This is a genomic window from Kitasatospora sp. NBC_00070 (assembly GCF_045041205.1).
Taxonomy (GTDB): Bacteria; Actinomycetota; Actinomycetes; order Streptomycetales; family Streptomycetaceae; genus Kitasatospora.
Genome location: NZ_CP108247.1, coordinates 3,753,892 through 3,809,786 on the forward strand (window position 1 = coordinate 3,753,892; position 55,895 = coordinate 3,809,786).

A 55,895-nucleotide genomic window follows, 5' to 3' on the forward strand; every position below is an offset into this window, starting at 1 on the left:
GTCGAGGATCTCGACCTCGGGGGTCTCGACCAGGGTGTCGAGGGCGTCCGAACCGTTCGCGGGCATGGCGAAGCGGTCGTTGTCAACGAGGGACATGCAAAACCTTCCGGAAGTGGCACGCGCCAAAGTCCGGGGTTCTGTTTACAAACCGCCTCTATGCGGTCAGCCACCGAATCGCCGGAACGCGCCAAGGGCGCCAGGGATTTCAGGGCGCCAATCAAATGAATCAAAGTAACGATCTACCACCATACGGCAGCCTGTGGATCTAAGGCAAACCTGCTGGCCAGACCGCTATTGCCCGGCGGAACTGGGGCTCGGGGCCGCAGATCCGGGGTCACTTCCCGAGGGTACCGGAGAGCTGGGGCCAACCGGGGTGGGTGTGGCGCTCGCCGCACTGCTGGGCGAGGGCTGCGGGTGGCCACTGGGGCCCGGCTCGGAGCCGCCCGAACCCGGCCTGGGGCCGGTGGCCGCCCCGCTGGGGGCACCGCTCGGCGACTCGCTCCGGCCGGGTTGGGCGGGTGCGCCGGGCGCCGGGGTCACTCCCGGCACCGCGGGCGTGGCCTCGCTCACTCCGGCGGGCGTAGACGGGCTCGCGCCCCCCAAGTGCTCCACCCGCTGCCCGCTGCTGCCGCGCCCCGGCAGGTGCGCCCCGCTCCCGCCCTTGCCGGGCGAACCGCTCCGGCCCGCCGGGGCGTTGCTCGGCAGGGTGTCGGTGGAGTCACCACCGACCGACATGCAGCCCGTCAGCCCGGCTCCCGCCAGGGCCAGCACCAGCACTCCCGCGACCCGCCGCCCCGTCCGCATCCGCACCGCCGCCACCTGGGCACCTCCCCCTGCTCACCAGCCGCGCCCGGCCGCCTGTGGTGACCAACGCGCACCGGCCCGCCAGGACACGGCCCGTCCCCCGGTCTCCGCAAGCCGCCCCGCCGGGCACCGGGTTGACGCCGGGTCAGCGCCCACCGGCCCACCCCGGTCCCTCAGAGCGCCCCGGCCAGCTCGGCCCCACCCCAGGCCGCGCCGATCCCGGCCACCAGCGTGCCGGCCAGGTAGACCGCCGCCCGGCCCCGGGTACCGCCCTCGACCAGCCGCAGCACGTCGTACGAGAAGGTCGAGTAGGTGGTCAGCGCCCCGCACAGCCCGGTGCCGAGCAGCAGCAGCCCGCGCGCCGAGCAGATCCCGGCGAACACCCCGAGCAGCAGCGACCCCAGCACGTTGACCGTCAGGGTGCCCCAGGGGAAGCCGCCGCCGTACCGGGCCCGCAGCAGCCGGTCCGCCAGGTGGCGCGCGGGAGCGCCGACCGCGGCCCCGGCGGCCACCAGCAGCCAGTTCACCGGGGCACCGCCAGCCGCCGGGTGACCACCGTCCCGGCCCAGACCGCCGCCAGCGCGGAGACCAGCGTGCCGCCGAGGTAGGCGATCCCCCGGGCCGGCTCGCCGCCCGCCAGCAGGCGGTGCACGTCGACCGCGTACGTCGAGAAGGTGGTGAACCCGCCCAGCACCCCCGTGCCGAGGAACGGCCGGACCAGCGGATGGGGCGTCAGCACCTCGGTGACCAGCACCATCAGCACCCCCATCGCCGCGCAGCCGACCACGTTCACCAGCAGCGTGCCCCAGGGGAAGGCCGACGCTCCGGCCGGCCGGAGCAGCCCGACCCCGTACCGCGCGCAGGCGCCGAGCACCCCGCCCACCGCGACCACGGCCAGCACCGGCCCCTCGTCCCGCCAGTTCACCCGGTCGCTCAGCACCGGTCCAGTGAATCACCGGCGTCGATGATCTGGCACGGCGTCACCCCACACCCGACAATGAGTCGGTGGACATGACCCGGGACGAGTTCGAAACGCTGGTCGCCGATGCCCTGGACCAGATCCCGCCGCAACTGGCGGCCATGATGGACAACGTCGCCATCTTCGTGGAGGACGAACCGGACCCGGCCGACCCCGAGCTGCTCGGCCTGTACGAGGGCACCCCGCTCACCGAGCGCGGCGAGTGGTACGCCGGCGTGCTGCCCGACCGGATCATCGTCTACATGGGCCCGACCACCCGCCTGTGCGAGACCTACGACGAGATGGTCCAGGAGGTCCGCACCACGGTCATCCACGAGGTGGCCCATCACTTCGGCTTCGACGACCACGAGTTGCACGAACTCGGCTGGTCCTGAGCCCGCCGCCGATCCGCGCGGCCGAAACCGTTTTGGCGTTCCCGCCCGGCATCCCATATGCTTCTCACGTCCCCGACCGCTGCTGGTCAGCCGGGCGGGCCGCAAGCCCTCATCGTCTAGTGGCCCAGGACGTCGCCCTTTCAAGGCGGTAGCACGGGTTCGAATCCCGTTGGGGGCACGGCAGTACCGTAGTAAAGTCGGCGTCGCAAGACGCCGAAGCGGATGTGCTCCGCACGAGGTCCTGTGGAGCAGTTGGTTAGCTCGCCACCCTGTCAAGGTGGAGGTCGCGGGTTCAAGTCCCGTCAGGATCGCTCGTCTCGCAAGAGGCGGTGCAGTACGGCCAGGTAGCTCAGTTGGTACGAGCGTCCGCCTGAAAAGCGGAAGGTCGCCGGTTCGACCCCGGCCCTGGCCACCTGCTGAGAATCCCCCGGTGAGTTCACTCACCGGGGGATTTCTCGTTCTCCGTCACCCACCCCACCCGAGGGCACAGCGAGCCCCCGGCGGAGAGGGAGCGGAAAACAGTGCAGCCCCCGAGTGAAGCACTCGGGGGCTGCGACATGCTGCCCCAAGGTCGCCTAGGCGGCCGTACGGGCATAGGTCTTACTAGAGCGGGCGAATGTTCTCCGCCTGCGGGCCCTTCTGGCCCTGGGTGACGTCGAACTCGACCTTCTGGCCCTCGAGCAGCTCACGGAAGCCGTTGGCGTTGATGTTCGAGTAGTGGGCGAACACGTCAGGACCGCCACCCTCCTGCTCGATGAAGCCGAAGCCCTTTTCCGAGTTGAACCACTTCACGGTGCCATTAGCCATTTAAAACTCCTTCAGGGGACTGTCCAGAGCTCACGTTTCGCAAGCTCCGCGTCGCCGTGATGGGCCCGCCCGGGGAAAGAGCCGGGAAACAAAAAACGCGCCTGCGGTCACAACCAGCAGGCGCACACAAGTTCATGGGAACCACAACTGCAACTACCACGACTGTAGCAGGGATCCTGCCACCGCGGGGGGATCCGACGCGCCGAGTCTGCGGGCCCGCCCCGGGGCGACCGCCGCCCGGCCTGCTGCGGCACCGAAAAGTCCATGATCCACAAAATCCGAAAATCCGTTACCTGGCGGCAGGTCCCAGCGCCCGGATTTGGGCGCATACTGAAACGGATGACGAATTCAGCGCCACGGCGCCATCTCCCCACCAGCCCCTTCCGCCCCGCGCCCACGCCGCAGATCAAGCGGTTCGCCGTCGGCGATCGGGTCTCCCACGACGAGTACGGCCTGGGCCGGGCCATCGCCGTCGAGGGCGAGCTCGCGGTGCTCGTCGACTTCGGCTCACGGCAGGTGCGGATCACAGCACCCTTTGCCAAGCTCTTCCTGCTCTGACCTCGGTCGGTCACCGCCACGCGGCGGTGACCGACCGACGGCTCAGAGGTCCTTGCGGCGGTAGAAGCCGTACGAGTCGCCCATCGTGACCACCCTGGAGGCCGTGCCGGCCTGACTGGCGTTCTCGATGGCGATGTACTTGGTGTGCTCGGGGTTCGCCCACCCTCCGAAGAGGATGGTGTGATCGCTGTTGATCAGCGCGTCACCGGGCTGCAGATCGTTCTTGCTGATCTTGTACGAGTACTGGCTGGTCATCAGCGCGTCCGTGTTCAGGCCGCCGTAGGAGCCCGGCGGGATGCCCCAGGCCGCGCTGACGAAGCCCGAGCAGTCCACCCGGTAGCCGTCGGTGATCGCTCCCTGGCTGTAGCCGAGCTTCATGTCCACGCGCTTCATCGCCCGCTCGAGGATCGCCTTGCGGTCGGCGTCCAGGCCGTCCATGTTCGGCCGGACCTTGGCGCCGACGCCGTGCCCGTTCTTCGGGTGGGTCTTGCTGTTCCCGTTCCAGTCTTCCCAGCTGTCGCCGTTGATGTACTTCACGCCGGTGTCGCCGGTGCTGTGGTCCGCGTAGTCCCCGTGGTTGCCGTTACCACCCGAGGGCTTGGACTGACCGCCGCCGCCTCCGGGCTTGTCCTTGCTGTTGATCTGGGTCGGCGGCGAGTCGCCACCCTTCGGGCGGGCGTTGTCCTGGCCCTTGATGTCGTCCTTCACCTTGTGGTCCACGTCGGTGTAGGACTGGATCACCGATTTGATCTTCTCGGTGTCCTCGGCGATCGCCTGGGTGAGCTTCTCCTTGGTCGCCATCAGGTGCCGGGCCCTGGACTCCACGTCCTTGGCGTCCCGGAGCACGTCGAAGGCGATCCCGAAGCCGACGATGCCGGCCAGCGGGCTGGCGGCCAGGTCGACCGCGACCGCCTTCGCCAGCGTCTCCTGGATCTTGCCGAGCTTCTGCTGCATCTCGGCCATCCGCTGACTGGCCTGCTGCCAGTCCTGCTGGATCCTGCCGAGCTCCTGCAGTTCTACGCCGAACTGTTCACCAGCCATGGTTCCCCGTATCCCTTGTCCTCGTGACGGTCTTGCGGCGACGGACCCACCGTCCGGCTCAGAAGCTGGCCAGGCGTTCGACCGCCTTGCTCAGTCCGCTCAGTTCGTCCGCGACCCCGGCCATCTCCCGGACCCGGCCCTGGGCGTGGGTGGTGAACGCGTCGGCGGCCTGGCCGTGCCAGGTGAGCTTGCCGAGCGCGGAGTTGACCTCGGTGCTGAGCTTGTCGAACTCCTTGCCGAGGTCGGCGAGCTCCTTGGCGATCTGGCGCAGTTCGTCCTCGCCGCCGCCGAACATCTCACCCAGGGCCCAGCGGGCGATCTCGGCGGGTGCCATGACGATGTCCTTGACCACCCTGGCGCCCGCACCGACCAGGTCCTTGGCGTCGTCCCATGCTTCGCTGATGAAGTTCAAAATGGCTCCCCCGGAACCTCGTACCTGCAGGATGACAATCCGTCAAAAGGCTATCCGAACACCGCAGTCCCGGGGAGCCCGCCCGCACCTCGGACTCCGGCGGTTCCGCAGCCGTCGCCCACCGGGCGACCCGTCCGGCTCCGCCGCCGCGAGCGTCGGGCGTTCCGGGTGCGAACCGCCCGGATCATCCTGCCGCAGCCTACGACGGGGGTCCGTCGGCGGTCTGTGACACTGGAGGTGCTCGAAAACCGAGGTGCGCCCGCCCGCCCCTCCTTGCGAACCTAGAGGGATGTCCGCAGTGAGTTCTCCCCAAGTCCAGCCCACCGAGGTACCCACCGTCGGGGAGCTGGCCGCTCGGCTGCCCGAGCTGACACTGCGTGACCAGCAGCGGATCGGCCGTCGGCTGGACGGAGCGCGCCGGGTCCGCCAGCCGGAGGCCCGCGACAGGATCGCGGCCGAGCTGGCGGCGGAGATCGGCCGCGCCGAACTCCGGGTCGAACAGCGCCGGAACGCGGTGCCGGAGATCACGTACCCGGCGGAGCTTCCGGTCAGCCAGAAGAAGGACGACATCCTGGCCGCGATCCGGGACCACCAGGTGGTGATCGTCGCGGGTGAGACCGGCTCCGGCAAGACCACCCAGATCCCGAAGATCTGCCTGGAGCTCGGCCGGGGCGTGAAGGGCCTGATCGCGCACACCCAGCCGCGCCGGATCGCCGCCCGCACGGTGGCCGAGCGGGTGGCCGAGGAGCTGCACACACCGCTCGGCGAGGCGGTCGGCTGGAAGGTCCGCTTCACCGACCAGGTCGGCCCGGACACCCTGGTGAAGCTGATGACGGACGGCATCCTGCTGGCCGAGATCCAGACCGACCGGGAGCTCCGCCAGTACGACACCCTGATCATCGACGAGGCGCACGAGCGCAGCCTCAACATCGACTTCATCCTCGGGTACGTCAAGCAGCTGCTGCCGCGCCGGCCCGACCTCAAGGTCGTGATCACCTCGGCGACCATCGACCCGGAGCGGTTCGCCAACCACTTCGGCGACGCGCCGATCATCGAGGTCTCCGGCCGCACCTATCCGGTCGAGGTCCGCTACCGCCCGATCCTGGAGGAGGGCGAGGACGGCGAGGAGGACACCGCCGTCGACCGCGACCGCGACCAGGTGCAGGCGATCTGCGAGGCCGCCCAGGAGCTCCAGGCCGAGGGGCCGGGCGACATCCTGGTCTTCCTCTCCGGTGAGCGGGAGATCCGCGACACCGCCGACGCGCTCAACAAGCTCAACCTCAAGTTCACCGAGGTGCTGCCGCTGTACGCCCGGCTCTCCTCGGCCGAGCAGCACCGGGTCTTCCAACGCTCCAACAGCCGCCGGATCGTGCTGGCCACCAACGTGGCCGAGACCTCGCTGACCGTCCCCGGCATCAAGTACGTGATCGACCCCGGCACCGCCAGGATCTCCCGCTACAGCCACCGCACCAAGGTCCAGCGGCTGCCGATCGAGGCGGTCAGCCAGGCCAGTGCCAACCAGCGCAAGGGCCGCTGCGGCCGTACCTCGGACGGCATCTGCATCCGGCTGTTCTCGGAGGAGGACTTCCTCTCCCGCCCCGAGTTCACCGACCCGGAGATCCTCCGCACCAACCTCGCCTCGGTGATCCTGCAGATGACCGCGGCCGGGCTCGGCGACATCGCCGCCTTCCCGTTCCTCGACCCGCCGGACTCGCGCAACATCAAGGACGGCGTCAACCTGCTGCACGAGCTGGGCGCCCTCGATCCGGCCGAGAAGGACCACCGCAAGCGGCTCACCCCGCTCGGCCGGAAGCTGGCCCAGCTGCCGGTCGACCCCCGGATGGCCCGGATGGTGATCGAGGCCGACCGGCTCGGCGTGGTCCGGGACGTGATGGTGATCGCCGCCGCGCTCTCCATCCAGGACCCGCGCGAGCGCCCGGCCGAGAAGCGCCAGGCGGCCGACGAGCGGCACCGCCGCTTCAACTCGGAGACCTCCGACTTCCTGGCCTTCCTGGCGATGTGGCGGTACGTCAAGGAGCAGCAGAAGGAGCTCTCCTCCTCGGCGTTCCGCCGGATGTGCAAGTCCGAGTTCCTGAACTACCTGCGGATACGGGAGTGGCAGGACATCTACACCCAGCTGCGCACGGTCGCGAAGCAGCTCGGCGTGACGATCGAGGAGCCGCACGAGGACGCCGAGCCGGACGCCGACCGGATCCACCAGGCGCTGCTCTCCGGCCTGCTCTCCCACCTCGGCCTGTTCGACGTGGAGAAGCGCGAGTACGCCGGTGCCCGGGGCGCCCGGTTCGCGGTCTTCCCCGGCTCGGGGCTGTTCAAGAAGCCGCCGCGCTGGGTGATGTCGGCCGAGCTGGTGGAGACCTCGCGGCTGTGGGCCCGGATCAACGCCAAGATCGAGCCCGAGTGGGTCGAGCCGCTGGCCGAGCACCTGATCAAGAAGAGCTACAGCGAGCCGCACTGGGAGAAGAAGGCCGGCGCGGTGCTGGCGTACGAGAAGGTCACCCTGTACGGGATGCCGATCGTCGCCCAGCGGAAGATCAACTTCGGGAAGATCGACCAGGAGCTCTGCCGCGAGCTGTTCATCCGCAACGCGCTGGTCGAGGGCGACTGGGAGACGCACCACCGCTTCTGGGGAGAGAACCGTCAACTCCTCAGCGAGGTGGCCGAGTTGGAGAACCGGGCGCGGCGCCGGGACATCCTGGTGGACGACCAGACCCTGTTCGACTTCTACGACACCCGGCTGCCCGAGGACATCGTCTCCACCCGGCACTTCGACGCCTGGTGGAAGAAGGCCCGGCACGACCAGCCGGACCTGCTGAACTTCGAGAAGTCGATGCTGATCAACGACTCGGCGGACGGCGTCACCGAGGCGGACTACCCGGACCACTGGCAGCAGGGCAAGCTCCGGTTCAAGCTGACCTACCAGTTCGAACCCGGCAGCGACGCGGACGGCGTCACCGTGCACATCCCGCTCCCGGTGCTCAACCAGGTCACCGCCGAGGGCTTCGACTGGCAGATCCCCGGCCTGCGCACCGAGCTGGTCACCGCGTACATCCGCTCGCTGCCCAAGGCGCTGCGCCGCAACTTCGTGCCCGCCCCGGACTTCGCCGCCGCCGCGCTGCGCCAGGTGAGGGACCGTCAGGAGCCGCTGCTGCCCACCCTGGAGCACATCCTGAAGCGGATGTCGGCGATCACCGTCCCGCCGGAGGCCTGGGACGACGAGCGGGTACCGGACCACCTGCGGATCACCTTCCGGGTGGTGGACGGCAAGAAGAAGCTGGCCGAGTCCAAGGACCTGGAGGACCTGCGGCTCAAGCTCAAGCCCAAGCTCAAGGAGACCCTCTCCTCGGCCGCCTCCGGCCAGGGCATCGAGCAGACCGGCCTGACCGGCTGGCCGGCCGACCTGCCGGTGCTCCAGCGCACCTTCGAGCAGCGCTCGCGCGGCCACTCGCTGCGCGCGTACCCGGCCCTGGTGGACGAGGGCGACTCGGTGGCGATCCGGCTCTTCGACACCCCCGAGGCCCAGCAGCAGGCGATGTGGGCGGGCACCCGGCGGCTGCTGATGCTGAGCATCAACTCCCCCGCCAAGGCCATCCAGCAGCGGCTCGGCAACCAGGCCAAGCTGGCGCTCTCGTACAGCCCGCACGGGTCGATCCCGGCCCTGTTCGAGGACATCGTGGCGGCCGCCACCGACCGGCTGATGGCGCTGAACGGCGGTCCTGCCTGGGACGAGCCGTCCTTCACCAAGCTGTACGACAAGGTCAGGGCCGACCTCTACGAACTGTCCGCCGACACCACGCTGAAGACCGCCACCGCGCTGATCGCCTTCCACAAGGCGTCCAACCGGCTGAAGAGCGTCTCCAGCCCGGTGCTGCTGACCGCGGTGAACGACGTCCGGCTGCACCTCGCCTCGCTGGTGCACCCCGGCTTCGTCACCGCCACCGGCTGGCAGCGGCTGCCCGACCTGAAGCGCTACCTGCTCGCGGTCGACCGCCGGCTGGAGGCGCTGCCCAACCACCCGCAGCGCGACCTGCTGCACCTGCACAAGGTCCAGCAGGTGCAGGACGCGTACGGCGAGCTGCTCGGCAAGGTCCCGGCCGGCCGGGAGCCCTCGGCCGAGCTGCGGGCGATCCGCTGGATGGTCGAGGAGCTCCGGGTGAGCTTCTTCGCGCAGGGCCTCGGCACCCCGACGCCCGTCTCGGAGAAGCGCATCCTGAAGGCGATGGAGGCGGCGGCCGCCGGGCTGTAGGGCCTCTCTTTCGGATCACGCCGGGCGGGCGGCGTGATCCGAAAGAGAGGCCCTGGAGCCGGTTCGACCTGGGGGCCCGGGATGCAGTACGATCTGTCTTGTTCGCGAGCGAGAAGCAGACGGACAAGGCAGATCGCAGTAACACTCTGGTCCTGTGGAGCAGTTGGTTAGCTCGCCACCCTGTCAAGGTGGAGGTCGCGGGTTCAAGTCCCGTCAGGATCGCCGTACCGAAGAGGCTCGGAGCCGTCAGGCTCCGGGCCTCTTCGCGTTGCCGCTGACCGGGCGTCAGCTTCTACGCCACAGTAGGTCTAGACCACAAGATAACGCCGCTGTGATGGTCGTCACTTATCTTTTCTTGAGACCGGACAGGTCCGACCCCTCTCCCGGGGTCGCTGATTTAATATATAAAATTGCACATGCATTCTCCCACTTTTCCCCCACCTCACACCAGTCCCAATAGGAACACTGCATTCCGGGCAAGCCGAAAGGGGCCGCATCCTCGACCCGGCGGAGTCAGGGATGCGGCCCCTTGCAGTGAGCTGGCGAAAAGGCCCCGGAGGGGCCTTCTCAGGCTTCGGTGCGCTGTGCCGGAATACCGGCCAGCAGTGCGCGCACCTCCGCCTCGCGATACCGGCGGTGGCCGCCGAGAGTGCGGATGGACGTGAGCTTGCCCGCCTTGGCCCAGCGAGTGACCGTCTTGGGGTCAACGCGGAACATGGTGGCGACCTCTGCCGGCGTCAGCAGGGGCTCGGCGTCAGGCGTACGAGCGGTCATGAGCGGCCTCCTCGGGAGAACCGAACCAGGGCGGTTCTATCCTTCAAATTCTGCACCTTGGCCCGCGATGCCCGAAATGGCATAGACGGGCCGAGTCGGTAATAGGACGAACGGCTTGTCCTGGTGTCTACAACTACACCATTCGTCCAGCCCCATCGGCCAAACCGCCAAAATTGACCCCTCACGGGTTCAAGAGCGACGGATGGCCATGGACCGTCCCATAGCGGACAGTCACCAATCGGTGACAAGCGGTTAGGAGAGGACCAGACCCTTCGTTTCCCCGCAAAACAGACACTGCTCCCAGATCCACTCAGAAGTGGATACATCTGAGTGAACTTGGGCTGGTTGTCCCATTTTTACACATAGGCGTAAGTAAGCGTCAACGGTGAGTAGTGTCACGTTCGAGGGGTATTGACCCGAACCGGGACCTTCGTCCCGGACCCCAGGCCCAAAGGTCCCAACCATCATCGCCTGCCGCACTGACACCGTCCCCCACCCGGACTGACGTCGCGTCAGCCCGCCCGGCGCCGCTCCCCCGGCGTCGGTCCCCCGCCGTCAGCTCGCGTACCGGAGCGCGTGCACCCGCCGCCAGCGCTCGGTCACCGTCTCGTACATCCGGGCCGCCTCCCGCCCGTCACCGGCCCGCAGCGCGGCCACCCCCGCCTCGATCTCGCCGACCGAGTCCTCGTCCGGGAGGTCGGTGCCCAGCAGGTGCACCAGGCCGCCGTAGTCCAGCTCCACCAGCGAGCGCGGGTGGAACTCCTCCAGCCACCGCCCCAGCTCCTCCACCCCGCTGGCCAGCGCCCCGCTCGGCACCCGCTCGCGCAGCGCCCGGTACCCCCGGGCCACCCGGCGACGGGCCTGCGCCATCGGCGTCAGGTAGAACAGCGCCGCCGGCCGGTCCGGCAGGCCGGCCGGCAGGAAGCAGCGATCCTCGGTGCCGAACGGCAGGAACCAGCGCACCGGCACCTCCCACCGGTTGGTCAGGATCCACGGCCGGTCGTCCGGGTGGGCCGCCCGCCAGCGCTCCCGGTCGGCCTGCGCGGCCGCCCGGACCACCGGCGGCAGCACGGTGTCCAGCAGGGCCACCGGCAGCGACTCTGCCAGCTCCTCCATCGCCTGCCAGCTGCGCAGCCTGGTCGCCCACGGGCAGACGTAGGTCACCCCTTCCACCACCCGGACGAAGGCCCGCTCGCTCTCCCGCTCGGGCAGCGCCCGGGGCGTCCGGGCCAGCAGCTCGGCCAGCGCGCCCCGCTGCTCGGCCAGCACCGCCGGTGCCACCGCCTGGGCCGCCTCCACCGCGTCCGGGCCGTACCGGGCCGCGTAGGCCTGCCAGCGGGCCCGCTCCGGGCCCGGATAGGCGGCCAGCGGCTCGTACACGCGCAGATGGGCCGCGTAGGGCGGGAGCACCGAGGTACGCACAGCGGTCACATCCGGCATCGTCGCACGGGGGAGCCGACGGGGTACCCCGGACGGGGCTGAATCGTTGTGCCGAGGGGCAGAACCGGCCGCGGCCCCAGGGCTAGGCTTACTTTCAGGCGCCCACACCACAGCAGTGGGCCACAGATACTGGAGTCACCACAGTGACCGACGTACAGACCCTGTCCGCTTCGTACCCCGCACCCGGCGTGCTGAGCAGGATCTTCCGTACCGAGCTGGACGGCGCGCCGAACGACGGCCACGAGCAGGTCGTGCTGTGCCACGACCGCAGCTCCGGCCTCAAGGCCATCATCGCCATCCACTCCACCGCCCTCGGCCCGGCCCTCGGCGGCACCCGCTTCTTCCCGTACGTCTCCGAGGAGGCGGCGCTGGAGGACGCGCTCAACCTCTCGCGCGGGATGAGCTACAAGAACGCGCTCGCCGGGCTCGACCTGGGCGGCGGCAAGGCCGTCATCATCGGCGACCCGACCACGGCGAAGAACGAGGCGATGCTGCGCGCCTACGGCCGCTTCGTGCAGTCGCTGCGCGGCCGCTACGTGACCGCCTGCGACGTCGGCACCTACGTGCAGGACATGGACGTGGTGGCCCGCGAGTGCGACTACGTGACCGGCCGCTCGCCCGAGCAGGGCGGCGCCGGCGACTCCTCGGTGCTGACCGCCTTCGGCGTCTTCCAGGGCATGCGCGCCTCCGCGCAGGCCAGCTGGGGCCAGCCCACCCTGCGCGGCCGCCGGGTCGGCGTCGCGGGCGTCGGCAAGGTCGGCCACTACCTGGTCGGCCACCTGGTCGCGGACGGCGCCACCGTGGTGGTCACGGACGTCTCCGAGGCCGCCGTGAACCGGGTCCGGGCCGCCTACCCGGACGTCGAGGTGGTGGCGGACACCGCCGCCCTGCTGCAGGCCCGGCTGGACGTCTACGCCCCCTGCGCGCTCGGCGGCGCGCTGGACGACCACACCGTCGGCGCGCTCGGCGCGGCCGGCACCGCGGTGGTCTGCGGCGCGGCCAACAACCAGCTGGCCCACCCGGGCGTGGAGAAGGACCTGGCCGGCCGCGGCATCCTCTACGCGCCGGACTACCTGGTGAACTCCGGCGGCGTGATCCAGGTCGCCGACGAGTTCGAGTCGCAGCACAAGGGCGGCTACAACTTCGACCGGGCCAAGACCAAGGCCACCAGGATCTTCGACACCACGCTGGAGATCTTCACCCGGGCCGCCGCCGACGGCGTGCCCCCGGCGGTGGCCGCCGACCGGCTGGCCGAGCGCCGGATGCGGGAGATCAGCGCGCTCCGCTCGGTGCTGCTGCCCGGTGCCCGCCGGAGCTGAGCCGTGACCGCGGGGGAGGCTCTCCTCCCCCGCATCACGATGTGGAACCGGATTCTCGATCGGTAGCCCGAACGGGCGATGTCGGGCCCCCTCCCGGGGGATAATCGGTCGTGGAACAACTGGCCTGGGCAGGCTCTGAACAGCCTGCGAAAGCCCGAAAATCCCCTCGTGACCTGGAAGGACCTGGTTTCGGGGGGTGGCAGTGCGCGCCACGTCACACCGGCGACGTACCGTTCGGCGGCGGAAACAGGTACCGTTAATGCTCCAAGGGACGGTTCTCCCACTTCGGGCAGACCGCTCCTGATCATGAACACGTGTCAGACTCGGGGCCGTGAGCCCCATCGTTGAGGGGGTCGACCCATGGGGCGCGGCCGGGCCAAGGCCAAGCAGACGAAGGTCGCCCGCGAGCTGAAGTACAACGGCGGCGGCTTTGACGCCAACCGTCTGTCCAGCGAGCTGGGTGTATCGCCCTCCACCGCTTCGATCAAGCCAGAACCGATCGAAGAAGAGGAAGAGGACGATCCCTACGCGGCGTATGCGGACCTCTACGCCGACGAGGATGACGACGCGGAAGCGGACGCGGGCAGCAGCCAGTCCCGCCGCCGCACGTAAGAGCCTGACCTGACCGGCTCGGTGCCCACGGGCGCCGAGCCGGTTTTCGGCGTTCCCGCACGGCCCACCCGGCGCTCGGGTGCCCCGGAGAAACGCCTGAGGGCCCCCGGAGGGGCCCTCAGGGACAGAACCGGGCTCAGCTGAGCCGGAAGCCGTCGTACGCGTTGTAGAGCGTCGCCGCGTCACCGTGCTCGTCGGTGCGGTCCACGATGTCGCCCAGCAACCAGGCCTCCACGTCGCGGTCCTCCAGGATCGCCAGCACCGTGTCGACCGACTCCGGCGGGACCACGGCGACCATGCCGACGCCCATGTTCAGGGTCTTCTCGATCTCCAGGGCGGCCATGTTGCCGACCTTGGCCACGGTCTGGAAGACCGGCAGCGGGGACCAGGTGCCTCGGTCCAACCGGGCGTGCAGACCGGTCGGGATGACCCGGGCCAGGTTGGCCGCCAGGCCGCCGCCGGTGACGTGCGAGAAGGCGTGGATCTCGGTGGCCCGGGTGAGCGCCAGGCAGTCCAGCGAGTAGATCCGGGTCGGCTCGAGCAGCTCCTCGCCAAGGGTGCGGCCGAAGTCCTCGACCTTGCGGTCCAGCTTCCAGCCGGCCTCGTTCAGCAGCACGTGCCGGACCAGCGAGTAACCGTTCGAGTGCAGGCCCGAGGCGGCCATCGCGATCACCACGTCACCGGCCCTGACCCGCTCCGCACCGAGCAGCGCGTCGGCCTCCACCACACCGGTGCCGGCGCCCGCGACGTCGTACTCGTCCGGGCCGAGCAGGCCCGGGTGCTCGGCGGTCTCGCCGCCGACCAGCGCGCAGCCGGCCAGCACACAGCCCTCGGCGATGCCCTTGACGATCGCCGCGACCCGCTCCGGCACGACCTTGCCGACGCAGATGTAGTCGGTCATGAAGAGCGGCTCGGCGCCGCACACGACCAGGTCGTCGACGACCATGCCGACCAGGTCGTGGCCGATCGTGTCGTGCTTGTCCATCGCCTGCGCGATGGCGACCTTCGTCCCGACCCCGTCGGTGGCGGAGGCCAGCAGCGGGCGGGCGTAGCGCTTGAACGCGGAGGCGTCGAACAACCCGGCGAAGCCGCCGAGCCCGCCGACCACCTCGGGACGGTCCGCCTTCTTCACCCACTGCTTCATGAGCTCGACGGCGCGGTCGCCCGCCTCGATGTCGACACCTGCGGCGGCGTAGGTGGCGCCGCTGCTCTGGTTGCTGGTCACTGCTGACGGCCCTCTCGGGTCGGGGGTGGTGGGACTGGGGTGGTCTGACGCGAACGGTCAGACCACCCCTAGGGACGCCGGAGCGCGTCGGCTGCGCCGTGGCCACCGAGCAGGGACTGGACACCGTCCAGGTCCGAGCCGGTCGGCTTGGTGCGCACTGCGGGCTGCTGCTTGCCACCGGCGATCTCGGCCTCGAGCAGCAGCTTGCCGAGCAGCGCCGGGTCCGGCAGCTCCATCGGGTAGACGCCGTCGAAGCAGGCCCGGCAGAGGTTGTCCTTGGGCTGCGTGGTGGCCTCGATCATGGCGTCGATCGAGATGTAGGCGAGGGAGTCCGCGCCGAGCGTGCGGCCGATCTCCTCCACCGTCATGCCGTTGGCGATCAGCTCCGCGCGGGTGGCGAAGTCGATGCCGAAGAAGCACGGCCACTTGACCGGCGGCGAGGAGATCCGGATGTGCACCTCGGCGGCGCCCGCCTCACGGAGCATCCGGACCAGCGCGCGCTGGGTGTTGCCACGGACGATCGAGTCGTCCACGACCACCAGGCGCTTGCCCTGGATGACCTCGCGCAGCGGGTTCAGCTTCAGCCGGATGCCGAGCTGACGGATCGTCTGGCTGGGCTGGATGAAGGTGCGGCCGACGTAGGCGTTCTTCACCAGGCCGGAGCCGTACGGGATGCCGCTGGCCTCGGCGTAGCCGATCGCGGCGGGGGTGCCGGACTCGGGAGTGGCTATCACCATGTCGGCCTCGACCGGGGCCTCCTTGGCCAGCCGACGGCCCATCTCCACCCGGGAGAGGTGCACGTTGCGGCCGGCGATGGAGGTGTCGGGGCGGGCCAGGTAGACGTACTCGAAGACGCAGCCCTTGGGCTTGGCCTCGGCGAAGCGCGAGGTGCGCATGCCGTTCTCGTCGATGGCGATCAGCTCGCCGGGCTCGACCTCGCGGATGAAGGACGCGCCGCAGATGTCGAGGGCGGCCGTCTCGGAGGCCACCACCCAGCCGCGCTCCAGGCGGCCGAGCACCAGCGGGCGGATGCCCTGCGGGTCACGGGCCGCGTAGAGGGTGTGCTCGTCCATGAAGACCAGCGAGAACGCACCCTTGACCTTGGGCAGGATCTGCTTGGCGGTCTCCTCGATCGAGAGATCGGGGTGGCCCGCGAGCAGCGCCGTCACCAGGTCGGTGTCGTTGGTCGCGGCCGAGCGGCCGGAGCGCGAGACGTGCTCCTCGCCCGGCAGTGCGGCCACCATCTCGGCGAGCTCGGCGGTGTTGACCAGGTTTCCGTTGTGGCCGAGGGCCAGCGAACCGTGAACGGTCGCCCGGAAGGTCGGCTGGGCGTTCTCCCAGACCGAGGACCCGGTGGTCGAGTAGCGGGCATGTCCGACGGCGATATGACCGTGCAGCGAACCCAGCGAGGCCTCGTCGAAGACCTGGGACACGAGTCCCATGTCCTTGAAGACGAGAATCTGGGCTCCGTTGCTGACTGCGATGCCCGCGGATTCCTGTCCGCGGTGCTGCAGGGCATAGAGGCCGAAGTACGTGAGCTTTGCGACCTCTTCGCCGGGAGCCCAGACACCGAAGACGCCGCAAGCGTCCTGGGGGCCTTTCTCGCCGGGAAGAAGATCGTGGTTGAGTCGTCCGTCTCCACGTGGCACGTCTTCGAGTCTAGGGCAGTTCCGTACGCCTTCCCGAACAGCGAACGGGCGGTGAATTGGCCGATCCGATAGCGACGCGCGTAGACAAAACCCCTTACCGCTCCCGCGTTTTTCCCGGCAACAATTCGTTGAATGCGCGTCGGGCCTTGTCGCACCCGGACTGTGACCCGGTCGGCGGCCTGACGGACCGTCGGGCGGGCCCTTCGGACGTGACGCTGCTCACGTGACCGGGAGCAGCAGCTGCCAGACCCCCGGATGGACGGTCCAGACCCGGGACCGGACCGGGCCGACCCGGCAGCCGTCCGCCTGGTAGCCGAAGCCCCGGCCGGTCACCGCGAGCCGGGTGGCCCGGACGGCGTGCGGGCCTCGGGCCAGCTGGAGCAGCAGCTCCATGTCGCCGGAACCGGCGGAGAGGGCGGCCCGCAGCCGGTGCACCGGCTCGTCCAGGTCCACCAGCAGCCGGCCGTCCGCCTCGATCCGGAGCCTGGGGTCGTCGGAACCGGGCGGGGTCGCCTGCTCGGCCGCAGCCAGTTTCGCCCATAGCGAACGCAGTCCGACCGGGCGGCCGGGGCCGTGGGTGTGGATGCTGACCCCGCCGAACGCCACCCCGCCACCGTCGTCCACCAGCAGGTCGAGCTTGCGGGCGGCCCCGTGCAGGACCGCCCTGGCCGCCGCCACCGGCTGGGCCGGCACGCCCAGCGAGCGGCCGGCCGCCACCGCCTCGGGCCGCCCGACCGGGACCAGGCCGACCGGGTCCGTGCCCAGCTCACGCTGTCGGTGCAGGGCCCCCAGCACGCGTTGCAACGCCAGATCGGAACCGATCACAACCGGTCGGCGGCGGCCGCGATGGGCCAGCACCCGGTCCAGTTCGGACGGGCTCTCCGGCAGCGCGACCTTCACGTCCGCACCCCCGCAGAGCACGTCCCGGGCGATCCGGACCGACTCGCCGTCGGCCTGCCGGGCCGCCGGGTCGAGCAGGACCAGCAGCTGACCAGGGGCGTCCGGATCGACGGCGCGGTCTTCGGGCGTGGACAGCGACGACACGACCGGTCCTTCCTCAGGTAATCTCTCGGTGCAAGAGCCCCTTGCGCTATTGCGCCAGGGGCTTCGTCTATCTCGGGGCAGACTGCGGCCTACGCAGGATGCCCCAACCGGAAGGGGTGTACGCCTGTGCCGGCACTCGTGCTCGTTGGTGCCCAGTGGGGAGACGAGGGCAAGGGGAAGGCGACGGACCTCCTCGGCGGCTCCGTCGACTACGTCGTTCGCTACCAGGGCGGCAACAACGCCGGTCACACGGTGGTCATCGGCGATCAGAAGTACGCCCTGCACCTGCTGCCTTCCGGCATTCTCAGCCCGAACGTGACGCCGGTGATCGGCAACGGTGTGGTGATCGACCCGGGCGTGCTGCTCTCCGAGCTGGCGGGCCTGAACGACCGCGGCATCGACACCTCGAAGCTGCTGATCTCGGGCAACGCCCACCTGATCACGCCGTACCACCGCACCCTGGACAAGGTCACCGAGCGCTTCCTCGGCAAGCGCCGGATCGGCACCACCGGTCGCGGCATCGGCCCCACCTACGCGGACAAGATCAACCGCGTCGGCATCCGGGTCCAGGACCTCTTCGACGAGTCGATCCTCGTCCAGAAGGTCGAAGCGGCCCTGCACGACAAGAACCAGCTGCTGGTCAAGCTCTACAACCGCCGCGCCATCCCGGCCGACCTGGTGGTCCAGGAGTACCTCGGCTACGCCGAGAAGATCCGCCCCTTCCTGGCCGACACCACCCTGGTCCTGGACGAGGCGCTGAAGGCGAACAAGGTCGTCCTGCTGGAGGGCGGCCAGGGCACCCTGCTGGACGTCGACCACGGCACGTACCCCTTCGTCACCTCGTCGAACCCGACCGCCGGTGGCGCCTGCACCGGTGCCGGCATCGGCCCGACGAAGATCGACCGGGTCATCGGCATCCTGAAGGCGTACACCACCCGGGTCGGCTCGGGCCCGTTCCCGACCGAGCTGCTGGACGCCGACGGCGACGCGCTGCGGCGGATCGGCGGCGAGCGCGGTGTCACCACCGGGCGCGACCGGCGCTGCGGCTGGTTCGACGCCGTGATCGCCCGGTACGCGACCCGGGTGAACGGCCTGACCGACTTCTTCCTCACCAAGCTGGACGTGCTGACCGGCTGGGAGGAGATCCCGGTCTGCGTGGCGTACGAGATCGACGGCAAGCGCGTCGAGGAGCTCCCGTACAACCAGTCGGACTTCCACCACGCCAAGCCGATCTACGAGAACCTCCCCGGCTGGACCGAGGACATCTCGAAGGCGCAGACCTTCGCCGACCTGCCGAAGAACGCGCAGGCCTACGTGAAGGCGCTGGAGGAGATGTCCGGCGCACCGATCTCGGCGATCGGCGTCGGCCCCGGCCGGACCGAGACGATCCAGATCAACTCGTTCATCTGATCGGGTAGTCGGACAGGAAGGGCCCCGCGCGATCGCGCGGGGCCCTTCGTCGTCGGTCGGGGCGGTCCTGGAGCCTTCACATCAATGAGCATTTGCACTAGTGCAAATATGTGTTGCACCTAGTTCAATGAGTGGATAGCGTGGCGACATGACCGCGAAGCTGCCCTACCCCGTTGTCCTGACCGGCCGTCACGTCCGGCTGGAGCCGCTCACCCCCGCCCACGCCCCGGACCTCTTCGAGGCGGCCGGGGGCGACGAGGAGGTGTTCCGCTGGATCCCGGTGGCCATCCCGGGCACACCGGCGGAGATGGTCACCAACGTGACCGACCGGCTCGAGGACCCGAACTGCCACCCGTTCGCGGTGATCCGGCTGGACACCGGCCGGGCGGTCGGCATCAGCTGTTACTTCGACGCCTCCGGCCAGGACGAGAGCCTGGAGATCGGCGGCACCTGGTACGGCCGCGAGGTCTGGCGGACGGCCGTCAACACCGAGTCCAAGCTGCTGCTGCTCACCCATGCGTTCGAGGACCTCCGGATGGGCCGGGTCTGCTGGAAGACCGACCACCTCAACGAGCGCTCGCAGAACGCGATCAAGCGGCTCGGCGCCCGGTACGAGGGCACCTTCCGCCGGTCCCGCCAGCGCCGGGACGGCAGCTGGCGGGACAGCGTGTACTTCTCGATGCTCGTGGACGAGTGGCCCGAGGCCAAGGAGCGCCTGACCGACCGGCTGGCAGCCGGCTGACCGGGACTACTCCAGGCCCGCGAGCACCAGCGGCAGCCGGTCGACGCCGGACTCGGTGATCCGGATCGGGACACCCCAGTCCTGCTGGTGGACGTGGCAGGCCGGGTACTCGATCCCCGGGTCGTCGTCGCAGGAGGCGGCCATCGCGGAGACGTGCAGGACGCCCTCGGTGAGCTCTCCCGAGAGGACCAGCTCACGGGAGAGGTCGGTGTCGGCCCCCGCGCCGGAGAGCAGCAGCTCGGGCGGGGTGGAGCTGACCAGCAGCCGGGTGGACGGGCCGTAGCGCTCGTCCAGCTTCTGGCCGCTCGGGGCCTGGAAGACCACCTCGAGGCGGAGCGCGCCCGGCGCCACCTCGGTCGCCGCCCGCTGGGTGCGGTGCGCGACCGCCGCCACCCGGACCGCCTCCTCGGGGAGCCGGAGCCTGGTCAGCCGGTGCCGGGCGGACTCCACCACCACGATGTCACCGTCCACCAGCACCGCCCCGGAGGGCTCGCGCAGGTCGGTGGCCAGCGTGCTGACCTCGCCGGTGGCGGGGTCGAAGCGGCGCAGCGCGTGGTTGTAGGTGTCGGCGATCGCCACCGAGCCGTCGGGCAGTACGGTCACCCCGAGCGGGTGCTGGAGCAGCGCCTGCTCGGCGGCGCCGTCCCGGTGGCCGAAGTCGAACAGGCCGGTGCCGACCGCGGTGTGCACGGACCGTGTTTCACGTGAAACCCAGCGCACCGCCGAGGTCTCCGAGTCGGCCACCCAGAGCCGCTCGCCGTCCGCCGAGACCGCCAGCCCGGACGGCTGGGCGAACCACGCCTCCGCCAGCGGGCCGTCCACCAGTCCCTCGTTGGTGGTGCCGGCCGCCACCGCGACCGTCTCCGTCGCCGGGTCGTACGCCCAGAGCTGGTGCACCCCCGCCATCGCGATCCAGACCCGGCCGTCGAAGAACGCCACGTCCCACGGCGAGGAGAGGTCGACCCCGGTGGCCGGCCCCTCGGTCGGGGAGCCCTGCCACCACTGCTTGCCGGTGCCGGCCAGCGTGCTGACCGAGCCGTCCGAGAGCCGGACCGCGCGCAGCGCGTGGTTCACCGTGTCGGCCACCACCACGTCGTAGCCGAGCCCCTCGGGGGCCAGGGCCAGGCCCTGCGGCTCGCTGAACCGGGGCGCCGTGCCGTCCACGAAGCCGCGCTCGCCGTCACCGATCCGCCGCACCACCGTCTCGCCGTCCTCGGCCAGCTCGACCAGCGAGTGGTGCCCCGAGTCCGCGACCAGGTAGTGCCCGTCCGGCAGCCGGACCGCCTTGCCCGGGAACTTCAGGTCCCCCGCGACCGCCTCCGGCGCCACGTACGGGCCGTCGCCGCGGCGCAGCGTCCCCTTCGCCGCGTGCTCCGCCTCCAGCTCCTCGACCAGCTTCGCGATCGCGTGCGCGTGCCCCTCACCGGCGTGCTGGGCGACCACGTACCCCTCCGGGTCGACCACCACCAGCGTCGGCCAGGCCCGGACGGCGTACTGCTTCCAGGTCACCAGCTCCGGGTCGTCCAGCACCGGGTGGTGCACCTCGTACCGGGCCACCGCGTCCACCACGGCCTGGTGGTCGGCCTCGTGCACGAACTTGGGCGAGTGCACGCCGACGATCACCACCGTGTCGCGGTGCTTCTCCTCCAGCTCCCGGAGTTCGTCCAGGACGTGGAGACAGTTGATGCAGCAGAAGGTCCAGAAGTCGAGGACCAGGATCTTGCCGCGGAAGTCAGCCAGCGACAGATCCTTGCCGCCGGTGTTCAGCCAGCCGCCCTTCCCCACCGGTTCGGGGGCGCGGACACGTGCACGAGTAGCCATGTTCCCATCCAACCGCATGACCCTCCGGCAGTATTTCTCCGCAGGGGGATCCGACACGACGTCAGGCGGTGCGGGATGAAGTACGTGGTCAGGGAGCGGCTGTTCACGGTCGGGGACGACTACTGGATCGAGGACGAGGACGGTGCCAAGGCGTTCCTGGTGGACGCCAAGGTGCTGCGGCTGCGGGACACCTTCGAGCTGAAGGACCCGCAGGGGCGGCTGGTCGCGGTGATCAAGGAGAAGGCGCTGACCGTCCGGGACGCCATGAAGATCGAGAACAGTGGCGGGGACGTGGTCGCCACCGTCCGGAAGAAGCTGTTCACCCCGTTCCGGGACAAGTTCCACGTGGAGCTGGCCGACGGCGGCGAGCTGGAGATCCACGGGAACCTGATCGACAAGGAGTACCGGATCGAGGCGCACGGGGACACCGTGGCCGAGATCTCCCGCAAGTGGTTCCGGTTCCGGGACACCTACGGGGTCCGGGTGGCCGACGCGGCGGACGCCGGGCTGCTGCTCGCCGTCGCGGTCTGCGTCGACCATCTGGTGGAGGAGGACTGACTCCCCGTCAGCGGATCAGGTGGGGCAGGAAGCGCGCGCCCTGGTGGGTGATCGGGCTGTCGTCGGTCTCGCGGATGCCGAGGCCGGCGGCCTCGCCGTCCACCACCCAGGTGCCGAGCACCGGGCGGTTGCCGTCGAAGTCCGGCAGCGGACAGAGCTGCTGGTAGCAGAAGCCCTCGGCGCCGTACCGGTCCGGATCGCCCGCCCACTCGGCCAGCCGGGTCTGGCTGCCGTCCGGCTCGACGATCCGGACGCCGGCGCCCTCGCGGCCGAGCAGCGGCTTCATCGCGTAGCCGGTCCCGACCAGTTCGCGCGGGCCGTCCAGGTAGGCGGGCAGCAGGTTGGGGTGGCCCGGGTTCAGCTCCCAGAGCACCGCGAGCAGGGCCTTGTTGGAGAGCAGCATCTTCCAGGCCGGCTCGATCCACAGCGTGCTGCCGGTGGAGCCGCCGAGGTCGATCCCGCCGAGCAGCGCCGGGGCGAACTCCTCCTCGGTCAGCCACTCCCACGGGTAGAGCTTGAAGATCGAGCGGATGAACCGCTGGTCGAGGTCGACGAACCGGCCGGTCAGCCCGTCCAGCCCGATGTCCTCCATGGCGATGCCGACCGTCTCCAGCCCGGCCTGTTCGGCGGTCTCCTGGAGGTAGAGGGTGGTCATCCAGTCCTCGCCCTCGCTGTCGCCGCGCGAGTGCCCGAAGTGCACCGGCCCCGGCGGCAGCAGGTGCTTCTGCCGCCGCCAGGAGGCGACCAGGCGCTCGTGCAGCGAGTTCCACTGGTCGGCGCCGGGAAAGCGCTGCTCCATCCAGAACCACTGCGGGCCGGCCGCCTCGATCAGTGAGGTCGGGGTGTCGGCGTTGTACTCGAACAGCTTGGCCGGGCCGACCCCGTCGTACGCCAGGTCGAACCGCCCGTACACCGAGGGCTGCTCCTCGCGGCGGCGCCAGGACTCGGCGATCACGGCGGTCAGCCGGGGGTCGGTCAGCCCGTAGTCGGCGTACCGCTCCGTCCGCACCACGTGCTCGACGGCGGTCAGGCAGAGCTCGTGCAGCTCCTCGACCACCTCCTCCAGCGCCTCCACCTCGGGCAGCGACAACTCGTAGTACGCGCTCTCGTCCCAGTAGGCGTGCGGGCCGCCCTGGTTGCAGGGGTCCTGGCAGACCGCGTAGATCAGCCCCTGGCCCTCCACGGTGGCCTGCCAGTCGGGGCGGGGTTCGATGACGTGACGGCGCATCGGGGGGCCTCTCTTCCGGATCCCGTCGGATCAGCGGGCGGTGTTGGGGTGCGTGGCTCGGCGGCGCCGAGGAGGAAGTCCATGCGGAGCATCGGCGACCGACGAGGTACGTGCCCCACCACCGCCCGCCCGGCGGGATCCGGAAGAGAGGCCCCTAACCCCCGCCGGAGCCGGAGGAGCCGCTCGGGCAGCCGAAGCCGCCGCGCTTGGTGTCGCCCTTGGCGAAGGTGCCGCCGGTGGCGATGCCGGAACCGGAGCCGCAGTAGTACCAGCGGCCGGCCGCCGCCGCGCCGTCGGAGCAGGAGTGGTTGTCCAGCACCTTGAGGCTGCCGGGGTCGACGCAGCGGCGCGGGGTGCTGCCACCGGAGGAGCAGCTGGTCAGAGCGAGCGCCAGGGTGCCGACCATGCCCAGGGAGACGAAGCCCGAGCGTCTGCGCCCGGGTACCGGAGTGGAGGTCATGGCCGACGATGCTACTGGGGAGGTCCGGAAACCGATCCCATGGGATATCTTTTGGCCGGTCCCGGGCCGGGACACCGACTCGTTCCTCCCAGGGGGCTCACCGTGCACGACATCGTCAACGGGCTTGGCGCGGCAGCGGTATACGGCGCGGTCGGGGTGGTCCTGCTGCTGCTCGGGGTCGGCCTGGTCGACCTGCTGACGCCCGGCAAGCTCGGCCACCAGATCTGGGTGGAACGTAACCGCAACGCCGCCGTGGTGCTCAGCTCCGCGCTGCTCGGGATCGGCGGGATCGTCTTCACCGCGATCATGTACACCTACGACGACTTCGGGAAGGGCCTGGCCGCGACGGCCACCTTCGGCCTGCTCGGCCTGGTGCTGATGGCGGTGGCCTTCTGGCTGCTGGACGTGGTCACCCCGGGCAAGCTCGGCGCCATCCTGGTCGACCCGGAGCCGCACCCGGCGGTCTGGGTGACCGCCAGCTGCAACCTCGCGGTGGCCGCGATCATCGCCGCCTCGATCGCCTGACCGCGTCCGACCGCGTCCGACCGGGCGTCACGAAGGGGGCACCCACCGCCCGGTGGGTGCCCCCTTCGGCGTCGGTCAGCCCTCCAGGAACGCCTTGAGCGCCGCCGCCAGCAGGTACGGGTCGTCCGCCCCGCAGAGCTCCCGGGCCGAGTGCATGGAGAGCGCCGCGATGCCGCAGTCGACGGTGGTGATGCCGAGCCGGGCCGCGGTGATCGGGCCGATCGTGGTGCCGCAGGGCATCGAGTTGTTGGAGACGAAGGTCTGCCACGGCACGCCGGCCTTCTCGCAGGCGGCGGCGAACACCGCCCGGCCGACCGCGTCGGTGGCGTAGCGGTTGTTGACGTTGACCTTGAGGATCGGCCCGCCGTTCGGCATCGGATGGTGCCCGGGCTCGTGCCGCTCGCTGTAGTTGGGGTGCACGGCGTGCCCCATGTCGGAGGAGAGGCAGATCGTCCCGGCCAGCGCGCGGGCGCGGTCCTCCAGGGAGCCGCCCCGGGCGTACACGCTGCGGTCCAGCACGTTGCCGAGCAGCGGGCCCTGGGCGCCGGTGTCGGACTCGCTGCCGTTCTCCTCGTGGTCGAACGCGGCCAGCACCGGGATGTACGGCAGGTCGCCGCCGGCCACGGCGGCCAGCGCGGCGGTGCCGGCGTGCACCGAGAGCAGGTTGTCCAGCCGGGGCCCGGCCAGCAGCTCGCGGTCGCGGCCGAGGTACGACGGCGGCTGCACGTCGTGCGTCATCAAGTCCCAGCCCACCACGGCGTCCGCGGCCACGCCGGCGCGCTCGGCCACGTACTCGATCAGGGAGCCCTCGTTGACCGCGCCGATCCCCCAGATCGGCGTCAGGTGACGCTGCTTGTCCAGCTTGAGGCCCTCGTTCACCTGCCGGTCCAGGTGGATCGCCAGCTGCGGCACCCGCAGCAGCGGCTCGTCGAGCTGAACCAGCGTCACACTGCCGTCGCGCAGTGCCAGTCGGCCGGACAGGCCGAGGTCGCGGTCCAGCCAGGTGTTCAGCGGGACGCCGCCGTAGATCTCGACCGCGACCTGCCGCCAGCCGGACGTCCCGGTGTCCGGCACCGGCTTGACCCGAAGGTTGGGCGAGTCGGTGTGGGTACCGACCACCCGGAACGGGGTCTCGGGGCCCGCGCCCTCGGGGACGTACCAGGCGATCAGCGCCCCGCCACGGATGACGTACCGACCGCCGGCGGCCGCGTCCCAGGCCTCGGTCTCGGCCACTCGACGGAAGCCGACCTTCTCCAGCCGCTCGGCCGCACTGGCCACCGCGTGGAACGGTGACGGCGAGGTGCCGAGGAAACTGATCAGGTCATCGGTGTGCGTTCGGTCGAAGGAGGCCGGGCGGGCGGCGGTCGACATGCTGCTCCTGAGTTGAGGGAGGGCGGAAGCCGGATGGGGGACCGGTCTTCGCACCCGAGCATATGCCCGTACACGGACATGACGTTGTGAACTCAACAACGGTGACACAACGGTGAAGCGCCGGTGTCAGGGGTGCGGCTGCCGGAGCCGCGGCACCGAGAACCGGTCATGCACCACGGGGCCCGGTCCTGGTGGACCGGGCCCCGTGGTGCTGAGGGTGTGTCAGGCGGTATGGGGGGCGGGCCTCAGAAGGCCTCCTCCGCGAGCTCCATGATCTCGTTGTCGACACCCTCGGCGATCAGCCGCTGCGGGGTGACGGTCGGCAGCACGTTGCGGGCGAAGAAGCGGGCCCCGGCGACCTTGCCCTGGTAGAACGCGACGTCCTTGCCGGTGGCGCCCGCCTCCAGCTTGGCCAGCGCCACGGCGGCCTGGCGGAGCAGCAGCCAGCCGACCACCACGTCGCCGGAGACCATCAGCAGGCGGGTGGTGTTGAGGCCCACCTTGTACATGTTCTTGACGTCCTGCTCGACCGAGGAGAGGTCGGCCAGCAGCTTGCCGACGATCGCCTCCAGGTCACCGGCGGCCTTGCCGAGCAGCTCGCGCTCGGTGGCCAGGGCGTCGCCGCCCTCACCGGTGGCGAGGAACTTCTTGATCTGCTCGGAGACCACGGTGAGCGCCTGGCCACCGTCCTTGACGATCTTCCGGAAGAAGAAGTCCAGGCCCTGGATCGCGGTGGTGCCCTCGTACAGGGTGTCGATCTTGGCGTCGCGGATGTACTGCTCGATCGGGTACTCCTGCAGGAAGCCCGAGCCACCGAAGGTCTGGAGCGACTGGGCCAGCTGCTCGTAGGACTTCTCCGAGCCGTAGCCCTTGACGATCGGCAGCAGCAGGTCGTTCAGGCGCTCGGCGGCGTCGTCGTGCTCACCGCGCAGGCGGGCGGCCACCAGGTCGTCCTGGACCGAGGCGGTGTAGAGCACCAGGGCGCGCATGCCCTCGGCGTACGCCTTCTGGGTCATCAGCGAGCGGCGGACGTCCGGGTGGTGGGTGATGGTGACGCGCGGGGCGGCCTTGTCCAGGAAGTTGGAGATGTCGGCGCCCTGCACCCGCTCCTTGGCGTACTCCAGCGCGTTCAGGTAGCCGGTGGAGAGGGTGGCGATGGCCTTCGTGCCGACCATCATCCGGGCGAACTCGATGATCTTGAACATCTGGCGGATGCCGTCGACGCTCTCGCCGACCAGCCAGCCCTTGGCCGGGTGCTTGGCGCCGAATGTCATCTCGCAGGTATTGGACGCCTTGAGGCCCATCTTGTGCTCGACGTTGGTCGCGTAGGCACCGTTGCGCTCGCCGAGCTCGCCGGTCTCCCAGTCGAAGTCGAACTTCGGCACGATGTACAGGCCGAGGCCCTTGGTGCCCGGCTTGCCGCCCTCGGGGCGGGCCAGCACCAGGTGGATGATGTTCTCGGACATGTCGTGCTCGCCCGAGGTGATGAAGCGCTTCACACCCTCGATGTGCCAGGAGCCGTCCTCCTGCTTGATCGCCTTGGTGCGGCCGGCGCCGACGTCCGAACCGGCGTCCGGCTCGGTCAGCACCATGGTGGCGCCCCACTGGCGCTCGACCATGTGCCGGGCGACCTTCTGCTGCTCCTCGGTGCCCTCGTCGTAGACGACGCCGGCGAACGCCGGACCGGAGGAGTACATCCAGATCGCCGGGTTGGAGCCGAGGATCTGCTCCGCGTAGGCCCAGATCAGCGAGGACGGGGTGGCCTGGCCGCCGATCCCCTCCGGGATGCCCAGCCGCCACCACTCGGCGTCCATGTACGCCTGGTAGCTCTTCTTGAAGGTCGCCGGGATCGGCGCCGTGTTGGTCTCCGGGTCGAAGACCGGCGGGTTGCGGTCGGCGTCGACGAACGAGGCGGCGAGGTCGTTCTCGGCGAGACGCGAGATCTCGGCGAGGATGTTCTTCGCGGTCTCGACGTCCATGTCGGCGAACGGACCGGTGCCGTACACCTGGTCACGGCCGAACACCTCGAAGAGGTTGAACTCCACGTCACGCAGGTTGGACTTGTAGTGACCCATGACCGTTTCTCCGGTTCGTCGCTTCCGGGGTCCGCCGCCTTCGAGCGCCCCACTTACCCACCAGTAGGCACCATGATGCTACCCGTAAGTAACTTGTTCAAGCCCCTCGACGTGAAAGGGCTATGAACACGGTCACGTCCCCCGATAGCCTTGCCCTTGTGTACGGCTACGAGCAGACCGGGTATCAGGGCGACCCCTACCAGCAGCAGGCGCAGCAGCAGCACGCCCAGCAGCAGGGGATGAACGGCATGCCGGGCCCCGGCCAGTACGGCGAGCAGCCGCCACAGGCCGCCCCCCAGCAGTCTCTCTACCCCGAACCCTCGCCGCCATCCCTCGCGGACGCGGTCCGGGCCTTCACCACCGGGTCGATGCCGGTCGAGGACTTCCAGGCGATCTTCATCACCTCGAAGGTGCACTGCCCGCGCGGCGACCGCCCGGGCTTCCTGGCCCTGCACAACACCCCGACGCCGGTGATCCCGATGTTCAGCTCGCTCAAGGAGCTGCGCCGGTACGCGGGCAAGGACTCCAAGCACTTCAGCGTCACCGGCGCCGAGGTGCTCGACCTGCTGCCGACCGGGTACGGCTTCGCGCTGGACATGGAGGGCGAGCACCGGATGGTGTTCGACGCCAAGGCCGTGGAGCAGATGGTCGACTTCACCATGCGCCGGATGTACGGCTGAGTTCCGCCCGACCCCAGGCCCGGCCGGCCCACCGTGATGTGGTTCAACTTTCAACTTGCTTCTTGTTGAGAGTTGAACTACCTTTGCGGATGTAGGCCACAGACCCCAGAAGGAGGCCGACCGACATGCCCGCCGTGACCGTCGAGAACCCGTTGACCCTTCCGCGCGTCGCCACCCCCGACCCCACGACCAACGTGTCGCGGCCGGTCCTGACGGTGGTCACCGCTCCCGAGGGCTTCGAGGGCGAGGGTTTCCCGGTCCGCCGGGCCTTCGCGAAGATCAACACCAAGTACCTCGACCCGTTCATCATGATGGACCAGATGGGCGAGGTGGACTACGCCGCGGGCGAGCCCAAGGGCACCCCCTGGCACCCGCACCGCGGCTTCGAGACGGTGACCTACCTGATCGACGGCGAGTTCATCCACAAGGACTCGCACGGCGGCGGCGGCCACCTCGGCGGCGGTGACACCCAGTGGATGACGGCCGGCTCCGGCATCCTGCACATCGAGACCCCGCCCGAGTCGCTGGTCCTGACGGGTGGCCTGTTCCACGGCATCCAGCTCTGGGTCAACCTCCCGGCCGCCGACAAGATGACCGCCCCGCGCTACCAGGACATCCACGGCGGGCACGTCAAGCTGCTCACCTCGCCCGACGGCGGCGCGATCCTCCGTCTGATCGCCGGCGAGCTGGACGGCACCGAGGGCCCCGGCGTCACCCACACCCCGATCACCCTGCTGCACGCCACCGTCACCCCCGGCGCCGAGATCACCATCCCCTGGCGCAAGGACTTCAACGCGCTGGCGTACGTGCTCAACGGCGACGGCACGGTCGGCGCGGAGCGGCGGCCGTTCCGCAGCGGGCAGGCGGCGGTCTTCGGCGAGGGCGACACCCTCACCATCTCGGCCGATGCCAAGCAGGACTCCCGGCACCCCAACCTGGACGTGATCATCCTGGGCGGGCAGCCGATCCGTGAGCCGGTGGCGCACTACGGGCCGTTCGTGATGAACAGTCACCGGGAGCTGGAGCAGGCGATGCGGGACTTCCAGTCGGGCGCGTTCGGTCAGCCGACGGACTGATCCGTTTTGCAGGGCGCTCGGGCATCTACGGTCCAGGGGCTCGGGGCTGCACTTTTTGCAGGCGCTCCGGGTCTACGGTCCAGCGGGCTCGGGGAGCTGCAAGGAGATCTGGCGTGCGGGTCACACTGCGAAAGTGCCTGACCATTCACGGACGGATCACCTTGCAAGGGCCCGCCTCGCAGTTCCCCGAGCCCCCGGACCGTAGCTGGCTGAGCGCCTGCAAAAAACCGGTTCAGATCCGGGCGTAGAGGGCCGAGGCGTCGTCGTGGGCCTTGCCGCGGGGCCAGCGTTCGCAGCTGGTGTCGGTGCGTTCGGTGGTGCGGACCTGGGCGATGAGTTCGGCGGGGCCGCGTTCGGCGAGCAGGTGGAGGGCGTCGGACCAGCTGCCGAGGCCGAAGCGTTCGGTGTAGCGGGCCGCTCCGTCGGTCAGGGCGGCCACCGCGTGCAGGGTGGTCAGGCGGACGAAGCCGGTCTCGGCGTGGGCCGCGGCCCGGGGCGAGGCGGCGGCGATCCACGGTCCGGTGCCGGAGTTGCGGGCCGCCCGGACCGCCAGGGCGTACCGGAGGTGCAGCTCGCGGCGGTCGGCCGAGCCCGGGACGGTGGACCAGATCTGGCGGCGGAGCAGTTCGCCGGCCGGGAAGCGCTGGTTGTCGCCGATCACCCGGGGCGGCCCCTGCTCGGGCTGGAGCACCAGCAGGGAGTCGCCGAGCACCAGGTACTCCAGCGAGCTGCCGTGCAGCCGGGCGGCGACCACCATCGCGGCCGGGGTGTTGGGGTGGGCCAGGTCGCAGCGGCCGCCGTGCAGGGCGGCGGTCTCCACGATGGCGTCGGCCAGGCACTCGGCGATCGAGCGGTCGGGCCGGTCGGTCAGCCGGGCCAGCAGGTGCACGCCGAGCCGCCGGACGTACCAGGCGGTGCCGTGCCGGCAGCCCGATTCGAGGCCGTCCGGTGCACTCGAACCGTCCAGCAGTACCAGGGCCTCCGGGGAGGTCGCGGCGAAGTCCTCGCTCGGCTTCCCCGGCTCGTGCGGTTCGCTCGCCAGCTCTACCTGCATCCCGCCAGTGTGGCGGCGGAGCGGACGGGCGGACAGGGTCCGGGCGATGATCCCTCGGTGGGACGAGGGGAGTGGCAGTCGGGTGAATCTGGACATAACGTCAGATTCACTGCTTCCGTCCTCTCCCCCAGGAGCTCGCTGTGATGGTGCTGGAGTTCTTCGTCGTGGTGATCGCGGCCCTCGGCTTCCCGACCGCCCTGCTGCTCTTCCTGATCGGCGGACCGCACTACCGGGACCATCCGCACTGAGCGGTCAAATGGTGGGACCGACCGGTCCCGGCATGACATGGTGAGGCTGGCAACACTGGTCTTCTGGAGGTCAACCCATGAGCAGCGGCACACCCGAATCCGTCGATCCGCAGAGCACGGAGCAGACTCCCGCCGCGCCCGACGACGTGAAGGCGAAGTTCCTGGCAGCCCTGGAGCGCAAGCAGGGCGTCCGGACTGACGGCTCCGGCGGCGGCCCCGGCAGCGAGTCGAAGGTCCACGGCACCCACGCGGCCGCGGGCGGCAAGCGCAACTTCCGCCGCAAGAGCGGCGGCTGACGGTTCGCCCGACGGGCGGCTCCCCCGGTACCCGGGGGAGCCGCCCGTCGTCATTCCGCCCCGAGGAAGCCGAGCACGTTGTCGACCACCGCGGGCTCGCCGAGGATCCGCCGGTGGCCGAGGCCCCGGGTGACGACCAGCTGGAGCTGCTCCCCGTACGCGTCCTGCAGGCGGCGGGCCTGGGTGAGCGGTGCGGTCGGGTCGTCCTCGTCGTGCACCGCCAGGATCGGCAGGCCCAGGTCGGCCGGCCGGTACGTGGCGTCCAGGGTGTCGAGGCCCTGTCCGGCGGGCAGCAGTCTGGCGATCCGACGGCCCAACTCCCGTTCGGCCCAGGGACCGAGACCCAGCTGCCGACGGAACTCCGCAGGCAGGAAGGCGAATTCGCTCACCCCGGCGATCGCCACCAGCCGGTCGGCCTTCACCCCGTCACGGAGCGCCGCGAAGGCGCAGGTCACCCCGAAGGAGTGCGCCACGACCGCCTCGAACGGGCCGTACCTGTCGTGCAGTTGGCCGATCAGGGCGCGGACCTCGATCAGATTGGTGGCCCGACCGCCGGAGTCCCCGTGGCCGGGGGCGTCGAACGAGACCGGTGTCAGCCCGAGGGCGCGCAGGCCGGGTATCAGCGGGGCGAACCGGGAGGCCCTGGACTGCCAGCCGTGCACCAGCAGCACCGGGCGGGCCCCGTCGCCCCAGCGGTAGGCGGTCACCGTCTTGCCCTCGACGGCGAGCCGTTCGGTGACCGCGAGGGCGTGCAGCTCGCGTTCGGCCGACCGGACCCGGCTGCGCCGCAGCGGGCGGCAGAAGACCTCGAAGGCGGCCCGGCCCGCCAGCCGGGGCGAGGCCAGTGCGGTGGCGTTGAGCGCGGTACGGAGCAGAGCGGTGGACAGGTCCATGGGCACTCCCCGGCAGGGCCGCGACCTGGGTGCGCAGCCGGTCAGGACAATATATTAGCACGACCGTTCGTGCAGTTTCTGGGCCGTTTGCGGGCCCGGACTACCGTGGGTGGTTGACCCTCGACCAGGTCGAGCCCCCAGAGTCCTCGGTGTGGAGAACGTGATGCGCAGCATCGGAGCGATGGCCCGGCAGAGCGGGCTCAGCGTGAGCGCGCTGCGGTTCTACGACGGCGCGGGCGTGTTCGGCCCGGCCTGGGTGGACCCGCAGACCGGGTCCGCTGGTACGCCGAGGAGCAGCTCCGGGAGGCCCGGCTGATCGCCCGGCTGCGCCGGGTCGGCATGCCGCTGCCGGACATCTCCCGGGTGCTGTCGGCCGATCCGGCCGTGGCCCGGGAGACGCTGGACACCCACCTGCGCCGCCTGGAGGACGGCCTGGCCGACGCGCGTCGCGAACTCTCCACGGTCCGCGCACTGCTCGACCAGAGGGAGCACCCGATGAACCCGACCCGACTCACCACCCCCGCCCACGAGTTGGCCGCCGCGCTGGACGCGGTCCGGTTCGCGGTGGGCAGCGACCCCGGGATGCCCGCGCTCTGCGGCGTCCTGCTGGAACTCGGGGCGGACGGCCTGCGCCTGGTCGCCACCGACCGCTACCGGCTGGCCGTCTCGCTCGCCCCGGCGGCCGACCTGGACGGCCCGCCGGTCGGCGCGATCGCCCCGACGGCCTTCGTGGACGAGGCCCGGGCCCTGCTGGACGGTGGCGAGGACGCCTGGCTGACCGTCGACGGCGACCGGCTGACCCTCGCCGTGACCGGGGTCGAGCGGGTGGTGACCGGCGAGCGGGTCGACCAGGACTTCCCGGACTACCGTCCGATGCTGCGCCTGGAGCCGACCCGGCGGCTGGCGGTGGACGCCGCCGAGCTGCGGGCCGGACTGGTCGCCGGGCCCGGCCGGACCGTGACGCGCAGTCAGGACGGCGTGGAGCAGCTGGTGTCGGTGCTCACGGTGGGCGCCGACGGCACGCTCGGGGTGGCGGGCGAGGGCGGTGCGGCCGAGGACGAGGCGCTCCGGATGGGGGTGAACCGGGACTTCCTGCTGGAGGCGATCACGGCCGGCCGCCGGGACCAGCTGATGCTCGAACTCGGCAGCCCCGTGGCGCCGTTGGCGATCCGCTACCCGGACCGGGAGGGGACGTTCTCGCTGCTGATGCCGACGGTGCTGAGCTGAGGCCGGGCCTCAGACGCCGGCGGAGGTCAGGGTGTGGGCGATCGCGGTGGCGGCGCGGACGTAGCGGGTGGGGTCGTCCAGCAGCAGGGCGTGCGCGTTGGAGGTTTCCATCAGCCCGATCAGGGTGAACGCCAGCTGCTCCGGCTCCACGTCCGGCCGCAGCTCGCCGTTGGCGCGGGCGGTCCGGATCAGGTCCACCAGCAGGCCCTCCCAGTCGCGGGCGGCGTCGGCCAGCACGTCCCGGACCGGCCCCGGCCGGGTGTTGAACTCGGCCGAGACGGACTGGAAGAAGCAGCCGCCCGGGAAGACCTTGCCCTGGGTGTAGGCCAGCCAGTTCTCGCAGAGCAGCCGCAGCCGGGGCAGCCCGGGGGCGGCCTGTTCGGCGGGGGCGACCACCGCGTCGTAGAAGATCCGGCGGGCGGCGCGGACGGTGGCCAGTTGCAGCTCCTCCTTGGAGCCGAACGCGGCGAACACCCCGCTCTTGCTCAGCCCGAGGTCGGTGGCGAGCCGGCCGATCGACAGGCTGCCGAGGCCCTCGACCGAGGCGAGCTCGACGGCTCGGCCGAGGACCGCCCGCCGGGTCTCGTTGCCCCGCTGGATCCGTCCGTCCGTCACTGCTCCGGTCACCGCGCACCTCCGGCTGCCCAGCATAGGCTTCCGCTGCGCGGTAGGCAGGCGCCTCCGCCGTGGGCAGGCGCTCGGGCATCTACGGTCAGGGGCTCGGGGAACTGCGAGGAGATCTGGCGTTCGGGTCACTGCGAAAGTCCCTGACCACCTACGCGACGATCATCTTGAACGAGGCCGGCGTCGCAGTTCCCCGAGCCCCTGACGGCTGAGCCCGGAACGCAGAGGCCCGGGCCCCTGGAGGCTGAGCCGGAGCGCAGGGTCAGAGCCCCTGGAGGTGGAGGGTCCGGGCCCAGGCGAGGAGGTGTTCGTCGGTGCCGGCCGGGGTGATGAGTTGGAGGCCGACGGGGAGGCCGTCCACGGTGCCGGTGGGGAGGGTGAGGGCGGGCCAGCCGGCGTGGCTCCAGGGGAGGGACATCACGGCGTCGCCGGTGTTCTCCAGGCCGAGTGGGGCGGGGCCGGTGGCGGCGGGGGTGACCCAGAGGTCGATGCCCTCGGACGTGGTGAGGTCGGCGAGGCGGTCGCGGTAGCGGGTGCGGGCCCGCAGGGCGGCGGCGTACGCGGTGGGGTTGATCTCCTGGCCGTGGCGGATCGCCGAGGCGGTCTCGGGCCGGTAGAGGTTGGCGAAGCGGGGGAACAACTCTCGGTGCACCTGGGCGAGTTCGTAGCGCGTGATGACCCGCATGTCCTCGGCCAGCTCGGCCGGGGTCCACGGCAGGGTGATCTGTCGGACCGTCAGACCGACCCGTTCGAAGGCGTCCCGGCCGGCCGGTGAGACCGCCGTCAGGTAGTCCACCGGGACGGCCAGGACCGGCCGGATCCCGGCCACGACCGCCGGGCGCCAGCCGTCGCAGAGCACGGCCGCCGCGCGTTCGGCCCCCGCGAGGTCCGGGGCGAAGACGCCGACGGTGTCCAGGCTCGGGGCGGCGGCGATCAGCCCGTCCGTCGGGATCCGGCCGTAGGTGGGGCGGAAGCCGACCACGCCGCAGTAGGCCGCCGGACGGATCACCGAGCCGACGGTCTGGGTGCCGATCGCCAGCGGCACCAGGCCGGCCGCGACGGCGGCGGCCGAGCCGCTGCTCGAACCGCCCGGGGTGTGCGCCGGATGGTGCGGGTTGCGGGTCGGGCCGGGGGCGTTCAGCGCGAACTCGGCGGTCACCGTCTTGCCCGCGATCAGCGCGCCGGCCGCCCGCAGCCGCCGTACCAGGGTGGCCTCGGGACCGGCCAGGACGCCCGGCGGCAGCGCGGAGCCGGCGTGCGTGGGGAGCCCGTCGACGTGGATCACGTCCTTGATCCCGACCGGCACGCCGTAGAGCGGCGGGTGCTCCCCGCCGCCGTACGCCCGCTCCAGCTCACCGGCCTCGGCGGCCAGCCGGCGGTAGCGGCCGGGCTCCGGGGTGAAGGCGTGCAGCAGCGGGTCGATCCGGTCGATCCGGGCGCACAGCTCCTCGACCAGCTCGGTCGGCTCCATGCCCGCCGGCTACGGCTGCTCGCGGTAGAGGTGTTCGCTCGGCAGATAGGGCGCCTCGCGCAGGAAGAGTGCCCCGCAGGTGTGGCAGTTGAGGTCCGGCTGCTCGGACCAGCGGGTCGGCTCCCGGGTCTCGCCGCCGGCCACCAGCTCGTGCCCGCACATCGCGGTGACGGTGTCCCCCACCGTGATGTGCCAGCTCTTCACCCCGCCCGACTGCCCGTCGGGACCGTACTCGGCTCGCATCAGGTGATCCATGCCCCCATGCTCCGGAGCGCACGGACCACCGGCAATTCCTGATCCCCCGTCCGGGAGACCCGGGGCAGCCGACGTCCCACCAGACGGTGCTGTCGCCCTCGATCACCACGCCGCCCGCGCCGGAGGCGGCGAGCTGCACCCGGCCCGGTGCCAGGGTCGGGCCTGCCCGACCTGAGCGGCGCCGACCTGGAGCATCTTGCATCGGCCTCAGAGAGTGGGCGCCGGCTCGGCGAGGGCTTCGGCGACGGCGCCCGGCAGCCAGTCGGCGGTGTGGGAGAAGGCGAAGCCCAGGTCCTTCGCGCGGGCGTTGCTCATCGCGTAGTGGCGGTCGTGGGAGAACGGCGACGCCTCCCCGCCCGCCGGGACGGTCCGGTGGACGGGCGCCCGGCCGGCCTGCGTCGCGATCACCGCGACCAGGTCGTGGACGTCCAGCGGGCCGTCGGAGCAGGCGTTGAGCGGACCGGTGAAGTCGGCCGTGGCCGCCCACCGCAACAGCTCCGCCAACTCCTCGTGGTGGATGAAGACGGTGGGCAGCACCTGCGCGTGCACGGCGATCTCCTCCCCCGCGGCGATGCGCGCGGCGTAGTGCGCCAGCCGACCGGTGAACTCCTGGGCGCCGCCGCCGAGCACGTGGGCGCTGCGGACCGTGGCGAACGCGAAAACGCCGGCCCGGGTGAAGAGGGCCTCCGCCTGGCGCTTGCCCTCGGCGTAGTGCGCCTCCAGGTACGCGTCGTCGTGCCAGGGCAGGTCGGTGACCACCTGCCAGGTCGCCGGGTCCACCAGTGCCTCCGGCACCGGCGTACCTGCCGCCACGGCCGGCAGCGCCGCGGTCCCGGGGTCGTAGACCTCGATCGTGGAGGTCATGACGTAGCGCCGGGTCCGGCCGGCGAAGGCCCGGACGGCGATGGCGGCCTGCACCGGGGTGTAGCAGACCTGGTCCACCACGACGTCGAAGGTGCGGGAGTCCAGCGCGGCGGTCAGGGCGGCTTCGTCGTTCCGGTCGACGACGAGGTGCTCGACGCCGGCGGGCGGCGCGGTGGAGCCCCGGTTGATCATGGTGACCTGGTGACCCTCGGCCCGCAGGCGGTCCACCAGGAGTTTGCCGAAGTACCGGCTTCCGCCGATCACGCAGATCCTTTGCATGCCCTCATCGTGGCGACCTATCGTCGGCAGCAGAAGTCCCCACCCGCTGACCCGGTGTTAAGGAAAACTGTTGATCGATGTGCAGCGGCTCCGCGTCCTGCGGGCGGTGGCGGAGCACGGCAGCTTCAACCAGGCGGCCACCGCCCTGCGCCTCACCCCGTCGGCCGTCTCCCAGCACGTGGCCGCGCTGGAGCGGGCCCTCGGCACCCTGGTCGTCGACCGCAGCACCCGTGGGGTCACCCTCACCCCGGCCGGCCGGATCATGTTCGGCGCCGCCGAATCCGTCGCGGCCGAGCTGGAACACGCACGACGGCAGGTCGCCCAGCTGGACACGGGGCGCGTCCGGCTCACCGTCGCCACCTTCACCAGCGGCGGCCGGCCGCTGCTGCCCGCCGCCTTCTCCCGGCTGATGGCGACCCACCCCCACACCGTGCTCCACGTCCGGGAGGGCGAACCCGAGGACACCCTGCCGCTCGTCCGCCAGGGCGCCGTGGACCTCGCGCTCGCCTACCACTTCGACGGCCCGCTCCCGGTCGGGCCGGGCGGCGGCTCCGGCCTGGAGTGGACGCCGCTCCTGGCGGACCCGCTGCACGTGGTCCTGCCGCTCGGGCACCGACTCGCGGACCACGAGGCGCTCGACCTCGCCGAGCTGGCGGCCGAGCCCTGGGTGCTCGGCTGTCTGAAGACCGAGGCGTACCTGCGCCGCTACGCCGAGCGGGCCGGATTCGATCCGGAGGTGCGCGGGACTACCACCGACTACTTCTTCGCCCGCTCCCTGGTCGCCGCAGGGGTGGGGATCTCCCTGATCCCCTCCATCGCGCTCGCCCCGGAGATCCCCGGCCTGTGTGCCGTGCCGATCAGGTCACCGGGGCCGGTCCGGCACATCGGCGTCGCCACCCTCGGCCGCAGCGACCGGCCGCACGTCGCGCAGCTCGTCCACACCCTGTGTGAGGAGGCGGGCCGACTGCCGTTGTGAACGGGGGGTCAGGGCCCCTCACCGCGGAGCGGACGGGGGCCTGACGCCGGGTCAGCCGAGCTGGCTCAGGACGCGGCCCGCAGCAGCGCGTCGTCCTGCCACTTGAGGACCTTGTCGAAGCTGACGATCGCCCCGCGCAGCGGGTGGTTGCGGAACTGGACGTGATCGGTCAGGGCGTGGATCAGGAACAGGCCGCGGCCGCTCTCGGCGGTCAGGTCGGGCAGGGTGTCCAGGTCGATCGGGCGGGCGGTGGTGGGCCGGCCGGCCGGGAGGACGTGGGTGTCGTACGGGGCGGGGTGGTCGCCGGTGCGGGGGCGGTGGGCGGTGAGGGCGGGGGCCGGCAGGGTGGCCCGGCCGCGGCGGGTGCGACAGCGGCCCGGGGGGCGGACGGCGGGGCCGGCCTGGCGGCGCAGCGGGGGGAGGGTGAGCGGCCGGACGACGGCGGTGGCCGGGGGGAGGCCGGGGCCGGTGTCGGTGACCTCGATCCGCAGGCGGTCACCGGAGATCGACGCGGTGACCTGGAAGCCCTCGTCCGGACGGGTGGAGGTGGCGTGCTCGACGGCGTTGGCGCACGCCTCGGTGAGGGCGATGCCGAGGTCGAAGGCGACCTGCGGATCGACGCCGGCGGAGTCCATCGCGCCGAGCAGGATGCGCCGGGCGAGCGGGACGCTGGCCGGGTCGCGCTTGAGGTGCAGAGTCCACCAGATGTCCACGGGAGGTCCCTCCTGGCTGCGGCTCCACATACAACTAGGTATCTCCGGCCCATGGCGCGATGAACCGTGCGGAAGGCCCGGTACCACCCGTTCAGCGGATGGACTGGTGCAGCAGGGTGTGCCCGAACGGCGCACTGCTCGGCGCGCACGCCGGGCCCGAACGGGCCAACCGCCGGGGGCCGGGCGGGCCATTTTCCGCCCCTCCCCCCTCGCCCGGTGTAGGCGGTGAGAGGATGTCCCAGCCATGACCGACCACCGCCTCGCCCCGCTCCCGGGTGCTGCCGCAGCGGGCCTCCGTGCCCCGGCCGCCGCCTGGGACCTGCGGCTTGCCCGGGCGGTGCCGTTCGCCCTGGTGTGCACGCTGATCGCGGCCGCCGGGCACGCCCTGGTGGGCGACGGCGAGGTCGGGACGTCCGCGCTGGTCACCGGCTTCGCGGCGGTCTGCGCCCTGGCCGTGCTGCTCGGCGGGCGGGAGCGCTCGATGGCCGCCATCGCCGGAGCGCTGAGTGCCGGTCAGCTCGGACTGCACCTGCTCTTCCACTTCCTGTGCGGCCCGGCGATGCCGGGCATGCACCATGGCGGCGGGCTGACCCTGCCTCAGGTGGCGAGCCGGCTGGTCTGCGACGAGAGCGGCACCGCCACCCTGGTCGACAACCCGGGCGGCGTGGTCAGCGCCGCCGGTCTCGACCCGGCCGCGTACCCCGCGACCGCCGGGCCCGAGGCGGCCGGCTGGCTCGGGCTGACCGGCCCGATGCTGCTCGGCCACCTGGCCGCCGCCGTGCTGGCCGGCTGGTGGCTGCGCCGTGGCGAGGCCGCCCTGTGGCGGCTGCTGCGGCTGACGGCGGAGGTGGCGCAGGAGTTCGCCGCTCCGCTGCGGACCGCCTTCGCGCTGCTCCTCACCCTGCTGCTGGGCCCGGCGACGCCCGGCCGGCCCCGGCCGGGCGCGCCCCGGTCCGGTGACTGGCGGCTGCCCGGCGCGGCCGCACTGCGGCACAGCCTGCTGCGCCGCGGCCCGCCCGTGGCGGCGTACGCGCGCTGAACCGACGGCCGAGCTGAGACCTCGTCGGGAGCGCGCGTACAGCCCTGGCTGTCCGTCACTCCCCCCTGCGTACGCGCGCCGCCGTTCCGGCCTGCCCGCGTGCCCGTCTCCGTTGGAGCCCACTTCCATGCGTATCTCTCCTGCCCGTCGTCTCGCCGCTGCCGCCACCGTCGCCGCGGCCTCCGTGGTCGCGCTGGCCGCCCCCGCCTTCGCGCACGTCACCGTCCAGCCGGGCTCGGCCCAGCAGGGCGGCTACAGCGCCGTCGCCTTCCGGGTGCCGAACGAGAGCGACTCCGCCTCGACGGTGAAGCTGGAGGTCAACCTGCCGCTGGACCACCCGATGGCCTCGGTGCGCACCCAGCCGATCCCGGGCTGGACCGCCACCCTGGAGAAGTCCAAGCTCGACAAGCCGCTGAAGTCGCACGGCAAGGACATCACCGAGGCGGTCTCCAAGATCACCTGGACCGCCGACGCGGGCACCAAGATCGGCCCCGGCCAGTACCAGGACTTCTCGGTCTCGCTCGGCGCGATGCCCGACGACACCGAGAAGCTCACCTTCAAGGCGCTGCAGACCTACGACAACGGTGACGTGGTGCGCTGGATCGACGAGGCCAAGGAGGGCCAGGCCGAGCCCGCCAAGCCCGCCCCGGTGCTGACCCTGACCAAGGCTCCCGCCGCCGGTGCCGGTGACCACCACGGCGCCGGTTCCGCCGACGCCGCCAAGGACCAGGCCGCCGACCACGCCTCGATGAACTCGGACGACTCCACCGCCCGCACCCTCGGTGTGGTCGGCATCGTGGTCGGCGTCATCGGTGCCGCGCTCGGTGTGCTCGGCCTGCGCCGCAAGAACAGCGCCTCCTGATTCCGGGCGGGCCCCGGCCGCCGCGAGCCACGCGGCGGCCGGGGCCGGCCGCAGCACGCTCCACGATCGGACCCCCGCAATGGCACGTACCCCTTCCTCCCGACTGCTCGGCGCCGCCGCCCTCGCGCTGACCGCCGCCCTCGCGCTGACCGCCTGCGGCTCCGGTGCCGGCAGCGCCGACGGCCCGGCCAAGGTCTCGAAGGAGAGCAGCAGCTCGCCCTACCAGGCCACCGTGCTGGGCAAGCACTTCGAGAAGCCCGAGCTGACCCTCACCGACACCTCGGGGCAGCCCTTCGACCTGCGCAAGCAGACCGCCGGGCGGCCCACTCTGCTGTTCTTCGGCTACACCAGCTGCCCAGACGTCTGCCCGACCACGATGGGCGACATCGGCGTGGCGATGTCCAAGCTCCCGGCGGAGCAGCAGAAGAAGATCGACGTGGTCTTCGTCTCCACCGACCCGCAGCGGGACACCCCGCAGGTGCTGCGCACCTGGCTGGACGCGATGGGCAAGAGCTTCATCGGGCTGACCGGCGACCTGAACCAGGTGAAGACGGCCGCCAAGTCGCTCGGCGTCCTGGTCGAGGACCCGATCGTGAACAAGGACGGCAGCGTCACCTCCTCGCACGGCGCCCAGGTGCTGACCTTCCTGCCGCAGGACGACAAGGCGCACCTGCTCTACCTGAGCAGCACCTCGGTGCAGACCTTCGAGCACGACCTGCCACTGCTGGCCAAGGGGGTGCCGGCGTGAGCCCGTTCGGCCGCCGGGCCCTGCTCGGGGCCGGTCTGGCCGCCGCGCTGACCGTCGGCACGGTGCTGGTCGGCTGCGGCTCCGACAGCCCCGCCGCGGTGGCGACGCTGGCCGTGGTGGACTCCTACATCCCGGCGCCCGCGAGCCCGGGCGGGATGGCGGCCGGCTACCTGACGGTCCGTAACTCCGGGGCGGCCGGCGACGAGCTGGTCGGGGTGAGCAGCCCCGGCGCCAGCTCGGTCACCATGCACCGCTCCACCGAGCGGACGATGGAGGACGTGACGTCCTTCCCGGTGCCCGCCAACGGCGAGCTGCAGCTCTCCCGGGGCGGCAACCACCTCATGATCATGGGCTGGACGAAGGCACCCGCCGTCGGCGACCGGCTCGAACTCGAACTCACCTTCGCCAAGGGCGGGACCATCGCCGTCCAGGTGCCGGTCGAGCCCCTCACCTACCGACCCGGGAGCCAGTAGCTCATGTGGAAGAGGCTTGGTGCCCTGCTGACGGTCGTCGGTACGGCCGTGCTGTTGCTGATCGGCGGCGCCGGTACGGCGGCCGCGCACGCGACGCTGGTCTCCACCGACCCGGCGAACAACGCGGTGGTGGCCACCGCGCCGGCCACCGTGACGCTGACCTTCAGCGAGGGCGTCTCGCTCTCCCCCGACTCGGTCCGGGTGCTCGGCCCCGACGGCACGTCGGTCGACTCCGGCGAGCCCGGTCACGTCGACGGCAAGGCCGCCACCGCGCGGGTCGCGCTCCGCAGCGGCCTCGCCAACGGCACCTACACGGTGGCCTGGCGGGCCGTCTCGGAGGACTCGCACCCGATCGGCGGCGCCTTCACCTTCTCGATCGGCGCCCCCTCCGCGACCACCGTCTCGGCCGCCGCCCTCCAGGACGTCGAGGCGGACGGCGTGGTCGCCTTCGCCTACGGCACCGGCCGGACGATCGCGTACGCCGCCTTCGCACTGCTGGCCGGGGCGGCCGCGTTCGTACTGGTCTGCTGGCCCGCCGGGGCGGCGGTCCGGTCGGTGCAGCGACTCCTGATGACCGGCTGGGTGGCGCTGCTGGTCTCCACCGTCGCGGTGCTGCTGCTGCGCGGCCCGTACGAGCGGGGCACCGGGATCGGGCAGGCGCTCGACCTCACGCTGGTGCGCAGCACCCTGGACGAACGGATCGGGACGGCGCTGTCGGTCCGGCTGCTGCTGCTGGCGGCGGCCGGGGTCTTCCTGTCGCTGCTGGTCGGGCAGTTGGGGCAGAGCAGGCCGGAGCCCACCCCGCAGACCGGCGAGGACGAAGCCGACGAGCCCGACGAGCTGCGGCAGTTGGAGCGGCGGGCGGCCGAACGGCCGCTCCGGGACGCCCGGTTGGGCCTCGGCGTGGCCGGCCTGGTGCTGGCCGTGGCACTCTCCGCCACCTGGGCCGGGGCGGACCACGCCTCGGTCGGCGAGCAGGTCTGGCTGGCCCTGCCGGCCGCGATGGTGCACCTGCTGGCGATGGCGCTCTGGCTGGGCGGGCTGACCACCCTGCTGCTGGCGCTGCGCAACGGGGTCGGGCTGCGGGCGGTCGAGCTGTTCTCCAAGCTGGCGTTCGGCGCGGTCGGGGTACTGGTGCTGACCGGCGTCTACCAGGCCTGGCGCGGACTGGGCAGCTGGGGCGCGCTGGTGGACACCGAGTACGGCCGGCTGCTGCTGATCAAGACCGGCGCCGTGGTCGCGATGGTGGGCGTCGCCTGGTTCTCCCGGGGCTGGGTGGCCCGGCTGCGCTCGGCCCCCGACGCGGCTCCGGCCGGGCCGGTGACGACCGAGGAGCCCGCGACCACGGGGCCCGTGCCTGACGGGGCCGACCCGGTGCGGGCCGCGCAGCTGGCCAGGCAGCAGGCGGCCCGGGCCGAGGCGACGGTACGTCAGGAGCGCGACGGCACGCCCGCCCGGGCGGGGCTGCGCCGGTCCGTCCTGGTCGAGGCCGCCGTCGCGGTGGTGATCCTGGTGGTCACCACGATGCTGACCAACACCCCGCCCGGCAAGGTGGCCGAGGCGGTCGCCGCCGCGCCGGGGAGCGGTGCCACCGCACCGGCGGCGGGCGCCGTCACGGTGCCGGGGAAGACCGTGGAGCTCAAGCTCCCGTACGACACCGGCGGCCGCACCCCGAACGCCAAGGGCACCGCCACCGTCGCCCTCAATCCGGCCGGCGTCGGGCTGAACGACGTGCGGCTCGCTCTGACCGACACCGCCGGGCAGCCGGTCGAGGTGCCCGAGGTGGAGGTCGCCTTCACGCTGCCGGACCGGGATCTCGGCCCGCTCCCGGTCACCCTCAAGGCCGAGGGTCCGGGCCGCTGGTCCGGTACCGGCCAACTCCCGCTCGCGGGCAACTGGGTGGTGTCGGTGACCGTCCGGTCCTCCGACATCGACCAGGTGACCGAGGTCAAACCGCTGAAGATCGGCTGACTCCGCATGACCCCCTCCTCCGGAGCTTTCCGACCCTCCCGCCGGGCCCTGCTCGGCAGCGCGGGGGCGGGCCTGGCCGTCGGGGTGGCCGGTGGCGCGCTGGGCCGCCAGGCCCTGGCCGCCCCCGGCTCCTCGGGCACCGGCGACGCGCTCGGCCGGGCGGCCGTCCCGTTCCACGGCCCTCGGCAGGCGGGCATCCTGCAACCCGCCCAGGCCCGGGTCCAGTTGGCCGCCTTCGACCTGGTCGACGGGGCCGGGCGGGACGGGCTGCGGAAGCTGCTGCAGCAGTGGTCGGCGACGGCCGCGAAGCTGGCCCGGGGCGAGGAGGCGCCGTCGGCGGAGAACCAGATCGCCCGGGACGCCGGGCCCTGCTCGCTGACCGTCACCTTCGGCTTCGGCGCCACGCTGTTCGACAAGGCCGGCCTGACGGACCGTCGCCCGGCCGCACTGACCCCCCTGCCGGACTTCCCCGGGGACGCCATCGACCGGGCCCGCAGCGACGGCGACCTCTGGGTGCAGATCGGCGCCGACGACGCCCTGGTGGTCTTCCACGCCCTGCGGGTGCTCCAGCGGCAGGCCGCCGGGCTGGCCACCCTGCGCTGGCAGATGGCCGGCTTCGGCCGGACCCCGGGCGCCACCGCGCACCCGATGACCGGCCGCAACCTGATGGGCCAGGTCGACGGCACCAACAACCCGAAGCCCGGCCAGGACGGCTTCGAGGAGAAGGTCTTCACCAGCGGAGCGGGCGACGGCTGGCCGGCCGACGGCACGTACGCGGTGGTTCGGCGGATCAGGATGCTGCTCGACAACTGGGAGAACCTGCCGACGGACCGTCAGGAGCGGGTGGTCGGCCGCCGCAAGTCGGACGGCGCCCCGCTCTCGGGCGGCACCGAGAGCACCCCGGTCGACCTGTCCGCCCGGACCTCGGACGGCACCCTGGCCGTCCCGGCCGACGCCCACGTCCGGGTGGCGGCACCGGCCTCGAACGGCGGGGCCACCATGCTGCGACGCGGGTTCTCGTACGCGGACGGGGTGACGGCGGACGGGTCGCCGGACGCGGGGCTGCTGTTCGTGGCCTTCCAGGCCGATCCGATGACGGGGTTCGTGCCGGTGCAACGGAAGCTGGCGCGGGGGGACGGGCTCTCCCGCTTCCTCCGGCACGAGGCCAGCGGGCTCTACGTGGTCCCGCCGGGGGCGCCCGAGGGTGGGTACGTCGGGCAGTTCCTGCTCGGATAGGCAGGCGCTCCGGGTCTACGGTCAGGGGCTCGGGGAACGGCGATGGTTCATGGCCGGCGGGTATCACTGCGAAGGTGCCTGACCGCCTACGCAACGGTGACCTCTTCCGAGGCCGGCGTCGCAGTTCCCCGAGCCCCTGGCGGTGCACCACGTGCGCCCGCGCGGCGGAGCCGCACAACAGCAGAGCCCCGAGCCCCTGGGTGGTGCGCCTCGTGCCCACGGGGCGGACGGCGGGGGTGGTGGGTCGGGGGAGTGACTAAGGTGGGTTGGTCGGGCAGCACCAGATGCATTTCGTACGGAGGCGGCATGTCGGCCACCCGCTACACCTACCTCGGCCCCGCCGGAACGTTCACGGAGGCGGCGCTGCGTACGCTGCCGGAGGCCGCGACCCGGGAGCTGGTGCCGCTGGCGTCGGTGCCGGCCGTGCTGGACGCGGTGCGGGCGGGCGAGGCGAGCGGCGCGTTCGTGCCGGTCGAGAACTCCGTCGAGGGTGCCGTCACCGCCACCAGTGACGAACTCGCCACCGGTACGGCCCTGATGATCTACCGTGAGGTGCTGCTGCCGATCTCGTTCGCGCTGCTGGTGCGGCCGGGGACGGCGCTGGACGACATCAAGACCGTCACCAGTCACCCGGTGGCCCAGCCGCAGGTGCGCCGCTGGCTCGCGGCGAACCTGCCGGACGCCCGCTGGGAGTCGGCCGCCTCGAACGCGGACGGCGCGCGGCTGGTGCAGGAGGGCCGGTTCGACGGGGCGTTCGCCGGGGAGTTCGCGGCGCCGATCTACAGTCTCGAGGCGCTGGTCACCGACATCCACGACGCGGCGAACGCGACCACCAGGTTCGTCCTGGTGGGGCGGCCGGGCCGGGTGTCCTCGCCGACCGGGGCGGACAAGACCTCGATGGTGGTCTGGCTGCCGGACGACCACCCGGGCGCGCTGCTGGAGCTGCTCCAGGAGTTCGCGGTGCGGGGGATCAACCTGATGCGGATCGAGTCCCGGCCGACCGGCGAGGGTCTCGGGAACTACTGCTTCCTGATCGACTGCGAGGGCCACCTGAGCGAGCGCCGGGTGAGCGAGGCGCTGATGGGGCTGCGACGGATCTGCCCGCAGGTGCGGTTCCTCGGCTCCTATCCCCGGGCGGACCGGGGACGGCCGACCGCGTTGCGGCCCGGCACCTCGGACCAGGATTTCAGCCTGGCCGCCGACTGGCTCTCCCGTGCTCTGGACGGGCGCGGCGAGGTCTGAGACCGCTCTGGTCGGAGTTGCTCCATTGCGATCATTTTCTGCCGGGAAATGTCAGTTTCCGACGCGCCGATAGCTTCACCCGGCCGGTCGATCGACCGTTCCCTACCGCCGCCCGCCGCACCCGTCGGCGGGCGGACGGCTTCGTCCACAGTCCCCAGATCCATCCACAGGCCGGGAACGGCCGAGTTATCCACAGTTATCCACAGGCTTGGGGACGAGTCGACAAACCGGCATATCCACTGGCCGGGGCGGTCAGATCATCCGCTTCTCGGCTAGACCCGACTAATCGGACCAGAGTCATCCTTCCACTGGCAAATCACCCGTCCGAGTGCGCGAATTCCCTCACCCGAGAGGAGGAATCGAGGTTTGAAACCCCAATTCCTTCGCAGATCACGGGAGCTGCCTGCACATCTCGGTCATCCACAGGCCCGCCGGCGAGCCTGTGGAAATCCGGCCCGGAGCGGGCTCTGCACAGCAGTTATCCACAGGTTGGCGGCAGTTATCCCCAGGCTCCGGGCCACATCCACACCCCGCTGACCTGCGTAGGGGTGGATGGCCGGGGGCAGGATGCCAGAGAAGCGGTCAGAAAGCGACATATCCGACGCGGAGTCGACACTCCGGCCCCTCCCGCCCCAGCGGCCCGAACCGCGACACCGAAACGGGTTCCGGTCCGGCAGCCCTGCCCCGGTAGGCTGGGCCCCGTGATTGACCTTCGCCTGCTCCGTGAGGACCCCGACCGAGTGCGCGCCTCGCAGCGTGCCCGTGGTGAGGACGTCGACCTGGTCGACGCCCTCCTCTCCGCCGACGAACGGCGCCGCTCCTCGGGCAGTCGCTTCGACGACCTGCGCAACGAGCAGAAGACGCTCGGCAAGCAGATCCCCAAGGCCCAGGGTGACGAGAAGAGCGCCCTGCTCAAGCGCACGGGCGAGCTGGCCGCCGAGGTCAAGGTCGCCGAGGCCGAGCAGCGCGAGGCCAACGAGGAGGCCGACCGGCTGATCCGTCAGCTGGCCAACCTCATCGACCCCGCCGCCCCGGTCGGTGGCGAGGAGGACTTCGTCACGCTGGAGGAGATCGGCACCCCGCGCGACTTCGCGGCCGAGGGCTTCGAGCCCAAGGACCACGTCGAGTTGGGCAAGGTGCTCGGCGCGATCGACACCGAGCGCGGCGCCAAGGTGGCCGGCTCGCGCTCCTACTACCTGACCGGCGTCGGCGCGCTGCTGGAGCTCGCCCTGGTCAACATGGCGGTGGCGCAGGCGGTCGAGGCCGGCTTCACCCCGATGATCACCCCGGCCCTGGTCCGCCCGGCGGCCATGGACGGCACCGGCTTCCTCGGCCAGGCGGCGGAGAACGTCTACTTCCTCGAGGAAGAGGACCGCTACCTGGTCGGCACCAGCGAGGTCCCGCTCGCCGCGTACCACATGGACGAGATCATCGACGAGGCCAAGCTGCCGCTGCGGTACGCCGGTTACTCGTCCTGCTTCCGGCGCGAGGCCGGCACCTACGGCAAGGACACCCGGGGCATCATCCGGGTGCACCAGTTCGAGAAGGTGGAGATGTTCGTCTTCACCACGCCCGAGGACGCCGAGGCCGAGCACCGCCGCCTGCTCCAGTGGGAGAAGGACTTCCTCAACGCGCTCGAACTCCCCTACCGGGTGATCGACGTCGCCTCCGGCGACCTCGGCTCCTCGGCGGTGCGGAAGTTCGACATCGAGGCCTGGATCCCGACCCAGGGCAAGTACCGCGAGGTCACCTCGACCTCGAACTGCACCGAGTTCCAGTCCCGCCGGCTCGCCATCCGGCTGCGCGAGGAGGGCGGCAAGGTCCGTCCGCTGGCCACCCTGAACGGCACCCTGGTCGCCGTCCCGCGCATGATCGTGGCGATCCTGGAGAACCACCAGCTGGCCGACGGTTCGGTCGCCGTACCGGAGGCGCTGCGGCCCTTCCTGGGCGGGCGAGCCGTCCTGGAACCGGTCAAGTGACCACCCTGCCCTACGGGTTGGTCGCCACTGACCTGGACGGGACGCTGCTGAACTCGGCGGAGACCGTCACCCCGCGTACCCGCGCCGCGCTGGCCACCGCCGTCGCGGCCGGGGCGCTGCACATCATCGTCACCGGCCGGTCCGCGGTCTGGGCCCGGCCGGTGTTCGACGAGATCGGCTACACCGGGCTCGCGGTCTGCGGGCAGGGCGCCCAGGTGTACGACGCCGGGGAGCACCGGCTGCTCACCTCGCTCACCCTGGACCGCCGGGCGGCCGCCGAGGCGGTCGCCAAGATCGAGGCCGAGATCGGCACGCTCGCGATCGCGGCCAACCAGGACGGGCTGGACGGCGAGGTGCTCTGCGGCCCCGGCTACCAGCTGGAGATCGGCACCGGGCTGCCGATCCGTCAGGTCGGCGTCGATGAACTGCTGGTGGCTCCGATCAGCAAGCTCTACGTCCAGCACCCGGGGCACGGCGACGACTCCCTGGCGGAGGTGGCCCAGCGGGTCGCCGGCGACCTGGTCGGCGTCACCATGGCCGGGGCCGGCATCGTGGAGCTGCTCCCGCTCGGCCTCACCAAGGCCACCGGCCTCGCGGTGGCGGCGCACCGGCTCGGCGTGAAGGGTTCCCGGACGATCGCGTTCGGGGACATGCCGAACGACGTGCCGATGTTCGGCTGGGCCGCGCACGGGGTGGCGATGGCCAACGCCCACGAGCAGCTGCTCGCGGTGGCGGACGAAGTGACCGTCAGCAACGACGAGGACGGCGTGGCCGTCGTGTTGGAGCGGCTCTTCTCGTAGGCCGGGCTGCACCTTTTGCAGGCGCTCAGATATCCACGGTCCAGGGGCTCGGGGAACTGCGAGGAGATCTGGCGCCGGGGTCACTGCGAAAGTGCCTGACCACCCACGCGACGATCACCTTGCAAGGGCCGGCGTCGCCCACGCGGCGGAGCCGCACATCAGCAGAGCCCCGAGCCCCTGACCGTAAATGCCGAGCCACCTGCCAACAGCAGGGCCCCGATCAGGCTAGCCTCCGGCGGGGCCGTAGGAGACGTCGTCGCAGGCGGCGGTGTCTGCGGGGCGGGCGGCTTGGGCGATGCTGCTGGGGATGGCGGTCGGGGTGGTGGCCGGGCTGGTGGTGCCGCCGTTGGCAGCGGCGTAGTCCTTGCCGAGGACCAGGTTGATGCCCGCCTTGGTGGAGGACTCCAGGGTGGCGCCGGGGAAGAGGGCCGCGACGGTCTGGGCGGACACCTTCTGGCCGGGGCCGTACTGGACCAGGGTGGTGGCGTGGGTCTGGGTGGAGGCGTTGCCGACCGTGCCGACGGTGAAGTTGGACTCCTTGAGGGCGTTCACCGCCCCGGTGGTGAGCCCGGCGGTGGTGGTGCCGTTGTAGACCGAGACCTTGATACCGGCGCCCTTGACGGCGGCCGGCGGTGCGGCCGGGGCCGAGCTGGCGGGTGCGGCCGGAGCCTGCGATGCGGGGGCCGCACCGGCGGCGTTGGCGTCCTGGCCGTCCAGCGTCTTGCCGGTCTTGAGCGCCTGCCAGAGCACGGCGGCCTCGGGCGTCAGGGCGACCCGGGCGCCTTCGAAGCGCCACGGGGCGGTGATGAACTGAATGTTGTGCAGGTCGATGTTCTTCATCGACAGCGCGAACGACAGCAACTTGGTGGGCGAGCCGAGGTCTTCGTCCACGATCAGCGACTTGGTGGCCGCGTCGGCCAGCGGGAGCAGGGTGGTGGCGTCCATGCCCTTGCCCTTGACGTCCTTGATCAGGGCGGACAGGAAGGCCTGCTGACGCTTCATCCGGCCGATGTCGGAGCCGTCTCCGACGCCGTGCCGGAGCCGCACGTAGTCGAGCGCCTTCTGACCGGAGACGGTCTGCTCGCCCTTGGGGAAGATCTGCTTGCCCTTGCGCGGGAGCTTGGGATTGAGGTCGTTCTCGTAGATGGCGTTCGGGAGACAGACGTTGACGCCGCCGATCGCGCTGGTCATCGAGGCGAAGCCCTGGAAGTTGACCACGATGGTGTGGTCGACCCGCAGGCCGGTGATCTTCTCCACGGTGTTCTGGGTGCAGGCCGGGTTGCCGACGTCGGTCTCACCGACCGAGAACGCGGAGTTGAACTGGATGCTCGTCTCCTCCTTGGTCCACTTCCCGTTCGGCAGCTTGCACTTGGGCCGGGGAGTCATCGCGTCGCGGGGGAAGGACACTCCGACCGCGTGCTTCCGGTCGGCGTAGACGTGCAGCAGGATCGTGGTGTCGGAGCGGGCGCCGCCGTCCTCGCCGCCACCCAGGTCGGCATTGCCGCCGGCCCGTGAGTCGGAGCCGATCAGCAGCACGTTGATCGGGGTGTTGCCGTTCGCGTCGGGGGCGGCGGCGTCGGGGCGGTCGGTGCTCAGGCCGTCCTTGTCGAAGGTGGTGATGTTGCCGCTGAACTTCAGGTAGAGCGCGCCGCCGGTCGCCACCACCAGACCGAGCGTCCCGGCCGTCACCCAGGCGACGACCTTCTTCCGGTTGCGCTTCTTCCCGCCCGGACCGGCCGGCCCGCCCCGGCCCTTGCCCTTGGCGGCGGCCCGGGCGGCGGCCCGCCCGCCGGGGCCTGCGGGCGGCGGCACCTCGGCCCTGGCCTGCTGCTGTTGCTGCGCCCGCCGGGCCTCGGCCCGGCCGCCCTGCTGGCCCGGTACGGCGGCCTGACGGGGCGTCGGCTGCGGCTGATGGCCCTGGTACTGCTGAGCGGGCTGCTGCTCCTGGTACGGGTCGCGATAGGGCGCGCCGTAGGAGACGTCGTCACGCCACCATTCGGCGTCGTGGTCCGAAGACCCCGGCCTCTGGCCAGACATACGCACACCTTCCACCAGCAGGCAGGAACAGGTCGGTCAGCACCGCTCCCGTGGGGCCTGTTGTCGGAAAGAACCGCATACAGCCCTTCGGAGCTTCTGCGGAGCATATAAAGGCAACATTGCGGAGTCACGGGCCGGGCTGCCCATTGGACGGACAGCCTCCGGATCAGTCCTCGAAGATCTCCTCGACGAACTCGTCCGCGAACTCCTCCAGCACCAGGCCGCCGACCGCACCGGCCGCCGCGCCGGCCACCAGGCCACCGCCGAAACCGTACCCGTCACCGCCGTGCCCGGACGGGGCGTTCGCCAGGGCGTGCCGGATCCAGCCGTCCACCACGGCGGTCAGGTCCTGACCGGCCGAGCTCCGGTCGAGCACGTGACGGTTGATCACATCGCTGCTCCGGCGGTCGAGTTCGAGCACCACCTCGACCCGGTCGGCGGCAGCCAGGAAGGTCAGCTCCAGCGCCTTGAACAGGTGCGCGTACTGCGGCCCGGCCAGGTACTCGATCTCCTGGTAGAACGGCAGGCTCTGCCCGGTGCCCCGGATCCGCCCATGCTCCAGGTCGGCACCGTGGAAGCGGAAGCCGAGCGCCGCGAACGCCTCCAGCACGCCGCGCTGGAGCGGCAGCGGCTCGATGCCGAGCGGGTCGACGTCACCCTTGTCCCGGGCGCCGCTGATCTCCACCTCGGTCCGGACGCCGAGCGACATGCCGTGCAGGTGCTGCCCGGCCACCGAGGTCACCGGCGTCTCGTACGGCGCCGGGACGGCGAACGGGATCGAGCACTGCTCACCGGCGGCCAAGGCCAGCGGCGGGCTGACCGAGTAGCGGGCGAACGAGGCCAGGCCGTCGCTCTCCCCCTCCGAGTGCTCGATCTCCACCCGGGCCACCAGGGTCAGCGTGATGCCGGAGATCTTCGCCTCCTGGGTGCCCCCCACCAGGTTGACCTGCCCCTGGATCAGTCCACCGGGCTGCACCGACGGCGTGGCCAGCACGGTGTCGACGGTGGGGCCGCCGACCCCGAGCGCACCGAGCAGCTTCTTGAACACCATGGGGCGGTACTCCAACTCCGGAAGAGGGAACGGCGAACGGAGAAACGCAGGCTACGGCCTCCCGGTTCCCGGTAGCCATGACATCGGGGTGCCGACCCCCACCCCCAGTTGTAGGATGACCGGACAAGCAGTTGTAGGATGACTGTCGTCCACCGCGAGAGGAGCCCCCGATGAGCAGCGACGGACTGCAGGCCGCCGGGCGTCGTTCCCTGGTGGACGAGACGATCGAGCAGTTGCGGGAGCAGCTGAGTGCCGGCAGCTGGCCGGTCGGGGGGAAGATCCCGACCGAGCACGAGCTGGCCGAGCGGCTCGGGGTGGGGCGCAACACCGTCCGGGAGGCGATCCGGGTGCTGGCGCACGCGGGGATGCTGGTCTCCCGGCAGGGTGAGGGCACCTTCGTCCGCAGCACCAGCGACCCGGCCTCGGTGCTGCGCGGTGTGCAGCGGTCGGGCGTCCGGGACGTCCTGGAGGTCCGGGCCGCGCTGGAGACCGAGGCGGCCCGGCTGGCCGCGCTCCGGCACACCCCCGAGGACATCGCCCGGATGCGGGCCGCGCTGGCCCGGGAGGCGGAGATCATCGCCGCCGAGCCCGACCGGACCGGGCGGGAGGCCACCGTCGAGCACGACCTGGAGTTCCACACCGCCGTGGTGGAGGCCGCGCACAACCCCGCGCTGACCGAGGTGTACCGCTATTTCGGTGCCTCGGTGCGCGAGTCGATGCGGGCCTCGTTCGGTGACCACGAGATGCCCGAGGTGGTGGTGGCCACCCACCAGGCCCTGGTCGACGCGATCGAGAGCGGCGACCCGGAGCTGGCCGAGGCGGCCTGTCGGTCCCTGCTGGCCGAGCCGATCGGCGCGGTCGAGCAGCTGCTGGCCGCCATCGCCGCGCGGAAGTGACGGCCGGGCGAACCCCGTAGCCCCCTGCCCAGTTCACCCCTGCCCGGAGAGAAAACAGCACCATGACGGTCACCCAGGCCCAGCCGGTCGCCGCACCGAAGGTCCGTACCCGTAGCACTCTCGCGCACCCCGCCCTGCTGCTGTTCGGCATCGTGCTGGTCGCCCTCAACATGCGGGCCTCGCTGGCCGCCGTCTCCCCGCTGCTCGGCGAGATCCAGCGCACCTTCGGCCTGTCCGCCACCGCGAGCGGCCTGATCACCACCGTGCCGGTGCTGTTCCAGGGCCTCGGCGCCCCGCTCACCCCCCGGCTGACCCGCCGGTTCGGCGCGGAGAAGGTGGTGCTCGGCGCGGTGCTCACCCTCGGCGCCGGCATCCTGCTCAGGGTGCTGCCCAACTCCTTCGCGCTGTACGCCGGTTGCATGGTGATCGGGGTCGCCATCGCGGTGCTGAACGTCTCGATGCCGGGCCTGGTCAAGCGCGAGTTCCCCGGCCGGGCGGCCGCGATGACCGGCGTCTACTCCACCTCGATGCTGATCGGCGCCACCCTGGCGGCGGCCGTCTCGGTGCCGCTGGAGAAGGTGTTCGGCGGCGGCTGGGAGGGTTCGCTCGGCGCCTGGTCGCTGCTCGCGCTGGTGGCGGCGGTGGCCTGGCTGCCGCAGGTGCTGAGGTCCCGTCAGGAACGGGCCGCGGTCGCGGCGGCACCGGTCGGGAAGCCGGTCGAGGGCGTCTGGAAGTCCGGCCTGGCCTGGCAGGTGAGCGCCTTCATGGGCATCTCCTCGCTGATGGTCTACACCCTGATCGCCTGGCTGCCCACCATCCTGGTCGACCACGGGATGGCCCGGGGCGAAGCCGGCCTGGTCTTCGCGTTCAGCAACCTGGTGCAGGTGGCCGGCGCCTTCCTGGTCCCGCTGATCGCCGGCCGGATGACCCGTCAGCGCGGCTTGGCCGTCGCGATGGCCGCCCTGAACGCGACCGGCGTGGTCGTCCTGCTGCTGGCGCCGGTCTCCGGCGCCTGGGTCTCCGCCACCGTGCTCGGCCTCGCCCAGGGCGGCTCGCTCGGACTGGCGCTGGCCTTCCTGGTGCTGCGGACCGACAGTGCGCTCGGCGCCGCCCAGCTCGGCGGCATGTCGCAGGCGGTCGGCTACCTGGTCGCCGCGGCCGGGCCGGTCGGTGCAGGTGCGTTGCACCAGCTCACCGGGGGCTGGGAGCTGCCGCTGGGGCTGCTTCTGGTGATGGCCGCACTGGCCGCCGCCGCGGGCTGGGGTGCGGGGCGCAACCTCGTCCTCCGCTAGCCCGCCTACGACGCCAGGGGCTCGGGGAACTGCGACGCCGGCCCTTGCAAGGTGATCGTCGCGTGGATGGTCAGGCACTTTCGCAGTGACCCCGGCGCCAGATCTCCTCGCCCGCGCGGCGAAGCCGCAAGTCAGCAGGGCCCCGAGCCCCTGGACAGTGCAACCGGGCGCCCTGCAAAAAGACGGAGCCCCCGGCAGGGCTATTCGTCGGAGGAGAGGGTGAGCCCCGCGAGTTTGACGGTGGCCAGGGCGGTGGCGGCGATGGCGACGACGACCAGGAGGGGGACCGCGACGCCGAGGGAGACCGGGGCGGTGATGGCGCCGTCGGTGGCGATGGTCTTGGCGATGCTCAGGCCCCACTGCTGGATGCTGAGGGTGCGGGCGCCCTCGACGAAGTTGCCGATCAGGCTCTCCCAGACCAGGGCGTAGACCAGGCCGACCACCACCGCGTTCCGGGTGACCACGCCGAGCAGCAGGAAGACCGCGCAGTACACGGCCCCGGCGACCATGGTGCCGACCGCGTAGGCGATCGCCAGGTTGTCCTGGGCGCCGACCAGGATGAACCCGGCCAGCAGGGTGGGGAGGGCGGCGAACAGCCAGGTGGTGCCGATCGCCACGGCCAGCTTGGTGGTGATGATCTTCCACCGGGGCAGTGGCTTGGCCAGCAGGTAGACGATCGAACCGTCGTCGATCTCGGTGGCGATCGCGCCCGCCCCGATCACCAGACCGATGATCGGCACCAGCGTGCCGAGCGAGAGCCGGCCGAGGATGTCGGGGGCCTGGGACTGCTTGTCGAGGTACCGGGTGATCAGGGAGACGACCAGCAGCAGGACCGGGGCGACCAGCAGCAGGAGGCCGCGGCGGCGGCCCAGCAGGCCGCGTACGGTCAGCCTGGCGACGGTCAGGTTCACGGGGTCAGCCTTTCGGAGCGACGGGCACGGGGCGTCAGGACGAGACGAGGTAGGAGAAGACGCTCTCCAGCGACTCGTCGGCCGGCGAGACGGTGTAGAGCCGGATGCCGGCGTCCTTGGCGACCTTCGGCAGCAGCGTGGTGAACTGCGGGAAGTTGATCGCCTGGACGCGCAGCGCCTTTTCGTGCCAGTCGAGTTCGATGGCGGCGGTGGAACTGTCCGCGATCAGCGCGGCGGCCAGCCTGCGGTCGTCGCTGGAGCGGACCAGGTAGCGGTGCGGCCGGTCGGTCATCAGCCGGCGGATCTTGCGGAAGTCGCCGGAGGCGGCGTGCCGTCCGGCCACCACCACCTCGATGTGCCGGGCCAGTTGCTCGACCTCCTCCAGGATGTGCGAGGAGAACAGCACGGTGCGGCCGTCGGCGCCGAACTGGCGGAGCAGCTCCATCAGCTGGAGCCGCTGACGCGGGTCCATGCCGTTGAACGGCTCGTCCAGCAGCAGCACCGCCGGGTCGTGGACCAGCGCGGAGGCCATCTTGACCCGCTGCTTCATACCCTTGGAGTACGTCCCGGTCTTCCGGTCCTGCGCGTACTCCATCTCGACCAGGCCGATGGCCCGCTTCGCGGCGGCGCCCGGGTCGGCCAGACCGTGCAGTTCGGCGTTGGCCAGCACGAACTCCCAGCCCGTCAGGTAGTCGTACATCGACTCCCGTTCGGGGACCAGGCCGATCTGCCGGTACACCTGCTGGTTGCGCCAGATCGGCGCGCCGTCCAGGGTGACCGATCCGGAGGACGGGGCCAGGAAGCCGCTCATCATGTGGATCAGGGTGGACTTGCCCGCGCCGTTGGGGCCGAGCAGCCCGGTGACGCCCGGGCCGATCTCCATGGTGACGTCGTTGACGGCGACCACGTTGCCGAACCAGCGGGAGACCTTGTCGATGGTGATGACTGCCATGACGACCTCTCAGATGTTCCGGTAGCGGCGCTGCAGCAGCCAGTACGAACCGCCGGTCAGCACGGCGGTCTCCAGCGCGAAGACGGCGATGCCGAGCCCGCCGGGGGCGTGCATCGAGCCACCCGTGGTGATCGAGAAGATCTCGTTGACCAGACCGTGGACGAGGGTGCTCGGCGAGAGCACGGCCGCCCAGTTGGCGGACTCCGGTGCGGGGCCGACCCCGGGGCTGCCGAGGCCGTACACGATGCCGACCAGCGG

At 71.3% G+C, this 55,895-nt stretch carries 54 protein-coding genes and 4 tRNA genes (2 of these 58 only partly in view); 30 read left to right on the forward strand and 28 right to left on the reverse strand.

Annotated features, from left to right (window positions below; translation table 11 throughout):
• From OHV05_RS17425 to crcB, 3 genes are all read right to left on the reverse strand, one after another.
• A protein-coding gene (locus tag OHV05_RS17425; RefSeq protein ID WP_405018507.1) for a DEAD/DEAH box helicase crosses the window boundary here: on the reverse strand, positions 1–96 show its 5' end (the start). The gene continues 2,292 nt to the left of window position 1, outside the view; only the first 96 of its 2,388 coding nucleotides appear in the window; the start codon lies at positions 94–96; its stop codon lies beyond the left edge, outside the window.
• Between the two features lie 881 nt (positions 97–977).
• On the reverse strand, positions 978–1,331 hold the full coding sequence (locus OHV05_RS17430) for a fluoride efflux transporter FluC (RefSeq protein WP_405018508.1): 354 nt from the start codon (positions 1,329–1,331) through the stop codon (positions 978–980).
• Positions 1,328–1,744, reverse strand: coding sequence for a fluoride efflux transporter CrcB (gene crcB, locus OHV05_RS17435; RefSeq protein ID WP_405018509.1), 417 nt, complete (start codon positions 1,742–1,744; stop codon positions 1,328–1,330). The genes OHV05_RS17430 and crcB overlap by 4 nt, the downstream gene beginning before the upstream one ends.
• 71 nt (positions 1,745–1,815) lie before the next feature.
• Here crcB and OHV05_RS17440 point away from each other — a divergent pair, with 71 nt between their 5' ends.
• The 4 genes from OHV05_RS17440 (at position 1,816) to OHV05_RS17455 (ending at position 2,569) form a co-directional block, all read left to right on the forward strand.
• The gene (locus tag OHV05_RS17440; protein ID WP_403037848.1) at positions 1,816–2,157 is read left to right on the forward strand and encodes a metallopeptidase family protein; all 342 of its coding nucleotides are present in this window, start codon (positions 1,816–1,818) and stop codon (positions 2,155–2,157) included.
• A gap of 105 nt (positions 2,158–2,262) precedes the next feature.
• Positions 2,263–2,335: transfer RNA gene (locus OHV05_RS17445), tRNA-Glu, on the forward strand.
• Between the two features lie 59 nt (positions 2,336–2,394).
• Positions 2,395–2,468, forward strand: a tRNA-Asp gene (locus OHV05_RS17450).
• A gap of 27 nt (positions 2,469–2,495) precedes the next feature.
• Positions 2,496–2,569, forward strand: a tRNA-Phe gene (locus tag OHV05_RS17455).
• A 191-nt stretch (positions 2,570–2,760) separates the two neighbouring features.
• Here the strand turns inward: OHV05_RS17455 and OHV05_RS17460 are convergent.
• The gene (locus OHV05_RS17460) at positions 2,761–2,964 is read right to left on the reverse strand and encodes a cold-shock protein (RefSeq protein WP_045694210.1); all 204 of its coding nucleotides are present in this window, start codon (positions 2,962–2,964) and stop codon (positions 2,761–2,763) included.
• 339 nt (positions 2,965–3,303) lie between these two features.
• Here OHV05_RS17460 and OHV05_RS17465 point away from each other — a divergent pair, with 339 nt between their 5' ends.
• A complete protein-coding gene (locus OHV05_RS17465; RefSeq protein ID WP_057234322.1) occupies positions 3,304–3,522 on the forward strand; it encodes a hypothetical protein in 219 nt (72 codons plus the stop codon).
• Positions 3,523–3,564: 42 nt separating this feature from the next.
• Here the strand turns inward: OHV05_RS17465 and OHV05_RS17470 are convergent, their stop codons facing one another.
• Both OHV05_RS17470 and OHV05_RS17475 read right to left on the reverse strand, forming a co-directional pair.
• Positions 3,565–4,563, reverse strand: coding sequence for a hypothetical protein (locus OHV05_RS17470; RefSeq protein WP_405018510.1), 999 nt, complete (start codon positions 4,561–4,563; stop codon positions 3,565–3,567).
• 58 nt (positions 4,564–4,621) lie between these two features.
• Complete coding sequence (locus tag OHV05_RS17475) at positions 4,622–4,975, reverse strand: WXG100 family type VII secretion target (protein WP_405018511.1); 354 nt, start codon at positions 4,973–4,975, stop codon at positions 4,622–4,624.
• Between the two features lie 289 nt (positions 4,976–5,264).
• Between OHV05_RS17475 and hrpA the strand changes: the two genes are divergently transcribed.
• Together hrpA and OHV05_RS17485 are read left to right on the forward strand one after the other, a co-directional pair.
• Positions 5,265–9,239 (forward strand): ATP-dependent RNA helicase HrpA, encoded by a 3,975-nt coding sequence (gene hrpA, locus OHV05_RS17480; protein WP_405018512.1) that lies wholly within the window; start codon positions 5,265–5,267, stop codon positions 9,237–9,239.
• A 148-nt stretch (positions 9,240–9,387) separates the two neighbouring features.
• A tRNA-Asp gene (locus OHV05_RS17485) sits at positions 9,388–9,461 on the forward strand.
• Between the two features lie 345 nt (positions 9,462–9,806).
• On the opposite strand, the gene bldC is transcribed toward OHV05_RS17485, so the two are convergent.
• Together bldC and OHV05_RS17495 are read right to left on the reverse strand one after the other, a co-directional pair.
• Positions 9,807–10,013 carry a developmental transcriptional regulator BldC gene (gene bldC / locus OHV05_RS17490; protein WP_014137253.1) on the reverse strand — a complete coding sequence of 69 codons (207 nt, stop codon included), beginning with the start codon at positions 10,011–10,013 and terminating at the stop codon, positions 9,807–9,809.
• A 555-nt stretch (positions 10,014–10,568) separates the two neighbouring features.
• On the reverse strand, positions 10,569–11,453 hold the full coding sequence (locus OHV05_RS17495) for a hypothetical protein (RefSeq protein ID WP_405018513.1): 885 nt from the start codon (positions 11,451–11,453) through the stop codon (positions 10,569–10,571).
• A 143-nt stretch (positions 11,454–11,596) separates the two neighbouring features.
• Here OHV05_RS17495 and OHV05_RS17500 point away from each other — a divergent pair, with 143 nt between their 5' ends.
• Positions 11,597–12,772 carry a Glu/Leu/Phe/Val dehydrogenase dimerization domain-containing protein gene (locus OHV05_RS17500; RefSeq protein ID WP_405018514.1) on the forward strand — a complete coding sequence of 392 codons (1,176 nt, stop codon included), beginning with the start codon at positions 11,597–11,599 and terminating at the stop codon, positions 12,770–12,772.
• A 360-nt stretch (positions 12,773–13,132) separates the two neighbouring features.
• The gene (locus OHV05_RS17505) at positions 13,133–13,384 is read left to right on the forward strand and encodes a DUF3073 family protein (RefSeq protein ID WP_405018515.1); all 252 of its coding nucleotides are present in this window, start codon (positions 13,133–13,135) and stop codon (positions 13,382–13,384) included.
• Between the two features lie 136 nt (positions 13,385–13,520).
• Here the strand turns inward: OHV05_RS17505 and purM are convergent, their stop codons facing one another.
• The 3 genes from purM to OHV05_RS17520 form a co-directional block, all read right to left on the reverse strand.
• Positions 13,521–14,609, reverse strand: coding sequence for a phosphoribosylformylglycinamidine cyclo-ligase (purM, locus tag OHV05_RS17510; protein ID WP_405018516.1), 1,089 nt, complete (start codon positions 14,607–14,609; stop codon positions 13,521–13,523).
• 68 nt (positions 14,610–14,677) lie between these two features.
• Positions 14,678–16,258: an amidophosphoribosyltransferase gene (gene purF / locus OHV05_RS17515; protein ID WP_403037589.1), complete on the reverse strand. Its 1,581-nt coding sequence runs from the start codon at positions 16,256–16,258 to the stop codon at positions 14,678–14,680.
• Between the two features lie 219 nt (positions 16,259–16,477).
• Positions 16,478–17,302, reverse strand: a complete 825-nt coding sequence (locus tag OHV05_RS17520; RefSeq protein ID WP_405018517.1) for a diacylglycerol kinase — start codon at positions 17,300–17,302, stop codon at positions 16,478–16,480.
• A 126-nt stretch (positions 17,303–17,428) separates the two neighbouring features.
• Here OHV05_RS17520 and OHV05_RS17525 point away from each other — a divergent pair, with 126 nt between their 5' ends.
• Complete coding sequence (locus OHV05_RS17525; protein ID WP_405018518.1) at positions 17,429–18,712, forward strand: adenylosuccinate synthase; 1,284 nt, start codon at positions 17,429–17,431, stop codon at positions 18,710–18,712.
• Between the two features lie 148 nt (positions 18,713–18,860).
• The gene (locus OHV05_RS17530; protein ID WP_405018519.1) at positions 18,861–19,454 is read left to right on the forward strand and encodes a GNAT family N-acetyltransferase; all 594 of its coding nucleotides are present in this window, start codon (positions 18,861–18,863) and stop codon (positions 19,452–19,454) included.
• Positions 19,455–19,460: 6 nt separating this feature from the next.
• On the opposite strand, the gene OHV05_RS17535 is transcribed toward OHV05_RS17530, so the two are convergent.
• Positions 19,461–21,275 (reverse strand): NHL domain-containing thioredoxin family protein, encoded by a 1,815-nt coding sequence (locus OHV05_RS17535; protein ID WP_405018520.1) that lies wholly within the window; start codon positions 21,273–21,275, stop codon positions 19,461–19,463.
• 75 nt (positions 21,276–21,350) lie between these two features.
• Here OHV05_RS17535 and OHV05_RS17540 point away from each other — a divergent pair, with 75 nt between their 5' ends.
• Positions 21,351–21,833, forward strand: a complete 483-nt coding sequence (locus tag OHV05_RS17540; protein WP_405018521.1) for an LURP-one-related/scramblase family protein — start codon at positions 21,351–21,353, stop codon at positions 21,831–21,833.
• Positions 21,834–21,840: 7 nt separating this feature from the next.
• Here OHV05_RS17540 and OHV05_RS17545 read toward each other — a convergent pair whose 3' ends face one another.
• Positions 21,841–23,061 carry a glutathionylspermidine synthase family protein gene (locus tag OHV05_RS17545; protein ID WP_405018522.1) on the reverse strand — a complete coding sequence of 407 codons (1,221 nt, stop codon included), beginning with the start codon at positions 23,059–23,061 and terminating at the stop codon, positions 21,841–21,843.
• A 154-nt stretch (positions 23,062–23,215) separates the two neighbouring features.
• Complete coding sequence (locus tag OHV05_RS17550; RefSeq protein ID WP_405018523.1) at positions 23,216–23,521, reverse strand: hypothetical protein; 306 nt, start codon at positions 23,519–23,521, stop codon at positions 23,216–23,218.
• A 102-nt stretch (positions 23,522–23,623) separates the two neighbouring features.
• Here OHV05_RS17550 and OHV05_RS17555 point away from each other — a divergent pair, with 102 nt between their 5' ends.
• Complete coding sequence (locus tag OHV05_RS17555; protein WP_403037570.1) at positions 23,624–24,046, forward strand: DUF350 domain-containing protein; 423 nt, start codon at positions 23,624–23,626, stop codon at positions 24,044–24,046.
• A gap of 75 nt (positions 24,047–24,121) precedes the next feature.
• Here the strand turns inward: OHV05_RS17555 and OHV05_RS17560 are convergent, their stop codons facing one another.
• Positions 24,122–25,417, reverse strand: a complete 1,296-nt coding sequence (locus OHV05_RS17560; RefSeq protein ID WP_405018524.1) for a M18 family aminopeptidase — start codon at positions 25,415–25,417, stop codon at positions 24,122–24,124.
• Positions 25,418–25,662: 245 nt separating this feature from the next.
• Complete coding sequence (locus tag OHV05_RS17565; protein WP_405018525.1) at positions 25,663–27,492, reverse strand: acyl-CoA dehydrogenase; 1,830 nt, start codon at positions 27,490–27,492, stop codon at positions 25,663–25,665.
• Between the two features lie 158 nt (positions 27,493–27,650).
• Between OHV05_RS17565 and OHV05_RS17570 the strand changes: the two genes are divergently transcribed.
• Entirely contained in the window at positions 27,651–28,172 is a 522-nt protein-coding gene (locus tag OHV05_RS17570; RefSeq protein ID WP_057234384.1) for an SseB family protein, read from the forward strand.
• 125 nt (positions 28,173–28,297) lie between these two features.
• Positions 28,298–29,248 (forward strand): pirin family protein, encoded by a 951-nt coding sequence (locus OHV05_RS17575; RefSeq protein WP_405018526.1) that lies wholly within the window; start codon positions 28,298–28,300, stop codon positions 29,246–29,248.
• 232 nt (positions 29,249–29,480) lie between these two features.
• Here OHV05_RS17575 and OHV05_RS17580 read toward each other — a convergent pair whose 3' ends face one another.
• Complete coding sequence (locus tag OHV05_RS17580; RefSeq protein ID WP_405018527.1) at positions 29,481–30,302, reverse strand: integrase; 822 nt, start codon at positions 30,300–30,302, stop codon at positions 29,481–29,483.
• 325 nt (positions 30,303–30,627) lie between these two features.
• Between OHV05_RS17580 and OHV05_RS17585 the strand changes: the two genes are divergently transcribed.
• Entirely contained in the window at positions 30,628–30,846 is a 219-nt protein-coding gene (locus OHV05_RS17585) for a DUF5302 domain-containing protein (protein ID WP_405018528.1), read from the forward strand.
• A 50-nt stretch (positions 30,847–30,896) separates the two neighbouring features.
• On the opposite strand, the gene OHV05_RS17590 is transcribed toward OHV05_RS17585, so the two are convergent.
• Positions 30,897–31,739 carry an alpha/beta hydrolase gene (locus tag OHV05_RS17590; protein WP_405018529.1) on the reverse strand — a complete coding sequence of 281 codons (843 nt, stop codon included), beginning with the start codon at positions 31,737–31,739 and terminating at the stop codon, positions 30,897–30,899.
• Between the two features lie 163 nt (positions 31,740–31,902).
• On the opposite strand from OHV05_RS17590, the gene OHV05_RS17595 reads away from it, so the two are divergent.
• Entirely contained in the window at positions 31,903–32,055 is a 153-nt protein-coding gene (locus tag OHV05_RS17595; protein ID WP_405018530.1) for a hypothetical protein, read from the forward strand.
• A 23-nt stretch (positions 32,056–32,078) separates the two neighbouring features.
• Positions 32,079–32,966: a DNA polymerase III subunit beta gene (locus tag OHV05_RS17600; RefSeq protein ID WP_405018531.1), complete on the forward strand. Its 888-nt coding sequence runs from the start codon at positions 32,079–32,081 to the stop codon at positions 32,964–32,966.
• Positions 32,967–32,975: 9 nt separating this feature from the next.
• Here the strand turns inward: OHV05_RS17600 and OHV05_RS17605 are convergent, their stop codons facing one another.
• The 4 genes from OHV05_RS17605 to OHV05_RS17620 all read right to left on the reverse strand — a co-directional run bounded on the left by OHV05_RS17605 (position 32,976) and on the right by OHV05_RS17620 (position 36,459).
• A complete protein-coding gene (locus tag OHV05_RS17605) occupies positions 32,976–33,593 on the reverse strand; it encodes a TetR/AcrR family transcriptional regulator (protein WP_405018532.1) in 618 nt (205 codons plus the stop codon).
• A 259-nt stretch (positions 33,594–33,852) separates the two neighbouring features.
• Complete coding sequence (locus OHV05_RS17610) at positions 33,853–35,061, reverse strand: amidase (RefSeq protein ID WP_405018533.1); 1,209 nt, start codon at positions 35,059–35,061, stop codon at positions 33,853–33,855.
• Positions 35,062–35,070: 9 nt separating this feature from the next.
• Positions 35,071–35,316, reverse strand: coding sequence for a hypothetical protein (locus OHV05_RS17615; protein WP_403046478.1), 246 nt, complete (start codon positions 35,314–35,316; stop codon positions 35,071–35,073).
• Positions 35,317–35,523: 207 nt separating this feature from the next.
• Positions 35,524–36,459, reverse strand: a complete 936-nt coding sequence (locus OHV05_RS17620; protein ID WP_405018534.1) for an NAD-dependent epimerase/dehydratase family protein — start codon at positions 36,457–36,459, stop codon at positions 35,524–35,526.
• A 70-nt stretch (positions 36,460–36,529) separates the two neighbouring features.
• On the opposite strand from OHV05_RS17620, the gene OHV05_RS17625 reads away from it, so the two are divergent.
• Entirely contained in the window at positions 36,530–37,435 is a 906-nt protein-coding gene (locus OHV05_RS17625; RefSeq protein ID WP_405018535.1) for a LysR family transcriptional regulator, read from the forward strand.
• 65 nt (positions 37,436–37,500) lie between these two features.
• On the opposite strand, the gene OHV05_RS17630 is transcribed toward OHV05_RS17625, so the two are convergent.
• On the reverse strand, positions 37,501–38,148 hold the full coding sequence (locus tag OHV05_RS17630; protein ID WP_403046487.1) for an ATP-binding protein: 648 nt from the start codon (positions 38,146–38,148) through the stop codon (positions 37,501–37,503).
• Positions 38,149–38,392: 244 nt separating this feature from the next.
• On the opposite strand from OHV05_RS17630, the gene OHV05_RS17635 reads away from it, so the two are divergent.
• The 9 genes from OHV05_RS17635 to OHV05_RS17675 all read left to right on the forward strand — a co-directional run bounded on the left by OHV05_RS17635 (position 38,393) and on the right by OHV05_RS17675 (position 48,498).
• On the forward strand, positions 38,393–39,187 hold the full coding sequence (locus tag OHV05_RS17635; protein ID WP_405018536.1) for a hypothetical protein: 795 nt from the start codon (positions 38,393–38,395) through the stop codon (positions 39,185–39,187).
• A 127-nt stretch (positions 39,188–39,314) separates the two neighbouring features.
• Positions 39,315–40,049 carry a YcnI family protein gene (locus tag OHV05_RS17640; protein ID WP_405018537.1) on the forward strand — a complete coding sequence of 245 codons (735 nt, stop codon included), beginning with the start codon at positions 39,315–39,317 and terminating at the stop codon, positions 40,047–40,049.
• Positions 40,050–40,128: 79 nt separating this feature from the next.
• Entirely contained in the window at positions 40,129–40,797 is a 669-nt protein-coding gene (locus OHV05_RS17645) for an SCO family protein (protein ID WP_405018538.1), read from the forward strand.
• On the forward strand, positions 40,794–41,270 hold the full coding sequence (locus tag OHV05_RS17650) for a copper chaperone PCu(A)C (RefSeq protein WP_405018539.1): 477 nt from the start codon (positions 40,794–40,796) through the stop codon (positions 41,268–41,270). The genes OHV05_RS17645 and OHV05_RS17650 overlap by 4 nt, the downstream gene beginning before the upstream one ends.
• 3 nt (positions 41,271–41,273) lie before the next feature.
• On the forward strand, positions 41,274–43,241 hold the full coding sequence (locus OHV05_RS17655) for a FixH family protein (protein WP_405018540.1): 1,968 nt from the start codon (positions 41,274–41,276) through the stop codon (positions 43,239–43,241).
• A 6-nt stretch (positions 43,242–43,247) separates the two neighbouring features.
• Positions 43,248–44,477 carry an iron uptake transporter deferrochelatase/peroxidase subunit gene (gene efeB, locus OHV05_RS17660; protein WP_405018541.1) on the forward strand — a complete coding sequence of 410 codons (1,230 nt, stop codon included), beginning with the start codon at positions 43,248–43,250 and terminating at the stop codon, positions 44,475–44,477.
• A gap of 306 nt (positions 44,478–44,783) precedes the next feature.
• A complete protein-coding gene (gene pheA / locus OHV05_RS17665) occupies positions 44,784–45,719 on the forward strand; it encodes a prephenate dehydratase (protein WP_403046506.1) in 936 nt (311 codons plus the stop codon).
• Positions 45,720–46,420: 701 nt separating this feature from the next.
• Positions 46,421–47,698, forward strand: coding sequence for a serine--tRNA ligase (gene serS, locus OHV05_RS17670; protein WP_405018542.1), 1,278 nt, complete (start codon positions 46,421–46,423; stop codon positions 47,696–47,698).
• Positions 47,695–48,498 (forward strand): HAD family hydrolase, encoded by an 804-nt coding sequence (locus OHV05_RS17675; protein WP_405018543.1) that lies wholly within the window; start codon positions 47,695–47,697, stop codon positions 48,496–48,498. The genes serS and OHV05_RS17675 overlap by 4 nt, the downstream gene beginning before the upstream one ends.
• Positions 48,499–48,723: 225 nt before the next feature.
• Here OHV05_RS17675 and OHV05_RS17680 read toward each other — a convergent pair whose 3' ends face one another.
• Positions 48,724–50,535: an LCP family protein gene (locus tag OHV05_RS17680; RefSeq protein WP_405018544.1), complete on the reverse strand. Its 1,812-nt coding sequence runs from the start codon at positions 50,533–50,535 to the stop codon at positions 48,724–48,726.
• A gap of 166 nt (positions 50,536–50,701) precedes the next feature.
• On the reverse strand, positions 50,702–51,586 hold the full coding sequence (locus tag OHV05_RS17685; RefSeq protein ID WP_405018545.1) for a sporulation protein: 885 nt from the start codon (positions 51,584–51,586) through the stop codon (positions 50,702–50,704).
• A gap of 170 nt (positions 51,587–51,756) precedes the next feature.
• Between OHV05_RS17685 and OHV05_RS17690 the strand changes: the two genes are divergently transcribed.
• Positions 51,757–52,482, forward strand: a complete 726-nt coding sequence (locus OHV05_RS17690) for a FadR/GntR family transcriptional regulator (protein WP_405018546.1) — start codon at positions 51,757–51,759, stop codon at positions 52,480–52,482.
• 62 nt (positions 52,483–52,544) lie between these two features.
• On the forward strand, positions 52,545–53,774 hold the full coding sequence (locus tag OHV05_RS17695; RefSeq protein ID WP_405018547.1) for a CynX/NimT family MFS transporter: 1,230 nt from the start codon (positions 52,545–52,547) through the stop codon (positions 53,772–53,774).
• A 200-nt stretch (positions 53,775–53,974) separates the two neighbouring features.
• Here the strand turns inward: OHV05_RS17695 and OHV05_RS17700 are convergent, their stop codons facing one another.
• The 3 genes in view from OHV05_RS17700 to OHV05_RS17710 are tightly spaced (at most 34 nt apart) and all read right to left on the reverse strand, a layout consistent with a single transcriptional unit that may run on beyond the window.
• Positions 53,975–54,685 carry an ABC transporter permease subunit gene (locus OHV05_RS17700; protein ID WP_405018548.1) on the reverse strand — a complete coding sequence of 237 codons (711 nt, stop codon included), beginning with the start codon at positions 54,683–54,685 and terminating at the stop codon, positions 53,975–53,977.
• 34 nt (positions 54,686–54,719) lie between these two features.
• Positions 54,720–55,637, reverse strand: a complete 918-nt coding sequence (locus OHV05_RS17705) for an ABC transporter ATP-binding protein (protein WP_405018549.1) — start codon at positions 55,635–55,637, stop codon at positions 54,720–54,722.
• Between the two features lie 9 nt (positions 55,638–55,646).
• On the reverse strand, positions 55,647–55,895 hold the 3' end of the coding sequence (locus OHV05_RS17710; RefSeq protein WP_405018550.1) for an ABC transporter permease. The gene runs 654 nt beyond the window's last position; 249 of the gene's 903 nt are visible here — the last part of the coding sequence; its start codon lies off the right edge, out of view — the gene reads right to left on this strand; it ends in the stop codon at positions 55,647–55,649.

Coding starts and splice junctions, on each gene's coding strand:
- OHV05_RS17440 (WP_403037848.1), top strand. CDS start 1,816: ATGACCCGGGACGAGTTCGAAACGCTGGTCGCCGATGCCCTGGACCAG.
- OHV05_RS17460 (WP_045694210.1), bottom strand. CDS start 2,964: ATGGCTAATGGCACCGTGAAGTGGTTCAACTCGGAAAAGGGCTTCGGC.
- OHV05_RS17465 (WP_057234322.1), top strand. CDS start 3,304: ATGACGAATTCAGCGCCACGGCGCCATCTCCCCACCAGCCCCTTCCGC.
- OHV05_RS17470 (WP_405018510.1), bottom strand. CDS start 4,563: ATGGCTGGTGAACAGTTCGGCGTAGAACTGCAGGAGCTCGGCAGGATC.
- hrpA (WP_405018512.1), top strand. CDS start 5,265: ATGTCCGCAGTGAGTTCTCCCCAAGTCCAGCCCACCGAGGTACCCACC.
- bldC (WP_014137253.1), bottom strand. CDS start 10,013: ATGACCGCTCGTACGCCTGACGCCGAGCCCCTGCTGACGCCGGCAGAG.
- OHV05_RS17495 (WP_405018513.1), bottom strand. CDS start 11,453: ATGCCGGATGTGACCGCTGTGCGTACCTCGGTGCTCCCGCCCTACGCG.
- OHV05_RS17505 (WP_405018515.1), top strand. CDS start 13,133: ATGGGGCGCGGCCGGGCCAAGGCCAAGCAGACGAAGGTCGCCCGCGAG.
- OHV05_RS17530 (WP_405018519.1), top strand. CDS start 18,861: ATGACCGCGAAGCTGCCCTACCCCGTTGTCCTGACCGGCCGTCACGTC.
- OHV05_RS17535 (WP_405018520.1), bottom strand. CDS start 21,275: ATGGCTACTCGTGCACGTGTCCGCGCCCCCGAACCGGTGGGGAAGGGC.
- OHV05_RS17540 (WP_405018521.1), top strand. CDS start 21,351: ATGAAGTACGTGGTCAGGGAGCGGCTGTTCACGGTCGGGGACGACTAC.
- OHV05_RS17545 (WP_405018522.1), bottom strand. CDS start 23,061: ATGCGCCGTCACGTCATCGAACCCCGCCCCGACTGGCAGGCCACCGTG.
- OHV05_RS17550 (WP_405018523.1), bottom strand. CDS start 23,521: ATGACCTCCACTCCGGTACCCGGGCGCAGACGCTCGGGCTTCGTCTCC.
- OHV05_RS17560 (WP_405018524.1), bottom strand. CDS start 25,417: ATGTCGACCGCCGCCCGCCCGGCCTCCTTCGACCGAACGCACACCGAT.
- OHV05_RS17565 (WP_405018525.1), bottom strand. CDS start 27,492: ATGGGTCACTACAAGTCCAACCTGCGTGACGTGGAGTTCAACCTCTTC.
- OHV05_RS17575 (WP_405018526.1), top strand. CDS start 28,298: ATGCCCGCCGTGACCGTCGAGAACCCGTTGACCCTTCCGCGCGTCGCC.
- OHV05_RS17580 (WP_405018527.1), bottom strand. CDS start 30,302: ATGCAGGTAGAGCTGGCGAGCGAACCGCACGAGCCGGGGAAGCCGAGC.
- OHV05_RS17585 (WP_405018528.1), top strand. CDS start 30,628: ATGAGCAGCGGCACACCCGAATCCGTCGATCCGCAGAGCACGGAGCAG.
- OHV05_RS17590 (WP_405018529.1), bottom strand. CDS start 31,739: ATGGACCTGTCCACCGCTCTGCTCCGTACCGCGCTCAACGCCACCGCA.
- OHV05_RS17595 (WP_405018530.1), top strand. CDS start 31,903: ATGCGCAGCATCGGAGCGATGGCCCGGCAGAGCGGGCTCAGCGTGAGC.
- OHV05_RS17600 (WP_405018531.1), top strand. CDS start 32,079: ATGCCGCTGCCGGACATCTCCCGGGTGCTGTCGGCCGATCCGGCCGTG.
- OHV05_RS17610 (WP_405018533.1), bottom strand. CDS start 35,061: ATGGAGCCGACCGAGCTGGTCGAGGAGCTGTGCGCCCGGATCGACCGG.
- OHV05_RS17615 (WP_403046478.1), bottom strand. CDS start 35,316: ATGGATCACCTGATGCGAGCCGAGTACGGTCCCGACGGGCAGTCGGGC.
- OHV05_RS17620 (WP_405018534.1), bottom strand. CDS start 36,459: ATGCAAAGGATCTGCGTGATCGGCGGAAGCCGGTACTTCGGCAAACTC.
- OHV05_RS17635 (WP_405018536.1), top strand. CDS start 38,393: ATGACCGACCACCGCCTCGCCCCGCTCCCGGGTGCTGCCGCAGCGGGC.
- OHV05_RS17640 (WP_405018537.1), top strand. CDS start 39,315: ATGCGTATCTCTCCTGCCCGTCGTCTCGCCGCTGCCGCCACCGTCGCC.
- OHV05_RS17645 (WP_405018538.1), top strand. CDS start 40,129: ATGGCACGTACCCCTTCCTCCCGACTGCTCGGCGCCGCCGCCCTCGCG.
- OHV05_RS17655 (WP_405018540.1), top strand. CDS start 41,274: ATGTGGAAGAGGCTTGGTGCCCTGCTGACGGTCGTCGGTACGGCCGTG.
- efeB (WP_405018541.1), top strand. CDS start 43,248: ATGACCCCCTCCTCCGGAGCTTTCCGACCCTCCCGCCGGGCCCTGCTC.
- pheA (WP_403046506.1), top strand. CDS start 44,784: ATGTCGGCCACCCGCTACACCTACCTCGGCCCCGCCGGAACGTTCACG.
- OHV05_RS17680 (WP_405018544.1), bottom strand. CDS start 50,535: ATGTCTGGCCAGAGGCCGGGGTCTTCGGACCACGACGCCGAATGGTGG.
- OHV05_RS17685 (WP_405018545.1), bottom strand. CDS start 51,586: ATGGTGTTCAAGAAGCTGCTCGGTGCGCTCGGGGTCGGCGGCCCCACC.
- OHV05_RS17690 (WP_405018546.1), top strand. CDS start 51,757: ATGAGCAGCGACGGACTGCAGGCCGCCGGGCGTCGTTCCCTGGTGGAC.
- OHV05_RS17695 (WP_405018547.1), top strand. CDS start 52,545: ATGACGGTCACCCAGGCCCAGCCGGTCGCCGCACCGAAGGTCCGTACC.
- OHV05_RS17705 (WP_405018549.1), bottom strand. CDS start 55,637: ATGGCAGTCATCACCATCGACAAGGTCTCCCGCTGGTTCGGCAACGTG.